Annotated in this window: 61 protein-coding genes, 7 tRNA genes, 1 rRNA gene and 4 pseudogenes (1 of these 73 running past the window's edge); 8 read left to right on the top strand and 65 right to left on the bottom strand. The window is 51.0% G+C overall.

From position 1 onward, the window contains the following. On the bottom strand, positions 1-280 hold the 5' end (the start) of the coding sequence (locus tag B5G27_RS14090; RefSeq protein WP_143449741.1) for a hypothetical protein. 764 nt of this gene lie to the left of the window's left edge; only the first 280 of its 1044 coding nucleotides appear in the window; the start codon lies at positions 278-280; its stop codon lies off the left edge, out of view. A gap of 323 nt (positions 281-603) precedes the next feature. Between B5G27_RS14090 and B5G27_RS17105 the strand changes: the two are divergent. Then, positions 604-858: pseudogene (locus B5G27_RS17105) on the top strand (single-stranded DNA-binding protein); the annotation flags it as partial. Here the strand turns inward: B5G27_RS17105 and B5G27_RS17100 are convergent. After that, positions 829-1431 (bottom strand): iron-containing alcohol dehydrogenase, encoded by a 603-nt coding sequence (locus B5G27_RS17100; RefSeq protein ID WP_242958332.1) that lies wholly within the window; start codon positions 1429-1431, stop codon positions 829-831. The pseudogene B5G27_RS17105 and the gene B5G27_RS17100 sit on opposite strands and share 30 nt — an antisense overlap. Between B5G27_RS17100 and B5G27_RS17095 the strand changes: the two genes are divergently transcribed. After that, positions 1402-1533 carry a helix-turn-helix domain-containing protein gene (locus B5G27_RS17095; protein ID WP_442911432.1) on the top strand — a complete coding sequence of 44 codons (132 nt, stop codon included), beginning with the start codon at positions 1402-1404 and terminating at the stop codon, positions 1531-1533. The genes B5G27_RS17100 and B5G27_RS17095 overlap by 30 nt on opposite strands. A 137-nt stretch (positions 1534-1670) precedes the next feature. Here B5G27_RS17095 and B5G27_RS14080 read toward each other — a convergent pair. The 7 genes and pseudogenes from B5G27_RS14080 to B5G27_RS14050 all read right to left on the bottom strand — a co-directional run. Continuing rightward, a pseudogene (locus B5G27_RS14080) lies at positions 1671-2222 on the bottom strand (Fic family protein); the annotation flags it as partial. Then, a complete protein-coding gene (locus B5G27_RS14075) occupies positions 2218-2610 on the bottom strand; it encodes a DUF6483 family protein (protein ID WP_087179481.1) in 393 nt (130 codons plus the stop codon). The gene B5G27_RS14075 and the pseudogene B5G27_RS14080, both read right to left, overlap by 5 nt. A 271-nt stretch (positions 2611-2881) precedes the next feature. Further along, on the bottom strand, positions 2882-3358 hold the full coding sequence (locus tag B5G27_RS14070) for a DUF1648 domain-containing protein (RefSeq protein ID WP_087179480.1): 477 nt from the start codon (positions 3356-3358) through the stop codon (positions 2882-2884). A 21-nt stretch (positions 3359-3379) separates the two neighbouring features. Next, positions 3380-4195 carry an MBL fold metallo-hydrolase gene (locus B5G27_RS14065; RefSeq protein WP_087179479.1) on the bottom strand — a complete coding sequence of 272 codons (816 nt, stop codon included), beginning with the start codon at positions 4193-4195 and terminating at the stop codon, positions 3380-3382. Between the two features lie 33 nt (positions 4196-4228). After that, positions 4229-4681, bottom strand: coding sequence for a thioredoxin-dependent thiol peroxidase (bcp, locus tag B5G27_RS14060; protein ID WP_087179478.1), 453 nt, complete (start codon positions 4679-4681; stop codon positions 4229-4231). Beyond that, the gene (locus B5G27_RS14055) at positions 4675-5136 is read right to left on the bottom strand and encodes a GNAT family N-acetyltransferase (RefSeq protein WP_087179532.1); all 462 of its coding nucleotides are present in this window, start codon (positions 5134-5136) and stop codon (positions 4675-4677) included. Before B5G27_RS14055 ends, bcp begins: the two co-directional genes overlap by 7 nt. 162 nt (positions 5137-5298) lie before the next feature. Beyond that, positions 5299-6468 (bottom strand): C40 family peptidase, encoded by a 1170-nt coding sequence (locus tag B5G27_RS14050; protein WP_087179477.1) that lies wholly within the window; start codon positions 6466-6468, stop codon positions 5299-5301. Between the two features lie 428 nt (positions 6469-6896). Between B5G27_RS14050 and B5G27_RS14045 the strand changes: the two genes are divergently transcribed. After that, the gene (locus B5G27_RS14045; protein ID WP_087179476.1) at positions 6897-7265 is read left to right on the top strand and encodes a VOC family protein; all 369 of its coding nucleotides are present in this window, start codon (positions 6897-6899) and stop codon (positions 7263-7265) included. A gap of 205 nt (positions 7266-7470) precedes the next feature. Here B5G27_RS14045 and B5G27_RS14040 read toward each other — a convergent pair whose 3' ends face one another. The 7 genes from B5G27_RS14040 to B5G27_RS16665 all read right to left on the bottom strand — a co-directional run bounded on the left by B5G27_RS14040 (position 7471) and on the right by B5G27_RS16665 (position 19405). Next, positions 7471-8511, bottom strand: coding sequence for a coiled-coil domain-containing protein (locus B5G27_RS14040; protein WP_087179475.1), 1041 nt, complete (start codon positions 8509-8511; stop codon positions 7471-7473). A 273-nt stretch (positions 8512-8784) separates the two neighbouring features. Further along, a complete protein-coding gene (locus tag B5G27_RS14035; protein WP_087179474.1) occupies positions 8785-10308 on the bottom strand; it encodes a glutamate synthase subunit beta in 1524 nt (507 codons plus the stop codon). Positions 10309-10319: 11 nt separating this feature from the next. Then, positions 10320-14852 (bottom strand): glutamate synthase large subunit, encoded by a 4533-nt coding sequence (gene gltB, locus B5G27_RS14030; protein ID WP_087179473.1) that lies wholly within the window; start codon positions 14850-14852, stop codon positions 10320-10322. Positions 14853-15117: 265 nt separating this feature from the next. Then, entirely contained in the window at positions 15118-16056 is a 939-nt protein-coding gene (locus B5G27_RS14025) for a CPBP family intramembrane glutamic endopeptidase (RefSeq protein ID WP_162611263.1), read from the bottom strand. Continuing rightward, a complete protein-coding gene (locus tag B5G27_RS14020) occupies positions 16053-17246 on the bottom strand; it encodes an alanyl-tRNA editing protein (RefSeq protein WP_087179472.1) in 1194 nt (397 codons plus the stop codon). Before B5G27_RS14020 ends, B5G27_RS14025 begins: the two co-directional genes overlap by 4 nt. An 8-nt stretch (positions 17247-17254) precedes the next feature. Continuing rightward, positions 17255-19021: an arginine--tRNA ligase gene (gene argS / locus B5G27_RS14015; RefSeq protein ID WP_087179471.1), complete on the bottom strand. Its 1767-nt coding sequence runs from the start codon at positions 19019-19021 to the stop codon at positions 17255-17257. Positions 19022-19273: 252 nt separating this feature from the next. Then, complete coding sequence (locus tag B5G27_RS16665; RefSeq protein ID WP_275533014.1) at positions 19274-19405, bottom strand: hypothetical protein; 132 nt, start codon at positions 19403-19405, stop codon at positions 19274-19276. A 542-nt stretch (positions 19406-19947) separates the two neighbouring features. Here B5G27_RS16665 and B5G27_RS14005 point away from each other — a divergent pair. Further along, complete coding sequence (locus tag B5G27_RS14005) at positions 19948-20805, top strand: class I SAM-dependent methyltransferase (protein ID WP_087179469.1); 858 nt, start codon at positions 19948-19950, stop codon at positions 20803-20805. 17 nt (positions 20806-20822) lie between these two features. After that, a complete protein-coding gene (locus tag B5G27_RS14000; protein ID WP_162611262.1) occupies positions 20823-21386 on the top strand; it encodes a putative ABC transporter permease in 564 nt (187 codons plus the stop codon). A gap of 10 nt (positions 21387-21396) precedes the next feature. On the opposite strand, the gene B5G27_RS13995 is transcribed toward B5G27_RS14000, so the two are convergent. The 21 genes from B5G27_RS13995 to B5G27_RS13890 all read right to left on the bottom strand — a co-directional run bounded on the left by B5G27_RS13995 (position 21397) and on the right by B5G27_RS13890 (position 37208). Continuing rightward, positions 21397-22122, bottom strand: a complete 726-nt coding sequence (locus B5G27_RS13995; RefSeq protein ID WP_087179467.1) for an NAD-dependent protein deacylase — start codon at positions 22120-22122, stop codon at positions 21397-21399. A gap of 24 nt (positions 22123-22146) precedes the next feature. Continuing rightward, positions 22147-22746 carry an HD domain-containing protein gene (locus tag B5G27_RS13990; RefSeq protein ID WP_087179530.1) on the bottom strand — a complete coding sequence of 200 codons (600 nt, stop codon included), beginning with the start codon at positions 22744-22746 and terminating at the stop codon, positions 22147-22149. A gap of 562 nt (positions 22747-23308) precedes the next feature. Further along, positions 23309-23893 carry a DUF6465 family protein gene (locus B5G27_RS13980; RefSeq protein ID WP_087179465.1) on the bottom strand — a complete coding sequence of 195 codons (585 nt, stop codon included), beginning with the start codon at positions 23891-23893 and terminating at the stop codon, positions 23309-23311. Positions 23894-24097: 204 nt separating this feature from the next. Next, entirely contained in the window at positions 24098-24544 is a 447-nt protein-coding gene (locus tag B5G27_RS13975; RefSeq protein ID WP_087179464.1) for a MarR family winged helix-turn-helix transcriptional regulator, read from the bottom strand. A gap of 17 nt (positions 24545-24561) precedes the next feature. Then, positions 24562-25614 (bottom strand): NAD(P)H-dependent flavin oxidoreductase, encoded by a 1053-nt coding sequence (locus B5G27_RS13970; RefSeq protein ID WP_087179529.1) that lies wholly within the window; start codon positions 25612-25614, stop codon positions 24562-24564. An 8-nt stretch (positions 25615-25622) separates the two neighbouring features. After that, positions 25623-27317: an acetyl-CoA carboxylase carboxyltransferase subunit alpha gene (locus B5G27_RS13965; RefSeq protein ID WP_087179463.1), complete on the bottom strand. Its 1695-nt coding sequence runs from the start codon at positions 27315-27317 to the stop codon at positions 25623-25625. A gap of 92 nt (positions 27318-27409) precedes the next feature. Then, positions 27410-28744 carry an acetyl-CoA carboxylase biotin carboxylase subunit gene (locus B5G27_RS13960; RefSeq protein WP_087179462.1) on the bottom strand — a complete coding sequence of 445 codons (1335 nt, stop codon included), beginning with the start codon at positions 28742-28744 and terminating at the stop codon, positions 27410-27412. A 6-nt stretch (positions 28745-28750) separates the two neighbouring features. Then, positions 28751-29182 carry a 3-hydroxyacyl-ACP dehydratase FabZ gene (fabZ, locus tag B5G27_RS13955; protein ID WP_087179461.1) on the bottom strand — a complete coding sequence of 144 codons (432 nt, stop codon included), beginning with the start codon at positions 29180-29182 and terminating at the stop codon, positions 28751-28753. Positions 29183-29374: 192 nt separating this feature from the next. Beyond that, on the bottom strand, positions 29375-29911 hold the full coding sequence (accB, locus tag B5G27_RS13950) for an acetyl-CoA carboxylase biotin carboxyl carrier protein (protein ID WP_087179528.1): 537 nt from the start codon (positions 29909-29911) through the stop codon (positions 29375-29377). Positions 29912-29921: 10 nt separating this feature from the next. Further along, positions 29922-31160 carry a beta-ketoacyl-ACP synthase II gene (fabF, locus tag B5G27_RS13945; RefSeq protein WP_087179527.1) on the bottom strand — a complete coding sequence of 413 codons (1239 nt, stop codon included), beginning with the start codon at positions 31158-31160 and terminating at the stop codon, positions 29922-29924. Between the two features lie 361 nt (positions 31161-31521). Then, on the bottom strand, positions 31522-32262 hold the full coding sequence (gene fabG / locus B5G27_RS13940) for a 3-oxoacyl-[acyl-carrier-protein] reductase (RefSeq protein ID WP_087179460.1): 741 nt from the start codon (positions 32260-32262) through the stop codon (positions 31522-31524). Then, positions 32256-33176: an ACP S-malonyltransferase gene (gene fabD, locus B5G27_RS13935; protein ID WP_087179459.1), complete on the bottom strand. Its 921-nt coding sequence runs from the start codon at positions 33174-33176 to the stop codon at positions 32256-32258. The genes fabG and fabD overlap by 7 nt, the downstream gene beginning before the upstream one ends. Continuing rightward, positions 33169-34107, bottom strand: coding sequence for an enoyl-[acyl-carrier-protein] reductase FabK (fabK, locus tag B5G27_RS13930; protein ID WP_087179458.1), 939 nt, complete (start codon positions 34105-34107; stop codon positions 33169-33171). Before fabK ends, fabD begins: the two co-directional genes overlap by 8 nt. 39 nt (positions 34108-34146) lie before the next feature. Then, positions 34147-34371, bottom strand: coding sequence for an acyl carrier protein (locus B5G27_RS13925; protein ID WP_087179457.1), 225 nt, complete (start codon positions 34369-34371; stop codon positions 34147-34149). 104 nt (positions 34372-34475) lie between these two features. Then, positions 34476-35435, bottom strand: a complete 960-nt coding sequence (locus B5G27_RS13920; protein ID WP_087179456.1) for a beta-ketoacyl-ACP synthase III — start codon at positions 35433-35435, stop codon at positions 34476-34478. A 298-nt stretch (positions 35436-35733) separates the two neighbouring features. Next, a complete protein-coding gene (locus B5G27_RS13915) occupies positions 35734-36447 on the bottom strand; it encodes an HAD family hydrolase (protein ID WP_087179455.1) in 714 nt (237 codons plus the stop codon). Between the two features lie 86 nt (positions 36448-36533). Continuing rightward, positions 36534-36619 (bottom strand) — tRNA-Leu (locus B5G27_RS13910). A gap of 40 nt (positions 36620-36659) precedes the next feature. Continuing rightward, a tRNA-Asp gene (locus B5G27_RS13905) sits at positions 36660-36733 on the bottom strand. Between the two features lie 138 nt (positions 36734-36871). After that, positions 36872-36945: transfer RNA gene (locus tag B5G27_RS13900), tRNA-Ile, on the bottom strand. A 28-nt stretch (positions 36946-36973) separates the two neighbouring features. Further along, positions 36974-37046 (bottom strand) — tRNA-Thr (locus B5G27_RS13895). Positions 37047-37136: 90 nt separating this feature from the next. After that, positions 37137-37208: transfer RNA gene (locus B5G27_RS13890), tRNA-Glu, on the bottom strand. A gap of 217 nt (positions 37209-37425) precedes the next feature. Here B5G27_RS13890 and B5G27_RS16260 point away from each other — a divergent pair. Further along, positions 37426-38361: a hypothetical protein gene (locus B5G27_RS16260; protein WP_087179454.1), complete on the top strand. Its 936-nt coding sequence runs from the start codon at positions 37426-37428 to the stop codon at positions 38359-38361. 106 nt (positions 38362-38467) lie between these two features. Here B5G27_RS16260 and B5G27_RS13880 read toward each other — a convergent pair whose 3' ends face one another. Genes B5G27_RS13880 through B5G27_RS13870 form a run of 3 tightly spaced genes read right to left on the bottom strand, consistent with a single transcriptional unit; the run spans position 38468 to position 40091 of the window. After that, entirely contained in the window at positions 38468-38956 is a 489-nt protein-coding gene (locus B5G27_RS13880) for a hypothetical protein (protein ID WP_087179453.1), read from the bottom strand. Between the two features lie 5 nt (positions 38957-38961). Further along, a complete protein-coding gene (locus B5G27_RS13875) occupies positions 38962-39525 on the bottom strand; it encodes a chromate transporter (protein ID WP_087179452.1) in 564 nt (187 codons plus the stop codon). Continuing rightward, positions 39522-40091, bottom strand: a complete 570-nt coding sequence (locus B5G27_RS13870; RefSeq protein ID WP_087179451.1) for a chromate transporter — start codon at positions 40089-40091, stop codon at positions 39522-39524. Before B5G27_RS13870 ends, B5G27_RS13875 begins: the two co-directional genes overlap by 4 nt. A 107-nt stretch (positions 40092-40198) precedes the next feature. Between B5G27_RS13870 and B5G27_RS13865 the strand changes: the two genes are divergently transcribed. Then, entirely contained in the window at positions 40199-41080 is an 882-nt protein-coding gene (locus B5G27_RS13865; protein WP_087179450.1) for a LysR family transcriptional regulator, read from the top strand. A 54-nt stretch (positions 41081-41134) separates the two neighbouring features. Here the strand turns inward: B5G27_RS13865 and B5G27_RS13860 are convergent, their stop codons facing one another. The 14 genes and pseudogenes from B5G27_RS13860 to B5G27_RS15880 form a co-directional block, all read right to left on the bottom strand. Beyond that, entirely contained in the window at positions 41135-41314 is a 180-nt protein-coding gene (locus B5G27_RS13860) for a CGGC domain-containing protein (RefSeq protein WP_330399074.1), read from the bottom strand. Positions 41315-41489: 175 nt separating this feature from the next. Next, entirely contained in the window at positions 41490-41822 is a 333-nt protein-coding gene (locus B5G27_RS13855) for an aldo/keto reductase (protein WP_087179449.1), read from the bottom strand. Further along, entirely contained in the window at positions 41773-41919 is a 147-nt protein-coding gene (locus B5G27_RS16095) for a hypothetical protein (protein ID WP_162611261.1), read from the bottom strand. The genes B5G27_RS13855 and B5G27_RS16095 overlap by 50 nt, the downstream gene beginning before the upstream one ends. A gap of 35 nt (positions 41920-41954) precedes the next feature. After that, a complete protein-coding gene (locus B5G27_RS13850; RefSeq protein WP_087179448.1) occupies positions 41955-42992 on the bottom strand; it encodes an aldo/keto reductase in 1038 nt (345 codons plus the stop codon). A gap of 19 nt (positions 42993-43011) precedes the next feature. Beyond that, a complete protein-coding gene (locus B5G27_RS13845; RefSeq protein ID WP_087179447.1) occupies positions 43012-43350 on the bottom strand; it encodes a hypothetical protein in 339 nt (112 codons plus the stop codon). Positions 43351-43389: 39 nt separating this feature from the next. Next, positions 43390-43749: pseudogene (locus B5G27_RS13840) on the bottom strand (flavin reductase family protein); the annotation flags it as partial. Between the two features lie 67 nt (positions 43750-43816). Next, entirely contained in the window at positions 43817-44518 is a 702-nt protein-coding gene (locus tag B5G27_RS13835; protein ID WP_087179525.1) for a DUF4405 domain-containing protein, read from the bottom strand. A 20-nt stretch (positions 44519-44538) separates the two neighbouring features. Further along, a complete protein-coding gene (locus tag B5G27_RS13830; RefSeq protein WP_162611260.1) occupies positions 44539-45039 on the bottom strand; it encodes a flavodoxin in 501 nt (166 codons plus the stop codon). Between the two features lie 180 nt (positions 45040-45219). Next, a complete protein-coding gene (locus tag B5G27_RS13825) occupies positions 45220-46092 on the bottom strand; it encodes a LysR family transcriptional regulator (protein WP_087179444.1) in 873 nt (290 codons plus the stop codon). A gap of 245 nt (positions 46093-46337) precedes the next feature. After that, the gene (locus tag B5G27_RS13820; protein WP_202879148.1) at positions 46338-46700 is read right to left on the bottom strand and encodes a hypothetical protein; all 363 of its coding nucleotides are present in this window, start codon (positions 46698-46700) and stop codon (positions 46338-46340) included. Between the two features lie 125 nt (positions 46701-46825). After that, complete coding sequence (locus tag B5G27_RS13815) at positions 46826-47413, bottom strand: acyl-CoA thioester hydrolase/BAAT C-terminal domain-containing protein (protein WP_143449740.1); 588 nt, start codon at positions 47411-47413, stop codon at positions 46826-46828. Then, positions 47307-47801: an L-2-amino-thiazoline-4-carboxylic acid hydrolase gene (locus B5G27_RS13810; RefSeq protein WP_242958327.1), complete on the bottom strand. Its 495-nt coding sequence runs from the start codon at positions 47799-47801 to the stop codon at positions 47307-47309. The genes B5G27_RS13815 and B5G27_RS13810 overlap by 107 nt, the downstream gene beginning before the upstream one ends. A gap of 190 nt (positions 47802-47991) precedes the next feature. Continuing rightward, a complete protein-coding gene (locus B5G27_RS13805) occupies positions 47992-48339 on the bottom strand; it encodes a GNAT family N-acetyltransferase (RefSeq protein ID WP_162611259.1) in 348 nt (115 codons plus the stop codon). 11 nt (positions 48340-48350) lie between these two features. Beyond that, positions 48351-48545, bottom strand: coding sequence for a hypothetical protein (locus B5G27_RS15880; RefSeq protein WP_143449738.1), 195 nt, complete (start codon positions 48543-48545; stop codon positions 48351-48353). Between the two features lie 303 nt (positions 48546-48848). On the opposite strand from B5G27_RS15880, the gene B5G27_RS16255 reads away from it, so the two are divergent. After that, positions 48849-49088, top strand: a complete 240-nt coding sequence (locus tag B5G27_RS16255; RefSeq protein ID WP_162607699.1) for a hypothetical protein — start codon at positions 48849-48851, stop codon at positions 49086-49088. 173 nt (positions 49089-49261) lie between these two features. Here the strand turns inward: B5G27_RS16255 and B5G27_RS13795 are convergent, their stop codons facing one another. From B5G27_RS13795 to B5G27_RS13745, 11 genes and pseudogenes are all read right to left on the bottom strand, one after another. Next, the gene (locus B5G27_RS13795; RefSeq protein ID WP_087150162.1) at positions 49262-50071 is read right to left on the bottom strand and encodes a class I SAM-dependent methyltransferase; all 810 of its coding nucleotides are present in this window, start codon (positions 50069-50071) and stop codon (positions 49262-49264) included. A gap of 91 nt (positions 50072-50162) precedes the next feature. Then, a complete protein-coding gene (locus B5G27_RS13790; RefSeq protein WP_087179439.1) occupies positions 50163-50600 on the bottom strand; it encodes a hypothetical protein in 438 nt (145 codons plus the stop codon). 404 nt (positions 50601-51004) lie between these two features. Continuing rightward, complete coding sequence (locus B5G27_RS13785; RefSeq protein ID WP_087179438.1) at positions 51005-51688, bottom strand: hypothetical protein; 684 nt, start codon at positions 51686-51688, stop codon at positions 51005-51007. Positions 51689-51711: 23 nt separating this feature from the next. Next, a pseudogene (locus B5G27_RS16950) lies at positions 51712-52086 on the bottom strand (DNA cytosine methyltransferase); the annotation flags it as partial. Between the two features lie 6 nt (positions 52087-52092). Further along, positions 52093-53511: a VirB4 family type IV secretion system protein gene (locus tag B5G27_RS13775; RefSeq protein WP_330399073.1), complete on the bottom strand. Its 1419-nt coding sequence runs from the start codon at positions 53509-53511 to the stop codon at positions 52093-52095. Positions 53512-53766: 255 nt separating this feature from the next. After that, positions 53767-54252: a flavodoxin gene (locus tag B5G27_RS13770; protein ID WP_087179436.1), complete on the bottom strand. Its 486-nt coding sequence runs from the start codon at positions 54250-54252 to the stop codon at positions 53767-53769. 371 nt (positions 54253-54623) lie between these two features. Beyond that, a tRNA-Asn gene (locus B5G27_RS13765) sits at positions 54624-54685 on the bottom strand. 25 nt (positions 54686-54710) lie between these two features. After that, positions 54711-54905, bottom strand: coding sequence for a hypothetical protein (locus tag B5G27_RS13760; protein WP_087179435.1), 195 nt, complete (start codon positions 54903-54905; stop codon positions 54711-54713). Next, a complete protein-coding gene (locus B5G27_RS13755; RefSeq protein ID WP_087179434.1) occupies positions 54892-55344 on the bottom strand; it encodes a PIN domain-containing protein in 453 nt (150 codons plus the stop codon). Before B5G27_RS13755 ends, B5G27_RS13760 begins: the two co-directional genes overlap by 14 nt. A gap of 174 nt (positions 55345-55518) precedes the next feature. Next, positions 55519-55591, bottom strand: a tRNA-Asn gene (locus B5G27_RS13750). 71 nt (positions 55592-55662) lie between these two features. Beyond that, a 23S ribosomal RNA gene (locus B5G27_RS13745) occupies positions 55663-55844 on the bottom strand; the annotation flags it as partial.

Below are 55844 nucleotides of genomic sequence, written 5' to 3'. Positions count from 1 at the left end.
GTACGCCCCCGTTTTTGGATTGAAACTTATAATCTAAAATAGGATACATACTCACTCTATAGGACAGTGTTTTCGCATTAGTGTTAACTTTTGCTACTCTCCATGCTATCATAGCAGATATTATAGCTATTAGAACATTCACCAAAATATTCGTTGCATTCCAAAACGAATCCGAATTTGCTGCTTGCTGTGTAATATTCTCTACCTCTACTGAATTAGTAGCAACTGCTAAGAGATAAATCCCCATACTCCTCATTCCTATCTCAAAATATTCTTCCATGATTATATCATTTTCCACAATTTTGTACAATAATTCCCTAACTGATATCATCTGTTATCAATTTTTCTGTTCATTACTATTGATCGGGTTGCAAGCATCTATATATAGTCATCATCTTGTTGACTCAATCAATATATTGTGTTATCATGATTTTGTACTTATTTTTTGTGTTTCCCTGAAAGGGAGTCTGGACAATTCATCCAGAGCACATGTAGTTTATGTTTGGAAATTAGTGTCATAAATTGGCGTAATCCGCCTTTTTATGGCACTTTTTTTATTTCACAAAATTATTTTATTGCCAGAAGGCAGAAAGGAGAATCACTATGTCACTATTCACAATTTTTTCAGGAAGGCCCACAACAAATCCAGAGATGCGGCAGGCTAAAACCGGTACAGAATATATCTCACTTGATATCGCTGTTCCGCAGTATAGTCCGGACGGGAAAGAAAATGCCATGTTCGTTCAGTGTTATTTTAACAAGAGCTTGGCAGACCGGCTGTTAAAAGCCAAAGTAATGAAAGGCACCTGTCTGCAGATTCGTGGAGATTTAAAGGCAAACGCCTTTATTTATCAGCAGGGCGAAAAGGCAGGGCAGCCTGGTCTGAATCTGAACTGCTATGTAGAGAACTGGGAATTTTGTCTGTCTAATCGTCAGAATTCCGGGCAGGACTCTAACCCGGGGCAGAACGGTAACTATCAGCCGAACGGAAATAACCAAGGTGGTAATTACGCAAACGGCGGCGGACAGAACAACCACACTCCAAATGGGAATCCATCCGGCGGCGCATATGCAGGCAATAACGGCCCGAATAACCGCTCGGCCATTGGCCGCAATATGAATGACGGATATTCCGGCGGCGCCCCTGGTGGTTGCGCAGTCCATGACGGAACCGTCGCCCAGGGCCAGCACAAAATCACAGCTGTTATCCCTGACCGCTTTTGCTCCGTCCATGACATTCTCACGGGTGGGATTGGGACGGATCTCATCAAACAGGACGTGACCCACTCCAGCCAGATCCAGTTCCTTTTCCACGCGGGCAAGATAGCCGTACTTTTTTGCAGACTGACCGTTAGAAGTGACGATCAGCGCCTTTTTCCCTGGCAGCGTTTCCTCGTGCAGATGCCCAAGCTGACCTGCGCCAAACAGCACGTGGAAGAAATCGCCGCCATGCTGGGTTACAGCAACAGCAGCAATTTCTATAAAGCTTTCAGGGAGTATTATCATCAGTCACCGCGGGAGTTCACAAAATAACATACACATATAATTGCCTGTTTTGATAAAATCGTACTCATTTGCATATCCTTTCACGCTGTCATACATGAAAGCTTCTTATAATCCGAAATTATCAATTATCGGAACTAACTTTTGATACTTTGAAAATTATTTATTTAATACGGGATTCTGAAATAGTCCAAATACACCTTATATCGGTCCTGTGCGGTCAGACAGGTATCTGTCAGATAGCCTTTTTCATTGTCCCACTCCTTCAATCCTCTATAGTAGAACATCTTCAGGTTATCCTCAATAATGAATGGAACGATATTATATTTCAAACATTCCTTGAACATAATCAACCTGCCCACACGACCGTTGCCATCCTGAAACGGATGGATCCGCTCAAACTTTACATGGAAATCCAGAATATCTTCAAATGTCTTTTCTTCTTTTGCGTTATATGCTGTCAGTAATGCTTTCATCTTACCGGCAGCTTCTTCGGGTAGAGCAGTATCCATGCCGCCCACCTCATTAGGCAATTTCTTATAATCCCCCACTGCAAACCAGTCTTTTCTGGAATCGCTGGTTGCACTTTTTAAAGTCAGATGAAGCTCCTTAATAAACTTCTCAGTCAAAGCTGCCCTTGCATGGTCGATAATCATATCAATACATCGAAAATGATTTGCAGTTTCAATCACATCGTCTACGTTGAGAACTTCATCATCCCAGCGCGTTCTCATCCACAAACGCATCCATCAGGCTTCCATACCCATAAAAATCCACCACATACTTGATGCCGTCCGTGACTTCCTCCCTGGAATATTCATGCTCCTCAAGGAATTCATCTGTCTTTCCGTTCAGCTTTTCATAAAACATGAGCGTGAGCTCAAAATACGCCCTGCTGTCCGCCTCCAACCCATCCAGGAGCAGGTTTTCCGCTTCATTGATCTGCCCGTCGTCGATCATGGAGATCAGCTTTTTATATTTCTCCAGCACTTCCAGAGGGACAGCTTCCTCTTCGTCCCTGTCGATATCCTTATTGAACACCAGCCTGATCAGCATGCGGACCAGTTCATGCACGATCCGCATATAATAATCTTTTTCTTCAAACATTGCTGAAATTTTCCTTTCCGTTTATTTGCACAGATCCAGCCCCGGACGCTGTCAGAGCTGCCGAGACGCATCAGGCTGCGGCGGCTTCTCCGGTTTCCCCGGCTTCGCCGCTTTCACCAACAGCATCATGGGGCGCCTCATCTCTTCTTTCATCTCAGAAAGCCCCATCATGTCCTCCGAGGGGTGAGCCTCTTCCACCGCCTCAATAATAAATCCGCTCAGGAGAAGCCCATTCAGGATCTGTACTTCTCCCGCATCAGCGGATCTTATCTCACCGGCTGCGCGAAAGACATACCAGCCAGAAGATCATATCCGCAAATATCCCGCCTATAAAGACAGGGTAAAACCATCCCGGCAGATCTTTCCCTGTCATACTGTACACGGTCAGGAACGAAAACACTGCTTCTATCAGCAGCTTCAGTGTCTCGATCATATACATCAGGATGCGGTATACACGCTCCCGGTTCTCTTCCGTCACTTCCACGCCCGTATTCCAGATCTGCGGGAACCTCTGTAACAGACTGAGCCCGATATAAAAGACCCACATCAGCACAGGGAGAAAGATCAGTTCGCCTTTCGATCCCCATCTGTCGATCTCACCGGCCGCGTTATAGTGCGCGGGAATGCGTTCCGGGAAAGAATCCCAGCCAAAGAGCAGATAAAGCGTCGTTCCCGCTGTCAGGAGCAGTGAACCTGCCTCCAGGATCCGATCCGGGACTGTGTGTCTGATCTGTATCTTTCCGTCCATGCCGGAGTTCCCCCTTTCTCCTTATCCGAGACGGATCTGTGCGCCTGCCGCCAGCTGATGGACGATCCCGCCCAATTCTTCTTGCAGGATATGATACGCCTCTTCCCCGGTGCAGTGTCCGGTCCAGATCTCTTCTATCCCCGTTACCCGCAGCTTTTCCGCAAAGCTTCGGACATATGCCTCTGTCTTATTATGGAGATGGAATCCCCCGATCATTGCCCTGACCTTCCTGCCCGGGAATGTATCCGCCACTTCCCTGATGATATTATCCGCCCCGCCGTGGGAGCAGCTGTTAAACACTGCCAGCCCATCCCCGGTGTCAAACACAAGGCTCTGTTCGTGGGAGAAATCATCCACAGTGCAGGTGTCATTCTCCCGCAGGTACATCCTCTCCCTCTTCCCGGCTTCTTCCAGCCCGGGAGTCTTATGGCCGACCAGCCACATCCCTTCTTCCAGCTCCAGGTCGCCGGACACCCGGACAAGCCTGTCTCTATACTGTCCGAGGAGACCTTCCCGGATACCGATATATTTCCACCTGTCCGCTTCCTTTTTATAGCAGTTCTCTCCACATGACTCCCTCAGATAGAGCTTGGCCTTTGTATTCTGCGCCAGGAAATCCGCCATCCCGTCCGCATGATCATAATGCGCATGGGAGAGCACCGCATGATCCACCTCATCCAGAGCGAGTCCGAGCCTGCGGGCATTCTCCGCGAACAGCCCGTCAGCTCCGGCGTCCAGGAGCACCTTTACGCCTCTGTATTCGATAAAGAAACTCAGTCCCCACTCTCCCGGCAGTTCCTCCGTCCCGATATTGTCCACTAAAACCGTTGCTTTCATTTCGCTTTTCCACGCCTCTTTCCAGTCTGAGGGTTACAGTTCCCCGAGCATCTGCGCCGGATTGTCCGCTGCCTTGACCTTGCCGAATGCCTTGACGATCACTCCGTCCTCATCGATCAGGTAAGTCGTGCGCACGACTCCCATTGTCTTCTTCCCGTACATGTTCTTCTCTTTCCACACATCGTATGCCTGTATGCAGGCAAGCTCCGGGTCTGACAGCAGGGTGAACGGAAGCCCGTACTTCTCCTCAAACTTCTTGTGGGATGCCACGCTGTCTTTGCTCACACCGACCACGACAGCTCCCTTCTCCCGGATCTGGGGATACAGTTCCCCGAACCCGCACGCCTGTTTCGTACATCCGGGCGTGTTGTCTTTCGGATAAAAATACAGGATCACCTTCTTCCCCCTGTATTCCTCCAGTGTGTGCATATTCCCGTCCTGATCCGGCAGTTCAAATGCCGGAGCCTTTGTTCCGATCTCTAACATGATCCTTCCTCCTTTATCATCACATAATTCGTAAGCAGGACTCCCTTTCGTTCCACCTGCTGCTCCTTTACCGCTTTATAACCGCGCCTCTCGAAAAATGGCTTTGCCGTAATGGACGCGTGGGTCGTAAAACGAGGCGCCCTGACCGCCCCTTCCAGTTTATCACAGAGTGCCGTGGCGATCCCTCTGTGCTGAAAATCTTTGTGTACATATAATCTGTCCAGGTATCCGGTATCGTCCATATCCCCGAAACCTGTGATCTGCCCGCCCTCGACAGCCACAAGTGTATGATGCCGCCGGAATGAGAGATCCCACGCTTCCAGATCCACCCGGCCGTCCGCCCACGCTGCGAGCTGTTCTTCCGTATAATCCCCGGCATTCACTGAATGGACCGTGCCATAGAAAAGCTCAGCCAGCTCCCTGCAGTCCTGACTGACATATCCACGGATATCCATTTTGACCCTTCTCCCTTCCTGGCCGCTGCTTTCAGCCTTTTTCGCGTACAGTTTTCCCATACAGGCTTCCCGTTTATTCTAACACAGCGACGCTCTGTCTGACAAGAAAAGACCCCGCAGCCGGCAGGCCGCGGAGCCGTCTTTATCTTCACATTTTCACTTCTAATAGCGGACATAGATCATCCCGCTCTGGACCGGCCCGATGATCACGCCGATGCCGTAATCCGCGCAGTGGATCATCTGCCCGTTTCCTATGTAAATACCGCAGTGCTGCGTATTTACGCACACATCACCAGGCTGAGGATTGCTCACCTGAGGCCATCCCAGGAAGGTAAATGTATTTCCCAGCCTCTGATACTGCCCGGTCAGGCAATACGCCACAAACCCGGAGCAGTCAAACAGTCCCGGACTGCATGCGCCCATGCTGTACTCCGCCTTCCCGAGCCATTCGTACGCGCGGTCAACAACTGCATTTCCCGTAACAGTATCATACGATGGTTCGGTATAACCCGGGCTTCCGCCGCTGTTCCCTGTATTCCCGCCGGATGTTGTGCCGCCTCCGGAAGATGTTCCGCCGGAAGACGCCCCGCCGGATGTTGTGCCGCCGGAAGCAGCGCCGCCTGACGCTGTACCGCCGGATCCCGCTCCGGCGGATGTCCCGGTATTATTCTGCGTTTTATCCTTTTCCGCCGCCGCGGCTTCCGCTGCTTTGCGCTGTTCCTCAGCCTTCCTCGCAGCCTCCTGGATCATCTCATCGAGATTGGAGATCTCATCCTTCTTTGAGCTTATCGTCTCAGTCAGCACTGCCTGCTGTGATTCATACTCCGCTTCCGTCTCTTTCAGATTCTTCATCTCCGTCTCAAGCGTTGACTGGAGATCCTCGATCTCTGTGATCGTGTCAGCGTACGCCTGAAGCTGTGTCCTGTCGTACTCATGGACCTTCTGGGAGTATTCCGCCTGGGAGAGCATATCCGAAATAGATCCCGACGTCAGCACCTTCTCCATCGTGGCGGTCCCGCTCCCCGACTCATACATGTATTTGATGCGGAGCTTCATCGACTCATACTGCTCTTCTTTTTTCACTTCCGCCGCCTCGAGGTCCGCTTCCGCCTGTGTGATCTCCTGTCCTGTATTGATCAGCTCTGTCTCCAGCTCGCTCGCCTTTGTGATCAGTGTATTCAGTTCTGTCTGAAGATCTGTCAGTTCATTCTGCGCATCTTCCTTCTGCCCTTCCAGGTCGCTCTGGCTTGGGTCTGCATATACCGGGCTCACGCACATGGAACAAACGAGCGCTGCTGCCAAAAATAAACTCTGTATCTTTTTAAACTTCATCTTTTCTCCTTTCCTGACCTGAGGAGCCATCCTTTATATCACAGTAAATTGTGCATTACATTTTCAATATATGTAAAAATTATAATAAATCCTGTCGGGATTTTCAATGCGATTTTAATATTTCTGTAATATTTCACATATCAGTTCAGCCATCGGGCTGCGCGGGAGAGAAAATCATGCTCGCATGATTTTTCGAGCGGGCAGTCCGATGAGCTGAGCGCCCGTTTATGAGGAAAACAGCGGCGGCAGCCGCAGTAAGCACACAGTGCGGTTTTCCGAATGGCGCGGGCTGAACTGTTACTATTTCACAGACACTTCATAAATACGGAGACTCCACTTTCACGCTGACACCACCGACTTATATTTGCATTTTTTGAAGAGGATGTGTTATCCTGAAAATGCACTTTAATTAACGGAGGTATCTGAATATGAAATTTACATTCGCCCATAACAACCTGAACGTCTATGACCTGGAAAAATCTCTGGATTTTTATGAAAAGGCACTCGGACTTACCGTGACCAGGACAAAGGAAGCCGAGGACGGCAGCTTTAAGCTGGTCTACCTGGGGGACGGCACGACTCCCCACCAGCTCGAACTCACATGGCTGCGCGAAATGGACCGTCCGTACAACCTCGGGGATAACGAGATCCACCTGGCGTTTGTCACCGATGACTTCGATGCAGCTCACGAGAAGCACAAAAAGATGGGATGCATCTGCTTTGAGAATCCCGGCATGGGGATCTACTTTATCTCAGACCCGGACGGATACTGGCTTGAGATCGTCCCGGCGAAATAAGAGCCGGACGACAGAACGTCAGACGACAGAGAGCCTGACAACGGACGACAGTGAACCGGACGGAAGACAGCCGCTCATACGGGCACGGTGGCTGACTGGCGTAACGCCAGGCGCACGCGTAAAAGAAAAACAGGACTCTGTACTTTCCCGCACAGAGTCCTGTTTTCTTTTACTTTTCTTTTATCTTGAACCCAATATCCTCTTATCAATAACGGACATATACCATCCCGGCCTGTACCGGCCCGATGATCACTCCGATCCCTACATCCGCGCAGTGGATCATCTGTCCGTTCCCTATGTAAATCCCACAGTGTCCTGCGTTAACGCACACATCTCCTGGCTGCGGATCGCTCACCCTCGGCCATCCGAGGAAGGTATTTGTATTGCCGAGCCGCGCGTAATTTCCGGTCAGGCAGTACGCCACGAATCCAGAACAGTCAAATGCTCCCGGGCTGCACGCCCCCCAGACATATTCCGCATTTCCAATATAGCTGTACGCGCGGTCAACGACCGCATTTCCTGTCACAGCGTTATACGGAGGAGTCGTGCCCCCGCCGGAACCGCCGCCTGTATTCGTCTGCTGCTGCAACTGCTGCTGGCGCGCTGCTTCCGCTTCTGCAGCCTTGCGGGCCTCCTCTGCTTTCCTCGCAGCCTCCTGGATCATCTCATCGAGATTGGAAATCTCGTCCTGCTTAGAAGCGATCGTCTCATTCAGAGTCTCCTGCTGAGCTTTATATTCTACTTCCGTCGCCTGGAGATTCGCCATCTCCTCTTCGAGTGTCGCCTGGAGATTTTCGATCTCAGTCACTGTGTCTGCATATTCCTGGAGCTGTTCGCGGTCATATTCATGTACCTTTTCCGAATACTCCGCCTGAGTCAGCACATCCGAGATATTTCCCGCGCCCATGACTTTCTCCATCGTGGCGCTTCCAGTGCCTGACTCATACATGAACTTGATACGCAGCTTCATCGCCTCGTACTGTTCTTCCTTCTTTTCTTCCGCAGCCTCCAGATCCGCCTCTGCCTGTGTGATCTCCTGACCGGTGCTGATCAGTTCATCTTCCAGATCTCCCATTTTCTGGACCAGCGAGTCAAGTTCGGTCTGGAGATTTTCCAGCTCGCTCTGGGCGTTCGCTTTCTGATCCTCCAGTTCCTGCTGCGTCGGATCAGCAAATACGGGTGTTATGACCATGGAAGCTGTAAGAGCTGAGGCGATCACCGCACTATGTACTTTCTTTAACTTCATTTCTTCACCTTTCCTTATTAAAATTGTCTATATCCCCACAGAATGCATGATACAACAGAAAAAAGGGTTTTTCAACAGGAATCCTGAAAAAAATACATCCGCGGGGGAAATCCGATTTATTTTCTCTGATATGTAATAGATTATAATAAATTTATATCATAATTTCAACATATAATTAACATTTTCGTAATATTTCCCTGCTTACCGCAAAAGGAGATGCAGCGGTCTTCTCCCTTTTCCGCTGCATCTCCTTCTATTCTTTCAGCCATATCCTTACTGCACTGTCAGGTTCGTATACCCCATCAGGCTCTCGTCCACTTCTTTCGCCGCCTCACGTCCTTCCCGGATCGCCCACACGACAAGAGACTGTCCTCTGTGCATATCGCCTGCCGTAAACACACGCTCTGCGTTTGTCGCGTATTTTCCTGCTTCTGTCTTCACATTCGTGCGCTCATTTACCTCTACGCCGAATGCCTTTGTGACATAACTCTCACTGCCCAGGAATCCGGCCGCGATCAGCACAAGGTCCGCATCCACGGTGTACTCGCTGCCCGGGATCTCCGCCATGACCATCCTGCCGGTCTTCTCGTCTTTCCGGCTCTCCAGCCTGACAAGGACAGCCTTGCACACTCTGCCTTTCTTGTCTTTTACAAATTCTTTCACAGTCGTGGTATACACACGCGGATCCTGTCCGAAGACTGCGATCGCTTCCTGCTGGCCGTAATCCGTCTTGCAGACCTTCGGCCATTCAGGCCAGGGATTCCCCTCTGCCCTCTTGTCCGGCGCCTTCGGCATCATCTCCAGCTGGAGCACGGACTTGGCCCCGTGGCGGATTGCAGTTCCCACACAGTCATTTCCCGTGTCCCCGCCGCCGATGACGAGGACATTCCTGCCCTCCGCGGAGACATAGCTGCCCTTTTTCATCTGTCCGGGCAGTTTTGCCTCTGTCTGCCCGGCGTCTGCCCACAGAGCTTTTGTTGTAGACTTGAGGAAATCTACTGCAAAATAGATCCCATCGGCATCCCTTCCCGGGGCTTTGATGTCTCTCGGAGCAGACGCACCGCATGCCAGGATGACTCTGTCATACTCTTTCAAAAGCTGCGCAGGCTTCACATCTTTGCCCACATTACAGTTTACGCGGAATTCGATCCCTTCTTCTTCCATAATATGGATCCTGCGGTCTATATACTGCTTCTCCAGTTTCATGTTTGGGATGCCGTAGCGCAGCAGGCCGCCCGCCTTGTCTTCCCGCTCAAATACAGTCACCATATGCCCTCTCCGGTTCAGAAGGTCCGCCGCCGCCAGCCCCGCCGGGCCGCTCCCGATGACTGCCACCTTTTTCCCGGTGCGCACCTTGGGCGGACGAGCCTTTGCGTACCCTTTCTCAAAGGCATTTTCAATGATGGCGTACTCATTGCTCTTTGTAGCCACAGGCTCTTCGTTGAGCCCGCAGGTGCAGGCATTCTCGCAGAGAGCCGGGCAGACCCTGGACGTAAATTCCGGGAAGTTATTCGTCTTGACGAGACGGTAATACGCTTCCTCCCAGTTCCCGTTATAGATCAGGTCATTCCACTCCGGCACCAGGTTGTGGAGGGGACATCCGCTGGCCATGCCCATCAGGTTCAGCCCGGACTGGCAGAAGGGGACGCCGCACGCCATGCAGCGTGCGCCCTGGACCTCCTGCTCCTCTTTTGACAGAGGCGTGTAGAACTCTCTGAAATGCCCGATCCTCTCCAAAGGCGCTTCCGCGGTCTTATCTTTTCTCTCATATTCCATAAATCCTGTCGGTTTTCCCATCTTAACGCCTCCTATTTTCCATTCTTGATCATATTGAACGCTTCGATCTTTGCCTTTTCCCTGCTCAGTCCTTTTTCTTCCATCTGGATGATCGCGGACATCATCTTCTCATAGTCCTCAGGGATGATCTTCTTAAATTTCGGCAGGTACTCTTCAAAGTGATCCAGGATCCGTTTTCCTACTTCTGAGTTCGTATAGGAGACATGCTCCTGTATCATGCCCTTTAATTCCTGGACATCATACTTGTCCGTCACGCGCCGGATCTTTACCATGGCCTTGTTGACCCTTGTGTAGAGCGTGCTGTCCTCATCCAGCACATAGGCGATACCGCCGCTCATTCCCGCGGCAAAGTTCTTGCCTACCTTGCCGAGGATGACCACACACCCTCCGGTCATATATTCGCAGCCGTGGTCGCCCACGCCTTCCACGACAGCCCGAACGCCGGAGTTGCGCACGCAGAATCTTTCTCCTGCCACGCCGCTGACATAGGCCTTTCCGCTTGTGGCGCCATAGAAGGCCACGTTTCCGATGATGATATTCTCATCCGACTTAAATGTCGTCCCCTTCGGAGGATATACGACCAGCTTTCCGCCTGACAGTCCTTTCCCGAAATAGTCGTTGCTGTCGCCGGTCAGCTCCAGTGTCAGTCCCTTCGGGATGAATGCGCCGAAGCTCTGTCCGCCCGTGCCGCTGCACTTGATCACAAAGGTGTCCTCTTCCAGCCCTTCCGGATATCTCCTGGTGATCTCCGAGCCGAAGATCGTGCCAAAGGTGCGGTCCGTGTTCGTGACGTCCACTTCGATGCTCCTCTTCTGCCCCTTTTCCAGAGCGGGAAGGAGCTGTTTTACGAGCACTTTCTCATCCAGTGTCTTTTCAAGCTCGAAGTTGTATACTTTCTTCGGGTCAAAGATCATGGCTTTCTTCTGCTTTGCATACGGATTGTACAGGACGCCGCTTAAGTCAAGGGATGCCGCCCGCCTGGATGTGGCGGTTTCCTTCACTTTCAGAAGGTCTGTGCGGCCCACCATCTCGTCCACTGTGCGCACGCCCAGCTTCGCCATGTATTCCCTCAGCTCCTCTGCGATGAATTTCATGAAGTTCATCACATATTCCGGCTTGCCGGCAAAACGCTTCCTCAGCTCCGGGTTCTGTGTCGCCACGCCTACCGGGCAGGTATCCAGGTTGCACACACGCATCATCACGCATCCCATGGTCACCAGGGGAGCTGTGGCAAACCCGAACTCCTCCGCCCCGAGAAGTGCCGCCACTGCCACATCGCGGCCGCTCATCAGCTTGCCGTCCGTCTCGATGCGCACCCGTTCCCTCAGGCCGTTCTCGATCAGCGTCTGGTGCGTCTCCGCAAGCCCCAGCTCCCAGGGAAGCCCCGCATTCTGGATGGAACTTCTCGGCGCAGCCCCGGTACCGCCGTCATACCCGGAGATCAGTATCACGCCTGCCCCTGCTTTTGCCACACCGGCAGCTACGGTCCCCACGCCTGCTTCTGACACGAGCTTTACAGAGATCCTTGCGTTTTTATTGGCATTCTTGCAGTCATAGATGAGCTGTGCAAGGTCTTCGATCGAATAGATATCATGGTGCGGCGGAGGTGAGATCAGGCTCACGCCCGGCGTCGAATGGCGGGTCTTCGCCACCCACGGATAGACCTTGCCGCCCGGCAGGTGTCCGCCCTCGCCCGGCTTCGCGCCCTGCGCCATCTTGATCTGGATCTCCTGGGCGCTCACCAGATATCTGGAAGTCACGCCGAACCGTCCTGACGCGACCTGCTTGATCGCGGAGCAGCGGTCCGTATCCAGACGCTCGATCTCCTCGCCGCCCTCTCCCGAGTTGGATTTACCGTGGAGACGGTTCATGGCGATGGCCAGAGTCTCATGGGCCTCCTTGGAGATCGAACCATAGGACATGGCTCCGGTCTTAAACCTGGTGACAATGGAATCCACGCTCTCCACTTCCTCGATCGGGATCCCTTTCTTCGGATAGTTAAAGTCGAGCTGTCCTCTCAGATTGATCTTCTCTCCCTCTTCGTCCACCATCCTGGTATATTCTTTGAACATCCCGTAATCTCCACGCTTTGTAGACTGTTGGAGCATATGGATAGTCTGCGGGTTGTAGAGGTGTTCCTCCCCGCCGCTCTTATATTTGTGCCGTCCCACGCTGTCCAGCGTCATGTCGCTGTCCAGTCCGAGGGGATCGAAGGCCTGTGTGTGGAAGGCTGTGTAATCCTCGGCAATCTCCTCGATCCCGATGCCGCCCACACGGCTCACTGTATCCGTAAAATATTTGTCGATAAACTCTTTTTTCAGCCCGATCGCCTCGAAGATCTTCGCGCCCTGGTAGGACTGGATCGTCGAGATCCCCATCTTGGAAGCTATCTTGATGATGCCGTGGATGACCGCGCTGTTGTAGTCATCTACCGCCGCATAGTAATCCTTGTGCAGGAGTCTGGATCCGATGAGCTGGCGGATGGACTCGTGGGCCAGGTACGGATTGATCGCGCAGGCGCCGTATCCGAGGAGCGTCGCGAAGTGATGCACTTCTCTCGGCTCGCCGCTCTCCAGGATCATGGCCACGGATGTCCTTTTCTTCGTGCGCACCAGGTGCTGCTGGAGACCGGACACAGCGAGCAGGGACGGAATCGCCACATGGTACTCGTCCATCTCCCGGTCTGTCAGGATCAGGATGTTCGCGCCCTCGCGGATCACACGGTCCACTTCCACGAACAGATACTCCAGAGCTTTCTCAAGGCTGGTGTTCTTATAGTAAGTGATCGGGATCTCCGCCACCTTGAACCCTTCCACTTTCATATTTTTGATCTTCAGGAGATCTGTATTCGTCAGGATCGGATTGTTCACCCTGAGCATCTTACAGTTCTCTTCTTTTTTCTCCAGAAGGTTCCCGTCCTTGCCCACATAGATCACAGTGGAGGTCACGATCTCCTCGCGGATCGCGTCGATGGGCGGGTTCGTCACCTGGGCGAAAAGCTGTTTGAAATATCCGAACAGCGGCTGACGCTTCTTTGAGAGGACAGAGAGGGGCGCGTCGATCCCCATCGCCGCGATCCCTTCCGCGCCGTTCTTCGCCATTGTAAGGATCGAAGTCTTCACATCCTCATAGGCGTACCCGAAGGCTTTCTGCAGGCGGGTACACTCTTCCTTTGTATATTTCGGGATATCCTTGTTCGGGATCGGCAGGTCCTTTAAGTGGATCAGATTGCTGTCCAGCCATTCGCCGTAAGGCTCCTCGTTGGCATAGCGCTCTTTCAGCTCCTCATCGTCGATCACCCTGCCTGCCACAGTGTCCACGAGCAGCATCTTGCCCGGGTGCAGCCTCTCCTTTACGAGGATCTTCGCCGGGTCAATGTCCAGCACTCCCACCTCGGAAGACAGGATCAGGTTGTCATCGTCCGTGATATAATATCTGGACGGGCGCAGGCCGTTCCTGTCCAGCACTGCCCCCATCACATCCCCGTCCGAGAAGAGGATGGACGCCGGGCCGTCCCAGGGCTCCATCATGGTCGCGTAATACTGGTAGAAATCCTTTTTATTCTGGGACATGCTCCGGTTGTTCACCCACGGTTCCGGGATGGCGATCATCACGGCCAGCGGCAGTTCCATCCCGCTCATCACCATGAATTCCAGGGCATTGTCCAGCATCGCGGAGTCGGATCCCGAGGTATTGATCGCCGGGAGGACCTTGTGGAGCTCGCCTTTTAAGCAGCCTGCTTCCATGGTCTCTTCCCTTGCCCGCATCTTGTCCGCATTCCCACGGATCGTGTTGATCTCGCCGTTGTGCACCATCAGGCGGTTCGGATGCGCCCTCTGCCAACTCGGCGCTGTGTTCGTACTGAACCTGGAGTGGACCATGGCGATCGCGGATTCATAGTCCTCATCCTGAAGATCCCCGAAAAACTGGCGGAGCTGTCCGACGAGGAACATTCCCTTATACACGATCGTGCGGCTCGAGAGAGAGACCACATACGTGTCATCACTGCTCTGCTCGAACACACGCCGCACCACATACAGCCTGCGGTCAAAGGAAATCCCCTTCTCGATCCTCTTCGGACGCGCGATGAAAGCCTGCATGATATAAGGCATACAGTCCACAGCCGTCTTGCCCAGCACCTCCGGATGGATCGGGACCTCTCTCCAGCCGAGGAAATCCAGTCCTTCCTTCTTTACGATCACCTCAAAGATATTCTTCGCCTGGTTCCTCTTCAGCTCATCCTGCGGGAAAAAGAACATCCCCACACCGTAGTCCCTCTCTCCGCCGAGACTGATCCCCAGCGGTTTACAGACTTTTGAAAAAAACTTATGTGAGATCTGAAGAAGGATGCCCACACCGTCTCCGGTCTTTCCTTCCGCGTCCTTTCCCGCCCGGTGCTCCAGGTGCTCTACGATCTCAAGAGCTCCCGCCACCGTGCTGTGGCTCTTTTTCCCTTTAATATTAACGATCGCGCCGATACCGCAGTTGTCATGTTCAAAACTCTCGCGGTACAGCCCCTGCAGGTTCTCATTCGCCTGATTCATAGCCGTTCTCCTCTCTTTCGCAATTTATGGGATGACTATACACGATTTTTTCCGGTTTGTAAATAGAAAATATTTCTAAATTGTCAGATTATTTGAATTCTTTATTTATAATATATATTTATCAGATAATTTCGTCTTATTAAAAACAATAGTATTAATTATTAAAATTCCAATATTCCATTATAAATCCAGTCCCTCTTTTAAAATTTCCTATAAAAAACAAGGCAGGATCTAATCCTGCCTCGCACAATTCCACATTGTTTTTTTATCGGAACATATCCAGATGATCTGTTGTATCCGATGGTTTTTTCTTCTGTCCTGCCCCCACGGCTTTCTGGATCCCCACAAATACCGCCGAACAGATAAACGCGCCTCCGATCGCCGCGCCTGCCATCCTCGCCGGCTCAGATCCCAGCCACTGGAAAACTCCTGTCTCCGTACAGATAACTGACCCTGAATTCATCAGGATATGGAGCAGTACAGGCGCTTTGAAGGAGCCCGTCTGCTCATACAGATATGCCAGCATCAGCCCCAGAAGGAACGTGTAGACCATCTGTGTGAAGCTGGTATGCATGAACATGAAAAACACGGCAGAACAGACCGCCGAGTACCAGAACCCCTGTCTTTCCCGAAACCGCTTAAACAGGATACCTCTGAACATCAGCTCTTCCGAAACCGGGATCAGTATCCCAAGCACTGCGATCTGCACCGGGATCCCCGCCCCATACATCACCTCCGCCGACTGCTGGTAGCTGCTGTCATAAAAAGCAAGCTGCGCCATTGCCATAAGGCAGGTTGCCGCAATACTGCCTGCTGCTCCCAGGAGCGCGATCATGATATATACAGAAACCGTTTTTTTCTCCGGCCGCACAACACCATATACCTTTTCCAGCTTCCTGTCTTTCAGGAAAAGGGTCACTGTAAGGATCATTGTTCCGGCTGCCGCCGCCCCCATGATCTCTACCTGATACCGCATGACAAGCTCAAACGCCGGCTCCATCGCCTTCAGCCCCGCTTCCATCAGCTCCTGCATGTCCACAGCTCTTTCCATGCCCAGCTGCATCATCGAAGCATATGCATCAGCCATATAGGGGATACTGATCACCAGGATCACAGCTGTCTGGACCACCCACTGGATCGCCAGATAAGCGAGCAGCGGACCGGCAAGGCTCCAGAACGGGCTTTTCCTCTGTATCTGATTCATAATGACATCTCCTCCGCTTTCTTCAGGATCCATGTCCTGAGTTCCGCTTCACTCCCATGTGCCGTCCCCTGGACCATCGCCGGTTTCCCGCCTCCGCGCCCGTCAAACGCAGGATTGAACTCCCGGACCACAGACCGCATATCCAGTGTCCGGCTGCCGATCACATAGCGGTAAGCTGTCTTTGGTCCATTCTCCTTTGGCTCACTGCAGCGGCAGAATACCGCACACAAAATATGCCCCCTCTCCAGCACCCGGTTCATCAGCATCCTCATGGAATCCCCTTCCATCTCATCCGGGAACAGACATACAGCTTCCTCCCCGTCAGGGACCATGTCCGCCATACAGCTGACCAGCATCTTCTCTTTCTCTCCCAGAGCATACCTCAGGTCCTCATATTCCTCTTTCAGATGTCCCACCGCCTCAGCGGTCTCGTTTTCCTTTGCGCACAGCATCGCTCCGACAGTTTTCGCCTGCTGCTGTTTTACAGCATAATCCGCAAGCGCCCTCACGCCGCACAGCATGGTCACCCTCACGCCGCCTTTGTATCTCTGGATATTTGTCAGTTTGATCACGCCGATCTCACCTGTCCGCCCCACATGAGGCGCACAGCAGGCACACCGGTCATATCCCGGGATCACAATGATCCTGACCGGGCCTTCGATCTCGATCTTGCTGCGGTATTCCATCCGTTCCAGCTCGCCCCGGGGCGGATATACGGTCTCAACTTTCAGGTTTTTCCACACCGCGCGGTTCGCCTCCAGCTCTATATCCGCCAGCTCTTCCGGCGTGATCTCTCCGCTGAAATCCATTGTGCAGTCTTCACTCCCGAGATGGAACCCCACATTCCTGTACCCGAACCGGCTGTGGACCAGACCTGACACAATGTGTTCCCCCGTATGCTGCTGCATCTTCATGAACCGTTCTTCCCAGTCCAGGCTGCCTTTCACCCGGCTCCCGGTCTCCAGCGGCGCATCCGTAAAATGGAGGATCCTGCCGCTTTCTTCCTGCACGTCCAGCACTTTCGCCTCACCGAGCATGCCGGTATCCGCATACTGCCCGCCGCCCTCGGGGAAGAAGGCGGTACGGTCCAGTTCAACCTCAAACAGTCCGTTTCCCCCCGGACAGCAGGAGACCACCTCTGCCTCAAATTCCGAAAGATGGCTGTCTTTATAAAACAGTTTTTCTGTCATTTTTTGTATTACATCCTTTCCGGCGCTTCAAATCCCAGGAGATCGATGCACGTCTCCAGGACACGTTTTGCCAGTACCAGGAGAGCGATATATCCCGCCCTCTTCTGCTCATCTTCCTCAGACAGGATCTTTGTCTCATGGTAGAACTTGTTAAATTCATTTGCCAGCTCATAGATGTAAGCGCACAGCTTGTGCGGCGCTGTCTCCGCGTATACCGCTTCGAACACATCGTTAAACTTCAGGACCTGGAGCATCAGCGCTTTCTCATATCCGTTTTCAGCCGGACGTATCCCGAGTCCTTCCAGGCTTCCGCCGTTCTCCTGATATTTATTCAGGATCGACTTAATACGCACGATCGTGTAGAGGATATAAGGTCCTGTATTTCCCTCAAAGGATGTGAACCTGTCCACATCAAATATATAATCCTTCGACGCCTGATTGGAAAGGTCGCCGTATTTGATCGCGGCGAGCCCTACTGTCTGCGCGGTCTGTTTCGCCTCTTCTTTCTCCACCGTGCGGTTGTCCATGATCTTCTTATACATTTCCTCATTGATCTCACGGATCAGGTTTTCCAGGCGCATGACGCCGCCTTCGCGCGTCTTAAAAGGTTTCCCATCCTTCCCGTTCATAGTCCCGAACCCGAGGAACTTAAGCTCTGTCTCCGGACGCACGATGCCCGTCTTCTTCGCGCAGCGGAATACCTGTGTGAAATGAAGCTCCTGACGCTTATCCACCACATAGATCACTTCATCCGGCTGATAGTCTTTCTCCCTTTCCACAAGTGTCGCAAGGTCTGTTGTATCATAAAGTGCAGCCCCGTCTGATTTCAGGATCATACAGGGGGGCACCTCCTTGTTGTCCGTCTCTTCCTGGACGTCCACCACGAGAGCTCCTTCGTCATAGCGGGCAAACCCCTTATCTTTTAACATCTGCACCATATCCGGGATATACTGCTGAGCGTCAGCCTCGCCTTTCCAAAGGTCAAACTCTACGTTCAGCCTCTCGTAGTTCTTCTTAAGATCCGCGACAGACACATTCATAATGTGGTTCCAGATCGCGCGGTATCCCCTGTAGCCATTCTGCAGGAGATAGGTAGCATGCAATGCTTCTTCTCTGTATTCTTCGTTCTCTTTCGCATATGCGCTTGCCGTCGGATAGATCTCTTCCAGCTCGCCGATCGTAAAAGGCGCTTCCTTCGGATATTCCCCTTCAAAGCTCTCGTCAAAATACGGGAGATCCGGCTGACGCTTCTTAAGCTCCGTGATGATCAGCCCCATCTGGTATCCCCAGTCGCCGAGATGGATATCCCCGATCACCTGATTGCCTTTAAAACGGATGATCCGCTTTACGCTCTCCCCGATGATCGCGGAGCGCAGGTGCCCCACATGGAGCGGCTTCGCCACATTCGGTCCGCCGTAGTCGATCATGACAGTCCTGGGATCCTTTTCATCCTCAACGCCTAACTTCGTCTCCCCTGCCATCTCATTCAGGTAAGATGCCACGCACTCAGGAGACAGCTTCAGATTGATAAATCCCGGCTTCACCACATCCACAGACTCAAAATAAGCACTGTCCTTCAGATTTGCCGCCACATCCTCAGCGATCATAAACGGTGCCTTCTTATATTTCTTTGCTCCCGCCATGGCGCCGTTGCACTGGTATTCGCACAGGTCCGGGCGGTTGGAGAGAGTTACTTTTGCAAGCTCTTCATCGTATCCCGCCTTTGCAAATGCTTCTCTCATATCTATTGTGATCAGTTCCAGCAATGTCTTCAATTTTATTTCACACTCCTTTAAATCCGTATGAATGTTATTCTACCATGTAAGCAGGCGTACAGCAAGAGCTCAATCTGTATTTGTGGGGCAGCCGACCGATTGGTTAAACGTCCGAAAACCGTCGGTATGATTCAAGACGTTTTCGCGGCGGACGGGGATATGGCTCAGGTTCCGGTTCCGTAATCTGGGAAAGACGTAAAAAGAATGGGATACGGCTAAGGACAATTCCAAAGCGGAAGATTCGCCTGCGGCTCAGGCATCCGCTTTGAAATTAACGCCGCATCCCATTCTTTTAAGTCTTTCCATCAGATTACTCCAAGTCACCGTCGCCATATCCCCGTCCGCCGCGAAAGGTGCATCAAAGGAGCGGTTTTCTGCGCACATCCGATCGGAAGGTCCCCGCAGGCAAATGCAGGATTTCAAAAGGTGGGTCAGAGGGGAGCTTCAGCGGCGGAACAGGAATTTATCCAAGACGGAAGATACTGTGGACTTTCGGGAGATGGGTTGCCTTTTGCCGGGAGAGTTCCCTTCTCGCCGCGTTTTGAAATGCTGCATTTGTCGGGGACCTTCCGTCTTGAGCAAAACCAGAAAACAGCGAAGCGCCTTTTTCGAAAACCTTTCAGCACGGGTGTGTGGGTGACTGAGGTGACTGCGGAGGGGCTTGAAAAAACTTGAAATCCGGAACTATGCGTTGAAAGCAGCGGGGGGCTTGTCTGAGCCAAAGGCAGTTGCTCCCTGCTGCTTTCGGACGTTTTACTCTGACAGAAGGCCCCCACAAATACAGATTTCCCTCTTCTCCGCATTTTCTTTCTATGCTATAATCAGATGAATGTATCGAGGGGCTGTCAGGAAACAGACAGTCCCGGCCCCGTATCCGGGGCTGCCGGAACTCACAAATATGATTGCTTTAGAAAGGGATTTCATCTATGTGGATCGCTGACAACTGGAAAGATTATGAAGTCATAGACTGTTCGAAAGGAGAGAAACTGGAGCGCTGGGGCGAATATCTCCTCGTCCGCCCGGATCCTCAGGTTATCTGGGATACTCCGAAAAAGCATATTGGCTGGAAAAAGATGAATGGGCATTACCACCGCAGCAAAAAAGGCGGCGGGGAATGGGAGTTCTTCCGCCTGCCGCAGCAGTGGCAGATCCATTACGGTCCGCTTACATTTAACCTGAAGCCGTTCAGCTTCAAGCATACCGGCCTGTTCCCGGAACAGGCGGTCAACTGGGACTGGTTTTCCGAAAAGATCCGGAGCGCCGGGCGTCCGGTCAAAGTGCTGAACCTCTTTGCCTACACAGGCGGCGCTACCCTTGCGGCAGCGGCAGCCGGAGCACATGTCACCCATGTGGACGCCTCCAAAGGCATGGTCGGATGGGCGAAAGAGAACGCGGTCTCCTCAGGGCTTCAGGACGCGCCGATCCGCTGGCTCGTAGACGACTGTGTGAAATTTGTGGAGCGCGAGATCCGCAGGGGAAATACTTATGACGCCATTATCATGGATCCTCCGTCATACGGGAGAGGTCCAAAGGGCGAAATCTGGAAGATCGAGGATATGATCCATCCTCTCATTAAACTGTGTACAAAAATCCTCTCAAAGGACGCTCTGTTTTTCCTCGTGAATTCTTATACGACAGGACTTGCCCCGGCTGTCCTGACCTATATGATCGCGACAGAGCTCAAACCGTGGGGCGGCCATGTCGTGTCCGAGGAGATCGGACTGCCTGTGACAGAGTCCGGACTGGTGCTCCCATGCGGGGCGTCCGGGAGATGGGAGCGCTGAAAGGCAGGTGTGCGGATATGAAATTAAATGTACCTATGAAATTAAATATACAAAAGAAACTTTCCGAATATTTTCTATATTTTATGCTGTACTCCATCATCGGATGGATCTATGAAGTATTTCTGGAAGTGTTCGTGTACCGCTGGGGATTTTCCAACAGAGGCGTGCTCTTCGGCCCTTACTGTATCGTATACGGAGTCGGGGCGATCGTACTCATCCTCTGTCTGTGGAAGCTGAAGGAGAAGCGCATCTGCATCGGGAAGATCCCGGTGACGCCGCTTCTGGTCTTCATCGGGATCGTGCTCATCACCACAGCTATCGAACTGGCGGCCAGCTATATCATGGAATCCACCCACGGGGAATGGCTCTGGGACTACCGCCGTTTTGCCTTTAACTTCGAGGGGCGCATCGCGCTCAATCCGAGTATCCGCTTCGGTATCGGAGGCATGGTCTTCCTGTATGTCCTTCAGCCGTTATTTAAAAAACTAACCGCAAAAATGTCTGACAGGACACTTTATACGGTCAGCCTGATCTTATTTATACTTCTGATCGCAGATGTGATCTTCACATTCTGCCTGTAATGCCAGACGGTCACACTCTGATCTTACTCATGATCTCACCGATCGGAGCGGCGATGGTCAGGTCCGCACGGACTGACCTCGCTGTTTCCGACTTGTTGATCACTGCCAGATACTTTCCCCGGAAATAATCGATAAATCCCGCTGCCGGATACACGACCAGCGAAGTGCCGCCGATGATCAGCATATCTGCCTGTGAGATCGCGCGGACCGCTCCCTGGATGGTCGCCTGGTCCAGCCCTTCCTCGTAGAGCACTACATCCGGCTTGATCATGCCGCCGCACTCACACCTTGGCACTCCGTCATAATTTTTCACATATCCCGCATCATAAAATTTCCCGCATTTCATACAGTAATTCCTGTGGATGCTCCCGTGCAGCTCGTATACATTCCGGCTCCCGGCAGCCTGGTGGAGCCCATCGATATTCTGGGTCACGACTGCGGTCAGCTTCCCTGCCTTTTCGAGTTCCGCCAGCTTCAGATGGGCAGGGTTCGGCTTCGCATCCAGCGCCATCATTTTCTCCTTATAAAATTCATAAAACGCTTCCGGATAACGCATGAAAAAAGTATGGCTCACTACCTGTTCCGGAGAATACTTATACTGCTGGTGATAAATGCCATCCGCGCTGCGGAAATCCGGTATCCCGCTCTCAGTGGAAACGCCTGCGCCCCCGAAAAATACGATCCTGCTGCTCTCATCGATCATCTCCTGGAGCTGTTCGATCTCTTTCTCATACATCTCTCTGTCATACCTCCTGTCCGGTCAGTCTGCTTTTAGGTTTCCTTTCTCTATATGCTTATCCATGATCTCCAGCATCTTCTCCCACACGATCTCTGACGTCTCAGGGATGCGCTCATTCCTTTTGCACACCTGGGACTTATGCACGCCGTGTTCTGCCCAGCTCTTTCCGTCTGACGCGTCATTTAAGAGCAGGGGCTGGAAATTATCCAGCAGATGGGCAAACTTTGCCTCTGCTGTCTCATAGGCCTCGAACTCCTCCCAGAGCGCCCGGAAATATGTTCCCTGGTCCTCAGGGAGCAGCCCGAAGATACGGTCCGCAGCCTTCACTTCCCTCTCCCTCTTTGTCACTGCCCCTGCCTCGTCATAGGCATAGGTATCCCCGGCGTCGATCTCGACAAGGTCGTGGATCAGCACCATGACCATGACCTTTGTCAGATCCGCCTCTTCCTTCATATGCTCTCCCAGTAGGATGGCCGAGAGCGCCAGATGCCAGGAATGCTCGGCATCATTTTCCTTTCTCTTCCCGTCTGCGAGATAAGTCTGACGGAAAATATTTTTCACTTTGTCCACTTCTGTGATAAAACGGATCTGCTGTTCGAGCCGTTCTTTTTCAAGTTTCATGTTTTCCTGCATTGTATTCATCTCCATTTCCTCCTCATTATACCATGCGCGCAGAAAAGGAAGCGCCGCGCAGCGGCATTTACTTTTCAATCCATGGCTCCCTGGTATAATCCCTGCGCAGCAGGGCGAAGCGGTGAAACCGCTTCGGATTGTACGAATGTACAATCATTATACCACGTGCGCAGGAAAGGAAGCGCCGCGCAGTGGAGCGGTGAAGCCGCTTCGGATTGTACGAATATACAATCATTATACCACGTGCGCAGGAAAGGAAGCGCCGCGCAGCGGAGCGGTGAAGCCGCTTCGGATTGTACGAATATACAATCATTATACCACGTGCGCAGGAAAGGAAGCGCCGCGCCAGCGGCATTTACTTTCCAAGCCGGGGGTCCCGGTATAATCCCCGCGCAGCGGGGCGAAGCGGTGAGACCGCTTCGGATTGTACGAATGTACAATCATTATACCACAATGAGGAAAAAGGAAAATCCCCTCTGTCCGGGAATTTCTTCTCAAAAAGATTTCCCGGTACAGAGAGGACTCTGTGTTCTGCTGATATGGTCTGAGCTTACAGCACTACCTTTCCGGTCGTATTGCCGTTCACTACATAGTATGCAGCGGACTCTTCCGGTTTCAGATAAAGCTGTACGTCTTTGATGTCATCTACATTGTTGTTCAGGTCATATGTCCAGATGTCTTTTACTTTCTGGAGGATCTCATCCTGTGTATACTCCTTGCCGGCGAACTGCAGGAAGATCTCTGTCCTGACCTCAGCCTTCTCATCCGCCGCCTTCTTTGCAGCTGCGGTTGTCTTCTTCGCTGTCGTTTTCTTAGCTGCTGTCTTCTTTGCCGTTGTCTTTGCTGTCGTTTTTGCTGCTGTTTTCTTAGCCACTGTTGTCTTCTTTGCAGCTGCTTTTTCTTCTGTCTTCTCTGCTGGTGTATCTACTAAAACTGCTGCTTTTGTCTCAAGCTTTTTCGTTGTGTCTTTCTTTGTCTCGATCGCTTTTGCCGGCTCTGCTTTTTCTGCTTTTGCCTCAGCTTTTGCAGGTTCTGCTTTTACAGCTTTCTCTGCCGCCTTCACCGGTTCTGCCTTTACCTCAGCTGTTTTCTTAGCTGCTGTTTTTGCTGTTGAAGTTGTCTTCTTTAATGCCATACTTGTTCCCTCCTAAAATAATACACCCAAGTATTTCCGGCATTGGCATCTGTATTGATGTCAGTGCCCCTGAATATTCAACTCAATCCTCAAAGTTCCATAGGGGATTGTACCTCATTTTAGAGGAAAGGTCAAACTTTTTTGTTTCTCATGGTAAATTTTTTTATCCGTACGCTATTCCCAGTAACATTCGTACAGTCAATTTTACATTCTATCCTTATATCCTCTGAAAAAACCGGACAGGCCCTTCAGCGTTTTTACAAGGACCGGGATTTCTTCCTCACTGAGCGTGCCGATCACTGCGTCAGTCATCTGGCGGTGATATTCCCGGTGATGTTCATATGCTCTGATCCCTTTTTCCGTAAGGCGCAGGAATATAACGCGCCGGTCCTGTTCGCTTCTCTGGCGTACCACGTATTTTTTATTCACAAGCCCGTTTACTGACGTCGTGAGAGAACCTGCCGTGATCCCCATCTTTTTCGCCACCATGGACATGGTATTCTCTCCTGTCAGGCCGATCGCTTCTATAATATGCATATCATTGTTAGTAATGTCTTTAAATTCATCCGTAATGATCGCGTCTTCTTCCAGTTTCCATATTTCATTGAACAGATTGACCAGGATATCATTGATGGTCTCACGTGGGCTCATGCATGTTCTCCTTTCTGTCAGGCAAACAGCTCCTGCACTGCGTCCCTGACGGTATCAATCTTCTCCGCCTTCCACGCTTTTGCGCCGCAGAAGAGGAGTCCCTTCTCTATATTTCCTTTTACCGCGTTGATCAGGCCGTCTGTGATACAGTACGGGATATCAGCCGGATTACATTTTGCAAGGCATCTGTGGCACGGGCTGTGGGGGATCTGGATCCCTTTTGCCACCTGCTCCATGAGCGGATTTAAGATCGCACGTCCCGGCATGCCCACCGGGCTTTTCACGATCATAATGTCTTCTTTCGAGGCATTGATATACGCCTGTTTATACCGGATATCCGCATCACATTCCTCTGTAGTGACAAACCGGGTCGCCACCTGGACGCCGTCCGCTCCCAGTCCCATCGCGCGCTTTACGTCGCTGCTGTCATAGATGCCGCCTGCCACAACGACCGGAATCTCTGTATTGTACTTTTCCGCGTAGCTCTTTACGGTGCGTATGATCTTCCGGATCTCTTCCCCATAGGTTTCGGGCGTATATTCTGCCAGCTCTTCTTTCTTAAAGCCGAGATGCCCGCCTGCCTCCGGTCCCTCGATCACGACCAGGTCCGCAGTCCTTTTGTACTTTCTGTCCCAGTATTTCAGAATGACATTTGCGGATTTGTCTGTTGACACAATGGGCGCGATCTTTGTGCGGCTTCCCGCTGTCAGCGCAGGCAGGTCCGTGGGCAGCCCTGCCCCGGAGATGATAATGTCCGCCCCTGCCCTGACTGCCGCTTTCACATGAGCCGCATGCTCTTTCAGCGCAGTCATGACATTAAATCCTATGATCCCGTCAGGGGAGATGGAGCGCGCTTTCTCCATCTCGCTTTCGATCGCCCTGAGATTCGCCTCTGCGGGCGCTCTGTCAAAGTCCGCTTCCCGGTAGCCGATCTGGGCGCTGGAGATGATGCCGATGCCGCCTTCCCTGGCAACTGCCCCGGCCAGCCTTCCCAGGCTGATGCCAACGCCCATCCCTCCCTGGATCAGCGGTATTTTTGTGATCTTCTCACCAATCCTGATATTTTTCATTTCCATCCTCACATCCTGCGGAATCTCTCATACCGCTTTTCTGTCAGCTCCGCTGCATCCATTGCGCAGTATTTTTCAAGGAACTCTCCGATCCTGCCGTCCATATCCCTGCACACGACGTCCAGGTTTTCATCCGTGAATTCCGCGGGTTCGCTGATCACCTGCTCTACAATGCCCAGGCGCTCCAGATCCTGCGCGGTCAGTTTCATGACTTCCGCCGCCTCGCTGGCTCTCTTGCTGTCCTTCCAGAGGATACTTGCAAATCCCTCGGGCGACAGGACGGAATAGATGGAATTCTCCAGCATCCATACTTCATCTGCCACTGCCATCGCAAGGGCGCCGCCGCTTCCGCCTTCGCCGATCACGACTGACAGGACCGGTACTTTCAGGCCGGAAAGCTCAAACAGATTTCTCGCGATAGCTTCCCCCTGGCCCCGCTCTTCTGCTTCAAGCCCGCAGAAAGCCCCGGGGGTGTCTACAAAGCAGATGACCGGGCGTCCGAACTTTTCCGCCTGCTTCATCAGACGGAGCGCCTTCCGGTATCCGTCCGGAGACGGCATGGAAAAGTTCCTGTCCAGGTTTTCTTTTGTTGTCTTCCCTTTTGCCTGTGCAATCACTGTCACCGGCATGCCGTGGAAGTATGCAATGCCGCCCACGATCGCGTGATCGTCCTTAAAATAGCGGTCGCCGTGGAACTCCATGAAATCCGTAAACAGTTTCTCAATGTAATCTGTCCCGACCGGGCGGTCCTTTTTCCTCGATATCTGCACTCTCTCCCATGCTGTCAGATCGCTCCTGACTGCCTTTTCCACAGACTTCTCCTCAGACGCCTCTTCCGTATCCGGCGTCTTCTTTGCACTGTGGATCTCCAGAATCTGCGCAAGGACGTCCTTCATCTCTTCTCTCTCCACAATCCGGTCTACAAAACCATGCTCCAGAAGGAACTCTGACCGTTGGAATCCTTTTGGAAGTTTCTGTCCGATCGTCTGCTCAATGACCCGGGGTCCTGCAAATCCGATCAGCGCTTTTGGCTCTGCGAGGATGATATCCCCCAGCATCGCGAAACTCGCGGTAACCCCTCCCGTAGTGGGATCTGTCAGCACAGAAATATAGAGCTGTCCCGCGTCGCTGTGCCGCTTAAGTGCTGCGGATGTCTTCGCCATCTGCATCAGTGATACGATGCCTTCCTGCATCCTCGCCCCTCCGGAACAGGTAAAGATAATGACCGGGAGCTTCTCCGCGGTCGCCCGCTCCACTGCCCTTGTGATCTTCTCTCCTACGATATGCCCCATGCTGGCCATCATGAACCTTCCGTCGCACACCCCGATCACAGCCGGATTCCCGTTGATCATGATCTTCCCTGTGACCACCGCTTCATTCAGGTTTGTATGCTCCTTTAAACGGGCAACTTTTTCTTCATATCCTTTGAAATCAAGGGGATTGACAAAGTCCATCTCCTTGTCCCATTCTTCAAACGAACCCTCATCCGCCAGCATCTCGATCCTCCGATATGCGTGGACGCGGAAATACCCGTGGCACTTCGGACAGATATAGTACCCGTTCTTCACATCCTCAGCAATGATCGCCGCGCCGCATTTGTTGCACTTGCGCAAAAGCCCGGCCGGGACTTCCGGCTTCCCGGCAGTCAGCGATATATAATGAGAACGGCTGCTGGTCTTTTTGAACATATCTTTTAATTTCATCAATTTAACCTCCAAAAGGAACAACTTTCCTGAAAGGGGTCAGACCCCTCTTAAGAGGGGTCTGACCCCTTTTGCCAATATTATCTGACAATTTACATATTTTCTATAAACTCTATATCAATATTCCCGCTTATAAAGTCTGGATGGTTCAGGATCTCATACTGATAATCCACATTGGTATCGATCCCTTCTATGATCACTTCCCCGAGGGCGCTGCGCATTTTTTTGATCGCTTCGCTCCGATTCTTTGCGTGGACGATCAGCTTCGCCAGCATGGAATCATAGTACGGGGGCACAGTATACCCGCTGTAAATGGCGGAGTCGATGCGCACGCCTTTCCCGCCGGGAAGGTACATGTCTGTGATCGTTCCCGGTGAGGGGCGGAAGTTTTTCGCCGGGTTTTCCGCATTGATCCTGCACTCGATCGCGTGTCCCGTGATATGGACGTCTTCCTGCTTATAGCTCAGAGGCTGTCCGTCTGCGATGCGGATCTGCTCCTTGACCAGATCAATGCCCGTCACCCACTCTGTGACCGGATGCTCCACCTGGATCCTGGTGTTCATCTCCATGAAATAGAAATTCCCGTTCTTTTCCAGCAGAAATTCGATGGTACCTGCATTGGTATAGTGGGCTGCTTTTGCCGCCTTCACGGCTGCCTCTCCCATTTTCTCCCTCAGTTCCGGCGTAAGAGCGATGGACGGGGACTCTTCGATCATTTTCTGATGATTCCTCTGGATCGAGCAGTCGCGCTCTCCTAAATGGATCACATTCCCGTGTTCATCCGCAAGGATCTGGAACTCGATATGGCGGGGATGCTGCACGAAATGTTCGATGTACATCGTATTGTCCCCGAACGCCATCTGAGCTTCCTTCTGCGCCGTATTGAAGCTGTTTTCAAATTCTTCCGGTGTCTCAGCCACGCGCATCCCTTTGCCGCCGCCGCCGAGGGCCGCCTTGACGATCACCGGATAGCCGATCTCAGCCGCTGCCTGCGCTCCGGTCTCTGCGTCATAGATCGGATCTTTGCTGCCCGGTATCACCGGCACGCCGGCATTGATCATCGTATTCCTCGCCTCGGATTTATTCCCCAGGCTCTGGATGACTTCTGACTTCGGACCGATAAATGTAATATTGCACTGTTCGCACAACTCGGCGAACTTGCTGTTCTCTGACAGGAACCCAAATCCCGGGTGGATCGCATCCGCCCCGGACACGAGAGTCGCGCTGATGATATTCTGCATGTTCAGATAGCTCTCTGAAGACGGCGCCGGGCCGATGCAGACAGCCTCGTCCGCCAGCTGTGTGTGCAGCGCGTCCCTGTCCGTCTCCGAATAAACCGCGACCGTCTCAATACCCATCTCGCGGCACGCCCGGATAATCCGGACTGCAATCTCGCCGCGGTTGGCGATCAATACTTTTCCAATCATCTTCTATTACTCCCCTACCATAAATGTCAGTTCCGCGCTGACAACTACCTTTCCGTCTACGTAAGCCGTCGCCTGTCCCACTCCGACAGGACCTTTGCTCTTAATGATCTTTGTCTCCAGTTTCAGCGTATCCCCCGGGAATACCATTCCTTTGAAACGGCATTTCTGGACGCCGCCGAAAAATGCGATCCTGCCCTGATTCTCCGGCATGCTCAGGATCGCCACCGCGCCCGTCTGCGCCAGCGCCTCAAGGATCAGGACGCCCGGCATCACTGCCTTCTGCGGGAAATGTCCTTTGAAGAAATCTTCGCGGTATGTCACTGCCTTATATCCGACTGCGTACTCCCCCGGAACATAATCCTCGATCTTATCGATCAGGAGGAAGGGATGTCTGTGAGGGATGATCTCCTGGATCTGCTCTACATTTAAACTATTCATAATTCCATGCACCTTTCTTTATCTGTTCATTTGCAACCCGCATGTGCTCCGCATTTCCGCCCGCACATTCCAGCTCGATTCCGCTGCTGCGCAGCTCCTTCTCGCTGTATGGCTGCCGCCATATGGCACATCCCAGGCCGTCCTCTGCAGGCCAGCCTGCACGGGCGCCCTGGCCTGTGCCGCATGTGCGGACTAGCTTATTACAAAGAGCGGCTGCCCGAACTCTACTGCCTCTCCGTTTTCCACAAGGATCTCTTTCACTATGCCCGTAAAATCGCTCTCGATCTCATTCATCAGTTTCATGGCTTCCACGATCGCGAGCACCTGACCCTCTTTCACGCTGTCGCCGACCTTAACGAAAGGAGCTGCATCCTCGGACGGAGCCGCATAAAATGTCCCTACAAGCGGTGATTTCACGATATTTCCTGCCGGGAGCGCATCTTCCGCTGTTGCTCCGCCTGCCGTCGCTGCCGCCGGAGTCTCCGCCGGTGCTGTCCCTGCCGGAGCAGGTGCGGGCGCCGCCGGAACAGAAGCTGCCGGGATAACTGCCGGAGCTGCCCCCGGTATGCCAGATGCTGCCACAGCCACCGGCGTTGGAGCAGCGACCGGTACGATCCTGTCACATGTTTTTTTCAGTGAAAGCTTTACACCATCTTCCTCATATTTAAATTCCGTAAGATCTGACTCTGACACAGCTTTGACCAGTTCTAATACCTGTTCTACTTTCATCCCGTACACCTTACCCTTCATATTTCTTTAACAACAGTGTCGCATTGTGTCCGCCGAACCCGAGGGAGTTCGTGAGCACATAGTTCACATCCTTCTCCACCGGCGCCCCGACCGCATAATTCAGATCACACTCCGGATCCACATTCTCCGTACCCATTGTCTGATGGATGAAACCATCCTGGATGCTCTTCGCGCAGACAACGAACTCCACGCCGCCTGCTGCCCCGAGCAGATGTCCGATCATGGATTTCGTAGAATTCACGACCACTTCTTTCGCCGCATCGCCGAGAGCAAGTTTGATCGCTTTTGTCTCGAACAGGTCATTGTGGTGCGTGCTCGTCCCGTGGGCATTGATATAATCAATCTGCTCCGGCTGGACGCCCGCTTCCTGCATTGCCAGTTTCATCGCCATTCCCGCGCCTTCTCCGTCTTCCGCCGGGGAAGTGATATGGTAAGCATCTGCCGTCGCACCGTATCCCACCAGCTCTGCGTAGATCTTTGCCCCTCTTGCCTGCGCGTGCTCCAGTTCCTCCAGGACCACGATGCCTGAGCCTTCGCCAAGGACGAATCCGTCCCTGTCCCTGTCAAACGGACGGGATGCATGCTCCGGATCATTTGTCGTAGACAGCGCAGTCAGAGCGGTAAATCCTGCGATACCTGTGGGGCATACAGAAGCCTCCGTGCCTCCTGCCACCATCACGTCCGCGTCACCGTACTGGATCGCACGGAACGCATCTCCGATGCAGTGCGTACCCGAAGCACAGGCTGTCACTACATTCGTACATTTTCCTTTCAGCCCGAGCTGGATCGAAATATTTCCTGCCGCCATATTCGAGATCATCAGCGGGACCATCAGCGGGTTCACCTTGTTCGGCCCCTTTGTCAGGATCTTCTCATAGTTCGTCTCCACACACTGCAGGCTTCCGATCCCGGAGCCAACGATCACGCCCACACGGAACGGATCTTCCTTCTCCATATCAAGCCCTGCATCCTCAAAAGCCTCCTTCGCAGCTGCGACCGCATACTGTGAGAACGGCTCCATCCTCTTCGCCGCCTTAAAGTCCATGCGCTCCTTCGCCACGAAATCCTTCACCTCAGCCGCGATCTGCACCTTAAACTCAGACGCGTCAAACTTCGTGATCGGTCCGATCCCGACCCTGCCTTCCTTAATCCCGGTCCAGAACTCATCCACCGTATTCCCGATCGGCGTCACAGCCCCCAGCCCGGTAACCACAACTCTTCTCTTCATCTTATCAAAACCAACCCTTTCCGAAACAGACACCAGACTGTCTGTCCCCTCCAATTCAAATTCCTGCTTTTTAAACTTGCTGCAAGAAATCCACACCCAGTCTTTTCCACTTACTCAACGTTGGGGAGGAAGCACCGCGACCTCCCCAACCCCTCTCCCGGTAAGATCGAGCTCCCTTTTTGGGCCCGCGCAGCCGGGACGGTCTGCGTTGTCACTAAGGACCGTAGAGGAACGCCGGCACTTAGGCTGCGTCCTTTGCAGCCTTAGTACCGCTGCGTTCCGGCCCGAGCGAGAGCGCGTCCGCAGGGACAACACAGACCGTCCCGGCGGACACCCCCAACCCCAAAAAGCCCTATCAATCTTACATGGCCATTCCGCCGTCTACATTGAGTACCTGCCCGGTGATATACCGCGCCTCATCCGACGCCAGGAATGCCACTGCATTTGCGATATCCTCTGTCTCTCCGAATTTCCCCAGCGGGATCTGTGCGACCGCGCCTTCTTTAACCTTATCGGACAGCACTTCTGTCATCTCTGTATTGATAAATCCGGGCGCCACTGCGTTGACTGTGATCCCGCGGCCTGCCAGTTCTCTTGCCGCTGACTTTGTCAGCCCGATCACGCCTGCCTTTGACGCAGAGTAGTTTGCCTGTCCTGCATTCCCGAGGACGCCTGACACAGACGCCATATTGATGATGCGTCCGCCTCTCTGCTTGATCATCTGCCTTGCCACAAAGCGGATACAGTTGAATGTCCCTTTCAGGTTCGTGTCCAACACTGCATCATAATCTTCCTCAGACATCTTCATCAGAAGACCGTCCCTTGTGATACCCGCATTATTTACGAGGATATCCACGCTTCCGAATTCGGCGATGATCTCTTTGAACATTTTCTCGCATGCAGCGAAATCAGAGACATTGCACTGTCTGATCTCTGCCTTCCCTCCTGCTGCCTCGATCTCCTTTTTCACTTCCTCCGCGCGTTCCTTAGATCCGTTATAATTGATCACAACCGCCGCGCCCTCTGACGCCAGCCTGATCGCCACAGCTCTTCCGATCCCGCGGGAAGCGCCTGTGACTACCGCTACTTTTCCATTTAACATAATTCACTTACCACCTTATCTACATCTTCCCATGTGCTGACATTGTAAACCTTCACATCACGGCTGATCTTTCTCATAAAGCCTGCCAGTGTCCTTCCCGGCCCGATCTCCACGAACGTGTCCACACCGTCTGCGATCATGTTCTCCACGCTCTGCTGCCAGCGCACGGAAGACGCCACCTGCTCTGCGAGCAGCTTCTTTGTCTCACTGATATCTCTCACATACTCTGCCGTCACATTTGTCACATACGGGATCTCCAGGGGAGAGAGCTCCACATTTTCCAGGACTCTTCCCAGTTCCTCGCCTGCCTCTTTCAGCATCGGGGAGTGGAACGGCCCGCTTACATTCAGAGGCATCACGCGCTTTGCACCAGCTTCTTTGAGAGCCTCAGAGGCCTTCTCCACGCTCTCCTTCCAGCCGGTGATCACGATCTGTCCGGGGCAGTTATAGTTTGCGATGGTCACGCCGTCGATCTCATCCACGACCTTCTCGATCGCCTCTCCTGTCATGCCCAGCACTGCCGCCATGGAGCCTCTGCCCCCTGGCACTGCGTTCTGCATGAGGATGCCGCGCTTTCTCACTGTAGTGACCGCGTCCTCTGTGGTCATCCCGCCCGCAGATGCGATGGCACAGTACTCGCCCAGGCTTAATCCGGCAGTCACATCCGGATCTAATCCGCGCTCTCTCAATACATGTTCCATTGCCAGGCAGACTGTCACAAGCGCGGCCTGTGTGTACTCTGTCTGGTCCAGCTTATCATTTTCTTCAAAGCATAATGCTTTCATATCTATATCCAGCAGTTCCGTCGCCTTATCGATGACTTTCCGTGCTGTTTCACTCTGTTCATAAAAATCCCTGCCCATTCCGGCTTTCTGCGCTCCCTGTCCCGGGAACATAAATGCGATCTTACTCATAGAATCCTTTTCCTCCGATCAGGTCGTCCGTCTCCTTCACCAGCTTCTGGATCAGGTCATGGCATGACATCTTCTCTTTGACCATACCCGCGATCTGTCCTGCCATCACACTTCCGGTCTTTACATCTCCCTCTACGACAGCTTTTCTCAATCCGCCGAGAGTGAGCAGCTCCAGCTCCTCAAAGGAAGCTCCTTCCTGCTCTTTCTGTAAGTATTCTTTGGTCATCTGATTCCGCAGCGCCCTCACCGGATGTCCCGTGGAACGTCCTGTCACCCTGGAATCAATGTCCCTTGCCTTGATGATCATATCTTTATAATTTTCATGAACCTGAGATTCATTCGTAACCACAAAGTGAGTTCCCATCTGCACGCCCTGCGCGCCCAGCATGAAGGCTGCCGCGATCCCTCTTCCGTCGGCGATCCCTCCTGCCGCGATGACCGGGATGCTCACTGCATCCACGACCTGCGGTACAAGTACCATAGTCGTGTTCTCACCGATGTGTCCGCCTGCCTCGGTGCCCTCTGCCACCAGCGCGTCCGCGCCGCATCTCTCCATACGCTTAGCCAGCGCAACGGATGCGATGACCGGGATCACCTTGACTCCTGCTTCCTTCCACATCTTCATGTATTTTTCCGGGGATCCGGCTCCGGTCGTAACGACTTTCACGCCTTCCTCCACGATCACTTTTGCCACATCGTCCGCATACGGACTCATGAGCATGATATTTACCCCAAACGGTTTGTCAGTAAGCTTCTTTGCTTCTCTGATCTGATCACGCACCCAGTCAGCCGGCGCACTCGCTGCACCGATCAGCCCGAGGCCGCCGGCTTCGGATACGGCGGCTGCGAGATGATACTCAGCAACCCAGGCCATTCCTCCCTGAATGATCGGATATTCGATTCCTAATAATTCGGTTACTTTTGTCTTCATACTCTACAACCTTTCTTTCTCTAAAAATCTAACTCAGTCTTATTTGTGTGCTTCCAGATATTTCACGACATCGCCGATCGTTGCGATCTGCTCCAGATCCTCAGACGGGATCTCCACCTCAAACTCTTCCTCAAATGCCATTACCATTTCAAACAGATCCAGGGAATCAGCGCCCAGGTCATCTTTGAAGCTTGTCTCCTCTGTAAGCTCTGCTGCGTCAGCGTTCAGTGATTCTGCTACGATTTCTTTGATCTTCTCTAACATGGTTCTCTTTTCCTTTCTGTGTTTAAAAATATATGTGTAATCCGGCGCTGCCGGGAATTACCTTCAAATCTGCCGGACCGTCCCGAAGACCGCCCCTTTTTCTGCTACCATTCAAACAGGCATGCCGCCCACGTAAGCCCTGCCCCAAATCCTGAGAGCATGACCTTCTCACCTCTTTTGAGCACATCCTTCCGGTTCAGCTCATCCAGCAGGATCGGCACAGTCGCCGCCGAAGTGTTGGCATATTCTTCCAGGTTCATGGGGAATTTTGAAATATCTGTCTTCAGCCGCTTTGCCACTGCCTCGATGATCCTCCGGTTCGCCTGATGGAGTACAAAATGATCGACCTCATCCAGCCTCATTCCCGCCTGATCCAGCACTTCTTCTATGATCTCCGGCACCTTGCGGACCGCGAACTTAAACACCGCCTGCCCGTCCATATGGATATAGGACTCACTGTCATTTTCTTTATCCCAGTCTTTCCGGTGTCTGCTGAGCTCTGTAAGGGCCGGACCTTTCACTCCGTCAGAATGCGCTGCCATATGGACCGGCATCCCCTCTTCTGCCCGCAGGATCACAGCGCCCGCTCCGTCTCCGAAAAGGATGCAGGTACCACGGTCTGTCCAGTCCACCAGGTTGCTCATGCTGTCCGCGCCGATGACCATGACCGTCTGATAGATGCCTGCGCTTATGTATGCCTGTGCCGTATTAAACGCAAGTACAAATCCCGTACAGGCAGCGTTCATATCATACCCCGCAGCATGGACGGCACCGATCGTTTTCTGCACTTCGCACGCCGCACAGGGGAACACCGTCTCAGAAGAGGACGTCGCGAGAATGATCAGCTCGATCTCCGCCGGATCGATCCCGCTCTGCTCAACCGCCCTCAGGGCAGCCTGACCCGCCATATAAGAAGTCGTTTCCTCCTCAATGATGTGTCTCTTTCCTATCCCGGTCCTCTCCCGTATCCACTCATCGCTTGTGTCCACGATCTTCGCAAGATCATGATTGTCCATCACACGGTGCGGAGCGTAAGAACCGGTTCCGCATATTTTTCCTACCATCATCGTTCTCCAAATCCGCCAAAATTACTTTGGCTCTTAAATACTTTGACTTTCAAAGTATATCACACTGTATCCATTTGTCAATATAATTTCTTAATAACTTTGTAACATTTTTCGCAACATTTTTCAATCTCTTTTTCGATCTTTCCCGGCCTGCAGTTCTGTCTTTGCCATATTGCCGGAACACCGCCCGCACAGAGCCCGTACAAAACAAATCCCGTCACTCCGCAAAGGCACAGTTTGGCTCCCTTTCCGCAGGCTGTTTACGGGCTGTTTACAGGCTGTTTAAAGACTCCGTTTAAAGGCTCTTTACGAATTCCAGGAGCTCGCTGAGCGTTCCCATATAATCCGTTTCATATGGTATCCCTTTTCGATCCTCTAAAGTATCTGTCACGAGATAAGTCCTGACCCCAAGGCTCCGTATTGAAAGATCCTCTTCCACATCATTCCCCACCATCAGGCATTCCGCCGGATCCAGTCCGTACTTCTCCAGGATCTCCCTGAAATACTCCAGGGAAGGCTTACAGTATCTGCAATACTCATACGTCGTGATCTCCTTGAAATCCCCCGCATCCAGACCTGCCCACCGGATCCGGTTCATTGTAGCGCATCTGGGAAATACAGGGTTCGTCGCAAGATAAGTCTCTATCCCCTTTTCCCTGGCAGCTTTTACGATCTGGTCAGCAGCTGGCGACGGTTTCGTCGCACGGATCGCCTCGTTAAATTCATTTGCATAAAAATCCAGGGCGATCTCCTCTGACTCTTCTAAAGAAATGGGCAGTTTTTCTTCCATATGCGCCCAGAACGCCTCCCTGTTCGTCCGCGTCCCGTCATTTTTTACCATCGCCTCGTATCCGCTCCACACCGAAGCGATAAAATCTTTTGGCTCCAGCTCCACCCCGCGGGAGATATATGTCTTTGCCAAAAGAGGCATATAAAAGCGCACAAACTTCTCCTGGATCATTGGGAGCAGAGTCCCGTCAAGGTCAAATAAAATATGCCTGATCTCCATTTTTCTGATCTCCTTGCTGTTCTGTAATTATAAAATAGTTTGAAAAAAGCACCTGATCCCTTCCAGAGACCAGGCGCTTTCTGCAATGCCGCAGGCCGGGGTCGAACCGGCACGGGTATCACTACCCACGGGATTTTAAGTCCCGGGCGTCTGCCAATTCCGCCACTGCGGCTGATATAAAATTGTACTCCCCCATCTTCCGATGGGGGAAACGACCCAGAAGAGACTCGAACTCTCGACCTCCGCCGTGACAGGGCGGCGCTCTAACCAACTGAGCCACTGGGCCTCGCTATGAGCACTTAGCGTCTGTCTTTTAGACGCTTACGTGCGATGCATGCCGCCGCTGTTAGCGAGGTATTCTCGAGCTTACGAGGCGGCGCGCTATGAGCACTTGGCGTCTGTCTTTTAGACGCTTACGTGCAAATGGACCTTCGGGGACTCGAACCCAGGACCGACCGGTTATGAGCCGGTTGCTCTAACCAACTGAGCTAAAGGTCCAAACTAATCTTTGCTCCCAAAGGAACAAAGCCGATGATCGGACTCGAACCGATAACCTGCTGATTACAAATCAGCTGCTCTGCCAATTGAGCCACATCGGCATATATCTGGGGCAGCTGATCTGTAATCAGCCGCTCTGCCTGCGATTGACGCGGTCAATCTTACTGAATTGAGCCACATCGGCACTCCAATGACCCCGACGGGAATCGAACCCGTGTTACCGCCGTGAAAGGGCGATGTCTTAACCGCTTGACCACGGGGCCATATAATTTCCGTTGAGAGAAACCGCTCAACGGCAACCTATATACTATCATAAACGTCCTGCTTTTGCAAGCACTATTTTCGCTGCGCACAGTTGTTATTTGCCCGCTTTTTCTTTATAATAGGGGCAGATATCATCATTTTCTGCCATTGAGACATCCATGGGCAGGAAAAAATCACAGCATAACACATTGACATTACAGGAAGGAGTAACTGATCATGGGAAGAGGCGGCGGTTCACACGGCGGGGGAGGACATTCCGGAGGGCAGTCTTTTGGCGGACGCTCCGGCGGCGGATTCAGCGGCGGAGGTCCGGGCGGTCCCGGCCCCGGCGGCCCACACTTTGGCGGTCCTCATTTTGGCGGCCCTCATTTCGGCGGGCCCCGCGGCAGGTGGGGCGGTCCGGTATTCCACTGGGGTTTCCCCGGCTGGGGCGGCCCCGGCAGAAGAGGCGGGACCGGCTGCTTTTCTCTCATAGTCCTGCTTATTGTCGTCATAGGGCTCTTTAACCAGCTCCACCCTGGCAGCGGTACGTCCCAGGATGCGGAAATCGCAGTGTCGCGCACTGAGCGCACACCTGTCTCCGGGACCATTTCCTATGCGGACTGGTATCTTGATGAGCTCGGGTTTATCGATCATGACACCGATCTGACAGACGGGCTGAAATATTTTTATTCCCAGACAGGGATCCAGCCTTATGTAGTACTCCTGCAGTATGATCCTTCTGTGTGGACTGACGGTAAATGGAATGAGGCTGCGGCTGAAGAATATCTTGCACAGATGTATCATGAGACATTCTCAGATAACGGACATCTGATCCTGGCTTATTTTGCGTGCGAAAACGATTCGGAAGATATGGACGGGACATTTTATCTGTACTACGGCTCCGCGGCATACTCCATTATGGATGATGAGGCCGAGACCATATTCTGGAGCTATTTTGACAGGAATTACAATAACCTGGACCTGAGCATCGCGGAATTCATGGGCCAGACTTTCCGCCAGACCGCTGATAATATCATGCACATCAGCACCGGCAGGAACGACAGCAATACTTTTGTGACGATCTCTGTAGTCTTTGCCGTGGTCTGCGTCATTGTGATCATTGCAGGTATCATCGTTTTTGCAAAAATGAATCGGAAAGAAGATGTTTAAGCAGCAGGCTTCTGTCTTTCCTTTTCTGAGAGGAACTCCCGCTGCCTGCCCGCAGGGGTTGGGGCGGGAGTTCTCCCACTTCTGATATAAAACATTCCCATATTCACTATACGATCTCCATATCATCGTCATGCAGCATGAAAAACGCCGCCGCAAAGATCAGCCCCGCGTACCATTCCGGCACATCATTTTCCAGACACATCTCCTTATGAATGGACATCATGCGTCTGATCTCCCCTGTTTTCCTGTCATTTAATAAAATCTCAAATGTCCGGTTCCGCGTCTGGCGGACAGACAGCCTGCCGCAGCCGGTCATGATCTCTGTCTCCTCCGCCATCGCCGGACGCCAGTATGCTTCCTGTCTGCCATCCGCATTTGACTGATACCGCACCGCGCAGTGAAGCGTTTCCATTCCGTCCCCGCTGATCCGGATCGCTCCATCGCTATGCGTGACTGTATATTCCCTATCCCGATCCGTGCAGATGACGGTCAGTTCATTTCCTGCGGACAGCTTTTTCCGGACAGTGCAGATCAGCTGATCATCTTCATTATAAATTTTATACTTACTGATCTCATACTTTATATGAAGCCTCATTTTCATCAACCTCCGATCAAAGATACCGCCGTATTGGCTGCTCCTGCCAGAAGCATGACCCATATCGGGTTCATCCGGCATTTCTTCAGCAATACGATACATCCGGCAAAAATAGCCGCCATAAGCCAGTCCGTATCCGCCAGGACGATTTCCATACTGCTGCCCCAGAAAGCTGTGATCAGGACAGAGATCCCGGCTGACGCGATCATCGCCACAACCGCCGGCCGGAGCGAATTTAAGACGCCCTGGAGCAGTTCCATCTTCCGGTATTTGAGATACAGCCTGGCGATCAGCATTACGATAATGCAGGAAGGCAGGATACAGCCCGCGGTCGCCACTATCGCCCCCGGGATCCCGGCAATCTTGATCCCCACGAAGGTCGCGGAATTAACAGCGATCGGGCCCGGCGTCATCTGCGAAATCGTGATCAGGTCCGTAAATTCCGTCATGCTCAGCCACCCGTGCTCCGCAACGACCTGTCCCTGGATCAGCGGCATCGCCGCATATCCGCCGCCGAAACTGAACAGCCCGATCTGGAGGAAACTCCAGAATAATTCCAGGTAGATCATGCTCTCCCCTCCCTTCTCTTCTTCACGAGCGTCCTCACTGCACCGAACGCGCCGCAGGCAAGGACAATATAGATCACATTGACGCCCAGGATACATGCCGCTATAAATGAAAGGGCCATGATCAGGATCGAGATCCGATTCTTCCCGTGTATGATCCCTTCCGCCATCTCAAAGACGACCGCCGCGATCACTGCTCCGACTCCTGCCTGCATCCCTTCGAGCATACTGCTTACGATCGCATTACTGCGGAAAGCGCTGTAGCAGACCGAGATGACCGAGATGATCACAAACGGCGGGATGATCGTGGCGATGATCGCAGTCAGTGCCCCGGCGCTCCCTGCCAGCTTATATCCGACCACGATCGCCCCGTTGACTGCGATCGCCCCCGGAGCGGACTGAGCGATCGCCACCAGATCCAACATCTCATCCTCTTCGATCCAGCGGTATTCGTCCACAAACTTCTTTTTCATCAGGGTCACGATCACATAGCCTCCGCCGAATGTAAAGGCACTGAGATACAAGGTCGATATGAATATTTTCAGCAGGACTTTTTTCTTATTTTCCATTGTGCTTCCCTCCTTCTGTACCCAGTATATTTCCTCTTGATTCATAACGGAAATACTATTAATCTATTATTTAGATAGCTATTTTCTTATATAGGAGGGATCGTAAAATGACTCTGCGCCATATGAAGATCTTCGAAGCTGTATTCCGCCACAGCAATATTACGAAAGCAGCGGAAGAACTGCATCTCGCACAGCCTTCTGTCAGCGTCGCTGTGAGAGAACTGGAAGAATATTATGGGATCTGTTTGTTTGAACGGCTGGGAAGACGGATCGTTCCCACGGAACTGGGAAAAGAATTCTACGGATATGCGCTTCACATTGTGTCGTTGTTCGATGAAATGGAACAGAAAATACGGAACTGGGATGCGCTGGGCGTGATCCGGATCGGCGCCAGCATCACCATCGGCACTCACATCCTTCCGCCCCTTCTGAAGCAGTACCAGGCGCTTTACCCCGAGCTTCGCACAGAAGTCACGATTGGAAAATCAGCGGTGATCGAACAGCATATCCTGGAAAATAAGATCGATATCGGACTCATTGAGAATCAGTCCGAGCATCCGGACATCAATGTCCTGCCTTTCATGGAGGACTATATGCAGGCCGTTGTCGCGCCGGACCATCCCCTCGCGGGTTGCAGCCAGGTTACATTAGAACAGCTCGCACAGTACCCCTTCCTTATGCGTGAGAAGGGAAGCGCAGGGCGCGAGATCCTGGACGCCTGCTTCGCCCTGGAGCAGATCACCGTGCATCCGCTCTGGGAGAGCGCCAGCACCCAGGCGATCGTCCGGGGCGTTGCAGAAGGGCTGGGAGTCGCCGTCCTGCCCTGCCTTCTGGTCAGGAAAAATATTGAGGAACATACCGTAAAAATGATCCCGTTTCCTCAGCCTCTGACAAGGAAACTGAATCTCATCTGGCACAGGAGCAAGTACCTGACAGACAATATGAACGCATTCATAGAACTGTGCAAAAAATCCGGCAGTGAGTGGTAAGCGCTTCACTGCCGGATTTCTATCTTTCTTCTTCCTACTACATATAAATTCTTCCTAATGCGTATAATCCAAAAACCGGATTCCCTCGCCGAGATCTTTTGCGATGATCTCGATCTCCTCTTCAATTCCGGCAAAAGCGCCGGTTCTCTCCAGGATGGATTTAAAATCTGTGGAACCCGGACAGTAGTCTTCTGTCTGCATGCATCTGATGATTCCCAGTTTCAATTTCTTCACGCCCCTTTTTCCTTTTGTTTATTATGCTTATCCTATCATCCCGCGTCGCGACGCGCAATCCCGGAGCCTTCAGTTCTTCTTCGCCTCTCCCTCCGGGAAGATGATCTTGAAGACAAAGAAGGAGACCACCATGGACACCCCCCGCTGACCTGTGGGAACAGCAGCCTGTGCTTCGTTACAGACTGGTCAGCACAGGATTATTGAGATAATCATATACTCTCTTCACTTCGCTGACCTTCCTTGTATCCAGCATAGAAGGACAGTTCTTATCCAGCGATCCGATCCGTTCCATATCATCATCTTCTATTTTAAAATTCCAGATATCAAAATTTTCTCTCATTCGTTCCCGGTGAACAGATTTCGGGATCACGATCACTCCCTGCTGGACATTCCAGCGTAAAATGATCTGCGCCACGGTTTTATTATATTTTTCTGCAATTTCTTTTAAGATCGGTTCATCAAACATCCCTTTCAGTCCTTCTGCAAAGGGAGCCCAGATCAATGGCATCCTTCACCACCTGTTCGCAGCTGTCTTCCGGGATCTGAAAAACTCCAAATCCCTCCATCGGCATCTCTACGCCATTGTTCAGTCTGACTGTTTTCATGATAAAATAGCCTCCTCTCTCATTTCCATATTTCTTTACAGTTTCTGATTTCCCGTAGACCAGACATGCTTTTTCTTGGCCTGCTCTGCTGTATTCTGCGCCATAACGCCCACCAATGCGTGGGGCACATACGGTTCTTCCAGGTAGTTGATCTCTTCCTTTGTCAGGCACAGTTCCGCCGCTTTTGCCATCCCCTCCACATGAGAGAGCTTCGTGGCACCCACAATGGGGGCCGTCACCTTTGTAAGCAGCCATGCAAGCGAGATCTCTGTCATGGACACGCCGCGCTTCTCAGCCAGTTCCGCCACCCGCGCTATGATCACGCTGTCCTCATCGGCTGTGCCGTTGTATTTCAGCTTTGCATAGTCGTCCTCCCGGAGCCTTTTTGATGTTTCTCCCGGCTTTTTGGACAGCCTGCCTCCTGCCAGGGCGCTGTACGGCGTCATGGCGATATTGTCTTCCCGGCAGAGTTTCGCCATCTCCCGCTCTTCCTCGCGGAAGATCAGATTGTAATGTCCCTGTATGGATATGAATTTCGCGAAGCCTTCCCGCTCTGCCAGTGCATTGGCTTTTGCCAGCTGATACGCAAAACAGTTGGAAATGCCGATATATCTTGCCTTTCCTTCTTTCACCAGATTATTTAAACCTTCCATGATGTCATACAGCGGCGTCGCGTAATCCCACATGTGATAAATATAGAGATCCACATAATCCATCCCTAGATTTTCCAGGCTCTTATTGATCATCCGTTCAATATGCTCCTGGGCCGGAACGCCCTGTTCAATCTCTTCCGGCGTGCGTGGAAGAAATTTGGTAGCGACTACCACTTCATCCCGCTTTGCGTAATCCCGCAGCGCCCTCCCCAGATACTGCTCGCTTGTGCCGCTCTGGTATCCGATGGCGGTATCGTAAAAATTAATCCCGGCTTCCAGCCCTTTGCGGATGATTTCCCGGGTATGATCCTCATCGATGGTCCACGTATGCTGCCCGTTCTTTGCGTCCCCGAAACCCATGCATCCCATACAGATGCGGGATACATTTAACTCAGAATTTCCTAATCTTGCATATTTCATTATGAATCTGCCTCCTCTGTCATACCGATATTGGCAAGCCATTCTTCCACAACATCTGCACAGTCCTCTGCCTCTCCGTCTCCAAGGGAAAGCCCTTCTGTGATCTCTGCCTCCGGCTCCATCTCTGCGATGGTATCAAGGGAACCGGAAAATCCGCCGCCGCATCTGTTTCTTCTCCTGCAGCAGGCTCCTGTCCGGCATCCGTATCTTCTGCTTCAGCCTGTACCTCAACACTTTCTTCTGTCAGAGTCTCCGCCGGTTCTCCTGTATCAGCTCCGCCGCTGCACGCGGCAAGACTGAATACTGCTGTTCCTACAAGCATGACCGAAAGCCGTTTTTTCAAAAATTTTGATTTCATAAGCGTCCTCCTGACTTTTGATTCTTTTCTCTCCGTCTGTTATTGATCAAGGTTCATACATTTTCCGATGACATCCCCCGTGCGGAGATATTCGTAGGTGGGCATCTCGAAAAGAACCGGCTTCAGTGTACTATAGTCAATTTTTCCCGCTTCATTTAAAACACTCTCTTCCGCATAAACGCTGTCTATTTTGCAGATAAAGCTCTCAAACCCTTCTGTCTCATAGATGTCGTCCACTGTGCAGTCCATCACCACCGGCGCCTCGTCGATGAACGGCGCCCCGGTCCCTTCGGTATGGAACCGGAACATCTCTGACTTATCCACTTTATTTCCGCTGACACATCCGGTCCGGTCTGCTTTTTTCAACATGGCTTCGTCTACAATATTTACCGTCAGTGCCTTTGTCTCTTTTTTTCTTCATCTTCTTTACTTCCTTTCATTTCTGTTTATTTGGGGCTTCCGGCCTTCAGGAAACTGTTTTCTTTTTCACCGAGGGGATTTTTCTGCCCGGTCTAAGGAGTATCGCGGACAGATAGTGTGCGATCCAGATAAACAGGCCCGTCATGGCCAGATAATCTATATAAAAAGATATCGGGGACTCACTGTAATCCAGGAACACAAACTGTGTCCTCAGGAACATGTAAGTCGCCAGATCTCTTGTCACAAATACATACAGGCCGTAACCTGCGGTTAAGCCCCCTGCGATCCGGAGAACTGTACAGCGGATCCCAGAGCTCCTGTCCATCCCCAACATCTGACGAAACCGCGCCAGCGTCATTCCCCAGTGGAGTCCCAGGTGAAACGCCATCAGCGCAAAGCCCCAATAGCAGGCCGCCATGTGGACCAGCCTTGCCGTTCCCATCCCGCCGCTGATGGGCAGAAAGGCAAACACATGCCGGGACATTGTAATGCCGCTTACCATCAGACAGATCATCACCACAAAGAGCGCCAGATCCACTGCACTCGTCAGTATACGAACCCTGGTATATTTCCCCCGGAACAGATTCCGGTGCCAGGCAGTATTCAGCACGTGGTGGGCGAGAAAGAGCACAAGCATGAAAGCTCCTGCCCACTCATGAGCTGTTTCTCCCCATAGCTGATACCCCATCAAAAACAAAAGCGTCAGTGTCATCAGGATATCCACCGCAAGTTTTGATTTCTTCTTCATTTTTTTCTTCCCATTATCCATTACTTATCTTCCTTCCTCTCCGGCGGGAAATTTTGCTCCAGCCATTCCTGCACTATATGGGGCAGCCTTTCACCGCTGTTTTCCAATACATACAGGCTGTTCTTCATGTCCGCTCCCGGGCATCTGCCTCTCACAGCCTGTTCCAGCCCCTTATCTTCTCCTCCGCAATGACTGAAAAAAGGAAGGATCACTTTCCCTGCCATATCACTTTTATCCAGCCAGGCAGCCAGGGGCGGGGCGATCGTTCCGCACCAGTTGGGCGAACCGGTAAAAACAATGTCATATGCGCCGACGCTTTCTGTTATGGGAAGCAGCGCAGGCAGCTTTCCTGATCTGTTTTCCTCTCTCACCTGCTTCAAAAGACATCCAAAATCTGCCGGATAAGGCTGTCTCAGGTAGATCTGGCTTAATCTGCCGCCTGTCTGTTTCTGGATTTCTTCTGCAATCCTGCGGGTTTTTCCTGAATAAGAATAGTACACGATCAAAATATTTTCTTTCATATATGTATTCATCCTTTATCTCTTATTTTTTCAGTGTCTGCTTAGCAAATCTGCCTTTTTATTTATTATCCCCTGCTTTCTTTATCCTGTCTAATACCTGTCTGCTATGAAAAATCATACCTTCCCTGAATACTAAAAATGGCTGTGACATCAGATCCGACGCTGATGTCACAGCCATTTTCAGTATTCTTGTATTGTCTGTACAAAAAGTGATGCCGCCTGAGAAAACAGATGATTCTTTTTCCACAGGATTACACTCCTTGTCGTATGTTCCGGCAGGATCCGGCGAAAACAAAGACCGGGATCCGCATGTATGGATAGTGCGCCGTCCAGACAGACCGCACACCCCATCCCGGCTTCTACCAGCAGTGCTGCGTTAGAAAGAAGATTGTAATACACCGGAATATTCAGGTGTTTTTCCTCACACTGCATCCAGTGGAGAACCTCATTTTTTGCATTCTCTCTTCCCGGCATGATCAGAGGATACTGCCTGATCTCCTCCACAGTTATCGTTTCTTTTTCTGCAAGTTCGTGATCCTTTCTTAAAAGGAGTCCCCAGGTTTCTTTCTGGGGAAGCCTCACGTATTCAAATTTTGCAGTATCGATCGGCTCCAGAACGAGTCCCAGATCCAGCAGACCGCGCTCAAGCATCTCCTTGATATTGTCTGCCATGCCATTATAAAGATCAAACTGGACATCCGGGTATCTCTCACGAAATTCTTTCATGTAAGCGGCCAGCGCCCGGCCTCCTACCGCTTCTGCCGCGCCGATCCTGACAGTTCCGCAAACGATATCCTTCTTGTCTTTAAATGTATGTTCCAGCTTATCCGTGAGCTCCACGATCATTTCTGCCTGCTGTTTAAACAGAAATCCTTCATCTGTCAATGTCACTGACCGTTTCCCCCGGATCAGCAGCGCTGTTCCCAATTCGTCTTCCAGCTCCATGAGCTGGCGGCTTAAAGTCGGCTGGGTAATATGAAGAATATCCGCAGCCCTTGTAATATTTCCTTCATCTGCTACTGTCAAAAAATATTTCAGCACACGCAGTTCCATATCAATCGCCTCCGATCACCTCGCCCTTTTTCCAGACATATTCTCCCCATATGGTCTGTCTCACACGGTTGCCCGGATTTTCCAGGATCTCTTTCAGATCCTCAGCATTTCATTCATCTCCTGTGTCTGCGAGATCGATCACAATGGTTCCTTTCATTTCCCCGATCAGTTCTGTTCCTGATACTGCCTGTCCAAGCTCAAATAATGAGGGATTTGCATTCTGTTTTATATCATTTGATGGCTGATCAGAGGATTGCTGTAATCGCTCCCACTGCAAGACAGGCGGGCAGGCCAAGAAGCATACCAATACAGGACTGCCTGATATGAAAACGATAGTCCTTATATTCTTCCATATCCTCTGTGCCTGGTATCCTGACTTTTTTCGAATGGCAAAACCAGATGCAATCAAGTATCAGAGCGTCATACCAATCAATGATCAGCCAGATCAGGTAGGAATCCCGAAACCCTTTCCAGAATGTATCCGCTCCATTAAACTGTTTCAGGACAACAGCGAAGATGAACACAAAAGCAAGCAGGGCGATCCCCTTTCGGAGGATATCTGCCCTGGTAAAGCGTTGTTCTCTTTTTTCGATCAATCCTAATTCCATACATTTCTCCCGTATGGCCGGGGGATAATCTCCCACTGAGGTAAGGGGATTTTTCAGCGTCAGTGACACAATCAGAACTGTGAATAATAAGATACCAATCAGACTTTCTATCATGACCGCCATATTCACTTTACCTCCGATATCCATTTTATCGTTTTATGGAAAGCGTCTTCACGGCTGCGCCTGCAATCTTCCGGATATTGTCTCTCAATTTTAAACATTTTCAGCTTAGATGGATTTAATGGAACAAGAATGTGGCTTGCTTTTTCATATTCCAAGACATCCACCCGGAAAGCAAACCGGTGTTTTTCCAGGCGGTTTACCATATATGCCACTGCCTCTTTGCTGGGCCACATGAGATCTTCCTTTGCGTAAATAAATAAAATGTTTCCCTGAATGTTCTCCACATGAATGGCTGTATCCTCATCAAAATGTTTCAGCGGTTCTTCGTAGATGTAGGATAACTCGAACTGCTGATGAAGGATGAGGTTCCGGATTGCCGGCCCATATTTCAGATGCGCTGTCATACACGGAAAATCTTTTCCCCTGTATGTGAATTCGGAGGCAGATGAAAATAAAGTCCATAGAAGCCCTCCTGTGCAACCGTCACATATTCCACTTTCCCAACTCTCCCTGTTTTTGCAGCTTGGATTGCTGTCCGTATTTTCTTTCTTTATCCCATTTAGAGTCCTTTTTGCAAATATAGAAATCACACTTTTCTGCGCCCTCTGCAAGTGTACCTGTCCTGTATAACACGCCGCCCATGAGATCAGCAGAAATAAAATCCATGGCACACATATAGGGGATCAGTTCTTCCAAATGCTCCTGTTTTCCAAGCGCACACAGGCCGCACCTGTGATAGTTGATGGTGTATTCGTCTGCATCCCTTCCGGGAATCGTCTCCGTCATCCAGTTGAATTCGCTGTCGGATATGGCATTTGCAATTCTGTCCTTCTTGACTTTCTTTTTTTGATATTCCATATCAAATGGATTTTTACTCCCGAAAGCTTTTTTAATGAGCGGCGCCTGCATCGTGGCTGTCACCATTTCCCCGAACTGCTCATGGCTCATCGCCCCATCCATTGCCTTATAAACTGCCATCCAGACAATTCCGCCGGAAAGACAGATTCGCAGAGGATTTTTCGTAAAACCGCCTATGTCGGGTGTCCTCGCCAACATATCTTTAAAGTTTTTACGCGATTTCTTCTTCACCCTGAATGTATCCGTATTTTTGCAATTGGCTGCGATATATTTGAAAATAGCAGGTGTCATCGCTGACCACATCAGTTTTTCACAGATGGTGTTTTTCATATTCATGCTCCTTCAAAACGTACTCATAAACGAGGGACTGATTGCCGGAGCCATCCTGAAAGGGCTTCTCTGCCACTTTCTTAAATCCACGTTTTTCATAAAACTCCCACGATGCAAGAGTGTTCGTAAAAAGCCGCACACGATCTGCTCCATCAGCTTTTGCCCGATTCAAAAATTGTGTGACCAATGCGGTTCCCAACCCCTTTCTGTAATTCCTTCTGGACGAAAGGGCAACGAGTTCCAGATCGCATTTCCCAACGGTTTCCTTATCCCTTTCCTGTAGCTGACGGAAAAAGGCATCAAACTGCTTCTGGAATGGTGCTGACATTTTATATCTTTTCAGATGAATCCTACGACCTGATGATCCTCCGTTTCCGCAACATAGGTGAAATTGCATTTTTCAATCAGGATCTGTGCGTAGTCACGCAAAAGTATTTTATCGTTCTGATCCACAGAGCATGAAAAGAATCCTTCGTAGAAGCAATCCCCGCAGGCCGCAGCATCTTCTTCCTTATATGGACGAACAGTAAACATGGATGTACCCTCCTATGCGCAAATAGGTTAGTTATAACTAACTAATATTATATCAGGAGACGTATAGGACTGCAATTCATTTTTTACCTGTTAATCATTTGATAGTGACATGGCGGGTCATGAGAAACCTCCTTCCATTTTAGAGTAAAGGAAGAGCAGGAGACATAGTAAGAGATTTCCTACTGAATGCGAATCATATTCTGTTTTATATCATTTGATGGCTGATCAGAGGATTGCTGTAATCACTCCCACTGCAAGACAGGCGGGCAAGCCAAGAAGCATGCCAATACAGGACTGCTTAATATGAAAACAGTAATCCTTATATTCTTCCATATCCTCTGTGCCTGGTATCCTGACTTTTTTCGAATGGCAAAACCAGATGCTATCGAGTACAAGAGCATCATACCAATCAATGATCAGCCAGATCATGTAGGAATCCCGAACCCCTTTCCAGAATGTATCCGCTCCATTAAACTGTTTCAGGATAACAGCGAAGATGAACACAAAAGCAAGCAGGGCGATTCCTTTCTAGATGATATCTGACCTGGGAAACGTTGTTCTCTTTTTTCGATTAATCCTAATTCCATACATTTCTCCCTTATGGCCGGGGATAATCTCCCACTGAGGCAAGGGGATTTTTCAGCGTCGGCGACACAATCAGGATTGTGAATAATAAGATACCAATCAGACTTTCTATCATGACCACCATATTTACATTACCTCCACTCCAGATGGATCATTTTGAGCATTCCAAATCGATCTGAAATATCCATACTGATTTTTGTAATGATTTTTAATCCATCTCGTTTGATAAACTTGTAATATGGTTCATCCGCCAATACTTTGACACCTCTACCTAGTGTGGTAACCAGATCTTCAGCCGAATTCACATAAAAAAACATTCGGGCATTTTCATGTCCCATCTGCTTCATATATTTCTTCTGCAACATTTTCATGCCGCTTTTATTTACCGTATCAAACACAAGCTCTATATTCCCGAAACCTTCCAGCATCTGCAGAAGGCCAAAAACTTTTTCCTCTTGAAAGTAATGGAACAAACCTCCTGCAGTAACCAGAAGAGGCGTATCAGGCATGTTCCTTCGGATCTGCCTGAGCCATCCGTCTGAAAAAGCATCCCCTGAAAGATAAGTTTCCTTCTCAGGTTCCGGGAGCAAACTGCGCCGGTATTCGATTACATTCGGAAGGTCTACAGCATACCATTGGGTTTGCCCATTGTCATTGCGATCATATGTTGTCTCCAGTCCGCAGCCCAACTGTATGACAACACCATCCGGCTTACGTTTCAGGAAGTTCTGGATATGCCGATCCATATTAGCGGAACGGGATGCAGAAGCCAGTAGCGTGTATTGACTTTGATTTCCTGTTTCCAACAGTGCGGATGGCAGCTTTTCTTTTAATGAAAGTGCTTTTTTATCATATAAAATACCCGGAAACTTTTCGCTGGCGTAAATCCTTCCCACCATAGGAATAAACATTGTATCTTCTACTATACCAAATTCGGACATGGCTATCTATCCTCCTATATGCAAACGAGTTAGTAATATCTAACCATTATTATATCAAGAGGAACCGGGGATTGCAATTCGTTTTCAATTGCTACTCGTTTTCTTCCCATCCTTTCTGCCAGCTCACCGCATCATCAAAAGAGAAGGAGCCATTCAGCCTTTTGACTTCCTTGACACATTCTCCCCGCAGGCGTTCCAGTAACACCGGATCGATGTTGTTATTCGCTGCGACCACATTCATCATGACCGCCAGCTCCACGGCCAGCTTGAAAATCATCCGGTTCTGCCGATGATCACTTTCCGCCACAATGCTTTTCAGCGTGGAGGTGACGATATTGGGGAGATAGGTTTTGTTGTCCTCTGCGGAAAGGTACCCAGCATAAAACAAGATTGCTTTTTCGATGAATTCACTCCGGCTGTCGCAGTTGTCTTTTTCATAGAGAGTATCCGCCAGCTCCAGGGTGGACGGTCTGATCCAGAGCTGGAAGCGGCGTTTGATTTCTTTCTTTTCTGCCTCTGTATCCTGCATGTCTGAAATCCTCCTTCTTATTCATAGGAACCTGCCAAAGCACCGCGTCATTCGTTGAAACTTCTGGGCCTTGGGGGAGTTGAAGCACCTGTCCAGGAACCTATTGTTCCAAATCCGGCACCGTAATGCCATTTCTTTCAGAAGCGGCGGAAAGCCTTGAAGCGGCCGGCTCTGCCGGACGCAGTGAGCTGGGGCGGGGCCGCCATGCGGCACCGTCCCTTTCTCCTGCTTGATTTTCGACCCTGTATCCGCACGGGGAACCGTCGCTTTTCCATGGGCGGAGCCTGCCTTCGCACGGGCCGCAAACGCCTCGCAAACCGGCGGGGAGGGATACTTCCTCGACCTCGCCCACAAAATCGCAACACGGGGCCGACAGGCGGCTCATAGGGGTGTTCCTTTTCGCATCACATCTCCTGAACTGGCGGCGTTGTTTCTTCTGCCTGTTCGGAAGACTGCCAGTCAATCTCCCGATCCCGCAATGCTTCTTCAAAAATCAGCTCTCTTGCTGCTATCGGAATCGTAGATTTGCGCTCGGCACGGTAGACCGCAGTAGAAACATCTTTCAGACGATAAGTCCGCCACTCCGAATCTCCCTGCTCTTTTACGCTGATCGTTCCATCGTCAAAATCAAATTCCAGGAGAGCGGTGATCCGGTCATCATGCTCCATAGCGGCGCATAAGACAGAGAAGGTCAGGTCATCGATGGGCTGATGTACTCCAAAGGAAAGCGCCAGACTGTTCAAGGTCAGCCTGCCCTCATTCTCCCGCATAAAATTCCGATAGAGATAAGCAGCACTGTAGAAGTTGTTCCGCAGGTCGGAAGTGAAATGAAAATCATCCCCGTCCTCATGGAAATGAATCACAGCAAACCGTCTGGCAGCTTCAGCCTCACGTTGTGCTTTCGCTTCTTTCTGACGGATCAGTGCTTCGATTTCCTCACGCTTTTCTTCCGGGACGAGAGACGCATAGGTTTCTTCAAAACATTTTCGCAATACACCTTCGATGGTACGCCCTTGACCGTTCAGAATCTCGTCCAGAGCAGCGAGCCGATGCTCGTTAAAATATACGGTAACATCGATATCATTCATTGGTCATGCCTCCAATCTTCGATTCAGTTTTTCTGTTCCTCCGCAAACTCTTTCTCCATAATCAGAACAATCCCACGCAGAACAAAAGTAACACATGGGATTGCCACACTATTGCCCAGGGCTTTATATCTTGCCGAGTCAGATGCCCCATTGATCAAAGTCCAGCCATCCGGGAAACCCTGCAGCCGCTCACACTCCAGAGGAGTGAGACGGCGGATCAGATTTCTGTTTACCTCAGGCTGGCAGATTAGGTCAGTTGCATCTTTATATTGTCTGGCGCTTTCTGTGCCAGCGACTTTGCTTTCCTGGAATTCATCCACTCGCTGGCGGCTATAGACCGCATGCCGGTCTGTTGTATTCAGGGTGTAACTGATATCTTCCTGATAGCCAAACCCATCAGGAAGTCATTGATGTTCTGGCTGGCGATGATGATCGCTGACTCCTTCTTCCGGACACGCTTCATGGCGTTTCGGATATACTCGATGGAGGTCAGGTTGGTCAAGTACATATACAGCTCGTCGATGGCGGCTGCGGTATTTCCTTTGCCCAGGAGCTGGTTGGACATAAAGGAAAGCAGTTTCCTCTGTGTACAGGTACTTCCGCTGCTTGTCGTAGGTCATGAATTCTTCCTCGCACAGCTTATAGAAGTCCTCCATGATAGGAAAATCCGTAGGCTTTTTGGCGCTGTAGTCCGTGCTGTCGGTAATGCCGAACCGAGCATACAGCTTGGCCAGCAAGATCTCAATGGTGTCGATCTGCACATCCGTGAAATCCTTATAGGCCCGGAAGAAGTCCTTCAGGTAGGCGATGTGCTGGGAGAGCCTGGTTACTTTCCGGAAAGCCAGCGGTGTGGTGGCATCGATCTCGCCCTCCGTAGCATCGCCCCATGCCTTTGGCTCTAAGGGGTTGACGATGTACTCGCCGGACATGAAATCGATGTAGCAGCCGCCCAGGGCCTCCGTCAGTTCCTCGTATTCCGCCTCCACATCTAAGGCGATGACCAGCTTTCCTGTCTCCCTTAAGTTGGTCAGGATCAGCTTTAAGAGATAGGATTTCCCCTGGCCGGAATTGCCCAGGATCAGGATATTGCTGGTGGTCTTATCCTCGCTGCGCCGGTCAAAGTCCACCAGGATATTGGTGCCATACTTATCCCGGCCCAGGTAGATACCACGGGGATCGGTCTTGCCGGAAAAGTTAAAGGGGTACAGGTTGGCTACGGAGCTGGCGGGCAGCACACGCTCGAACTGCGCCCCGAACTGATTGGCCCCCACAGGCAGAACAGAAAGATATCCTTCCTTCTGCCGGAGGGTAAGTCGGTCAACCGTGATCTTGGAGCGAGTCAGCTCCATGGCGATCTCTGACTGCAGCTCCTTTAAGGCATCCATGCCCTTGGCTTTCAGCTCAATGAACACGGAGCAATGGAGAAGCGGTTCCTTGTTTTTCCGAAGGTTGGCCAGAAGCTCCACCACATCCTGCAGATTTCCTTCGGCCTCGATGGTTTCATTCACATCGCTGCCGGTACTCATCAGCTTGTTCTTCCGGGTGGCGTTCTGCAGGATCTTCCTCTGTTCCAGGGCCTCCACCAGCCGGTGGTAGATCCGAAGCGTCACGCCATTGCGGTCAGCAAGCTGGGAAAGGATGGCCTGTTCCTCGGTGGAGGGCGGGTACTCCCGGATGGCCCACACGCAGCGGTAACTGTCTCCAACGATATAGTGGTCGGAAAGGAACTTGATGGTACCCGGCAGGATGCAGTCGAAGAAGTCCTTGGTGCGGATTTCCTCCATCTGCTCCGGTGTCAGCACCTTGGGTTTTCGTTTGAACATTTCTTACCTCCTTGCCGCCGCTTTGCACCGGCAAGGGGATCAGAAAAGGCCGCTTTACCTGCATCCCGATATAGATAGCAGATCTTGGTGTTCATGGATATGACTTCCTTTCCTTATAGCTTGTAGGATAGGGGGATTTTTCCCATAAAAAAAGCGACCACTCTCATGGTCGTTCCTACCTTACTCTATACACACTTTTTCTTTCTGTTGTGTTTCCTGTACCTATTCGCCCTCCTTCCTCCACGCAATACACCGCTATACACAGATATAACCCTGCTCCATTTTAGGATATCCCAGGAATACAGTATCATACTCTTCGATATTCCCTACATTTTCAACGAGTTCGGGCCTTGCATCCTCTGCCCGTTCTTCATTTGCACGGTCAAGGCATTCATCCCAGTCGCTGGGATATGGATCTGTCACCCGGATGGAAAACAGATCTCCCCCTGTTTCCTCCTGCACCCAGCCCGCCAGCTGCTGAACGTTTCCCGGTGGGATTACACTGGGAGAACTTACGGCATCCACATCATCGTCCAACACTGCATTGTCCGCCCAGGAAAAATAAGCTACAAGGATATTTTCTGGTTCTTCCAAAACAGAACTGCTTTGACCGGTCTGTGTTTCTGCATTTTCCTGCGGTTCCATCTGTGTTTCTGTCCGATCATCACTGTCTGAAGGACTGCTGCATCCTGCCAGAGCAATACTGCACAACAAAAACAAACCTAAAAGTTTTTTCTTCATAATATCCCACATTCCTTTCACTGTGCTCAGGCACAGATCTTTCTTTTCTCTTACTACTACTTTTGTTATAAATTTTAAAAGGAATGTTCTTATCTGACAAATACCTATATCCTATCATTCTATATTGGTGAAAAGCATAGTGAACTTTTACCGGCAAGAATACATCTTTACGTAAATAAGCCCGACAGTAAAACTTAAAATTTACCATCGGGCAACATACCGGACCCCATCCAGCAACGCAATTCCGGTTCATTTTTCGGTTAACAATCAGATGCCTGCTTTCTTGAGCTGACAGCCTTTTTTCCCCAAAGGGACATGTCGCAAAAATAAATAAAACCCGTAAACGTTGGATTTACGGGCTTTGTGAGCTCCCCCTGTTGGACTTGAACCAACGACACTTCGGTTAACAGCCGAATGTTCTATCGACTGAGCTGGTTTTACACAGGCAAAACATTTGTTTAGCATTTTAACAGAGTATCTATTTCTTCCAGGCTTATATCCGCTTCTTCCTGCTTCTCCTTCGTATAATCTCCGTATCCGGTATCATACTGTTGAATAAAGCGCACTGTTCCTACGGGTCCCAAGACATTTCTCAACGCTTGTATTCCAACCATGCGTATTTCTGTTGGATTATTTAAATTAATATTCGTCATTAAAAATCGCCTCCCATGCAAATCTTAATGGATTCATAACCTTTACATTCAAATTCATCCGCCCGGACATCTTTTCCAGTTTATCATCTGTTGTCAGCATAACGTCTGCTCCTGCTGCTTCTGCAGCGGCAATATGAAGACTGTCAAAGGTTCTGATCTTTGACTGAGACATAATTTCCTGTGACCGTTTTTTAATTTCGTCCGTATACATAATATGCAGGTCAGCAACCTTGTAAAGTTCTTTGACCCTTTCTCTTTTTACTATATCCTGCATACGGTCCATTTCAAGCTCTAAAATGTTGCTTCCTATGATGCTATATATCCCTGATTGTCCCCGTTGCAGTATTGTCAATATTGCCTCGCTTTCCAAATGGATCCTCTCCTGCGTCTGATCGTCAAATGGACGATTATAACAACAATTGTCCAGATAGAGCTTCATTTTAGTCTGCCCCTCCATTTTATGCGTTTTTCACTCTCAGTGTATATGCGATATAAAATTATCTTTTAAAATATTTTTTATATATTTTATTGTACTTTACTTTATTATTTTATTCAACCAGTTTTCAAATTTGATAAAAAAGCCCATAAACCTGACGTTTATGGGCTTCATAAGCTCCCCCTGTTGGACTTGAACCAACGACACTTCGGTTAACAGCCGAATGCTCTACCGACTGAGCTAAGGAGGAATATTTAATTATTGAAGTATACCTTCAAAACTACATACAAAGAACCATCATCCATCTTACCTATTCCCGCTTTGGTTATGCCCTCGACCGATTAGTAACAGTCAGCTCCATGCGTTACCGCACTTCCACCTCTGCCCTATCTACCTCGTCGTCTTCAAGGGGTCTTACTAACTTGACGTTATGGGATATCTCATCTTGAGGGGGGCTTCACGCTTAGATGCCTTCAGCGTTTATCCCTTCCCGGCTTGGCTAC

The sequence above is a fragment of the Lachnoclostridium sp. An76 genome, assembly GCF_002161355.1.
Lineage (GTDB): Bacteria > Bacillota > Clostridia > Lachnospirales > Lachnospiraceae > Mediterraneibacter > Mediterraneibacter caccavium.
This window is presented reverse-complemented; position numbering and strand designations above follow the sequence as displayed.

Coding starts and splice junctions, on each gene's coding strand:
- B5G27_RS13970 (WP_087179529.1), bottom strand. CDS start 25,614: ATGAAAAATATCAGGATTGGTGAGAAGATCACAAAAATACCGCTGATC.
- B5G27_RS16665 (WP_275533014.1), bottom strand. CDS start 19,405: ATGTGCGCAGAAAACCGCTCCTTTGATGCACCTTTCGCGGCGGACGGG.
- fabK (WP_087179458.1), bottom strand. CDS start 34,107: ATGAAGACAAAAGTAACCGAATTATTAGGAATCGAATATCCGATCATT.
- B5G27_RS16255 (WP_162607699.1), top strand. CDS start 48,849: ATGAAAACAGTAATCCTTATATTCTTCCATATCCTCTGTGCCTGGTAT.
- B5G27_RS13960 (WP_087179462.1), bottom strand. CDS start 28,744: ATGATTGGAAAAGTATTGATCGCCAACCGCGGCGAGATTGCAGTCCGG.
- B5G27_RS13775 (WP_330399073.1), bottom strand. CDS start 53,511: ATGTTCAAACGAAAACCCAAGGTGCTGACACCGGAGCAGATGGAGGAA.
- B5G27_RS13810 (WP_242958327.1), bottom strand. CDS start 47,801: ATGGCAGTTTATAAGGCAATGGATGGGGCGATGAGCCATGAGCAGTTC.
- B5G27_RS13865 (WP_087179450.1), top strand. CDS start 40,199: ATGACTCTGCGCCATATGAAGATCTTCGAAGCTGTATTCCGCCACAGC.
- B5G27_RS13830 (WP_162611260.1), bottom strand. CDS start 45,039: ATGAAAGAAAATATTTTGATCGTGTACTATTCTTATTCAGGAAAAACC.
- B5G27_RS13835 (WP_087179525.1), bottom strand. CDS start 44,518: ATGAAGAAGAAATCAAAACTTGCGGTGGATATCCTGATGACACTGACG.
- B5G27_RS13875 (WP_087179452.1), bottom strand. CDS start 39,525: ATGATCTACCTGGAATTATTCTGGAGTTTCCTCCAGATCGGGCTGTTC.
- B5G27_RS13880 (WP_087179453.1), bottom strand. CDS start 38,956: ATGAGGCTTCATATAAAGTATGAGATCAGTAAGTATAAAATTTATAAT.
- fabD (WP_087179459.1), bottom strand. CDS start 33,176: ATGAGTAAGATCGCATTTATGTTCCCGGGACAGGGAGCGCAGAAAGCC.
- B5G27_RS15880 (WP_143449738.1), bottom strand. CDS start 48,545: ATGTTTACTGTTCGTCCATATAAGGAAGAAGATGCTGCGGCCTGCGGG.
- B5G27_RS13870 (WP_087179451.1), bottom strand. CDS start 40,091: ATGGAAAATAAGAAAAAAGTCCTGCTGAAAATATTCATATCGACCTTG.
- fabF (WP_087179527.1), bottom strand. CDS start 31,160: ATGAAGAGAAGAGTTGTGGTTACCGGGCTGGGGGCTGTGACGCCGATC.
- B5G27_RS13975 (WP_087179464.1), bottom strand. CDS start 24,544: ATGAGCCCACGTGAGACCATCAATGATATCCTGGTCAATCTGTTCAAT.
- B5G27_RS14065 (WP_087179479.1), bottom strand. CDS start 4,195: ATGAAAGCAACGGTTTTAGTGGACAATATCGGGACGGAGGAACTGCCG.
- B5G27_RS14055 (WP_087179532.1), bottom strand. CDS start 5,136: ATGGATATCCGTGGATATGTCAGTCAGGACTGCAGGGAGCTGGCTGAG.
- B5G27_RS14050 (WP_087179477.1), bottom strand. CDS start 6,468: ATGAAGTTTAAAAAGATACAGAGTTTATTTTTGGCAGCAGCGCTCGTT.
- B5G27_RS13980 (WP_087179465.1), bottom strand. CDS start 23,893: ATGGCATTAAAGAAGACAACTTCAACAGCAAAAACAGCAGCTAAGAAA.
- fabZ (WP_087179461.1), bottom strand. CDS start 29,182: ATGAATAGTTTAAATGTAGAGCAGATCCAGGAGATCATCCCTCACAGA.
- B5G27_RS13990 (WP_087179530.1), bottom strand. CDS start 22,746: ATGAAACTTGAAAAAGAACGGCTCGAACAGCAGATCCGTTTTATCACA.
- fabG (WP_087179460.1), bottom strand. CDS start 32,262: ATGTTAAATGGAAAAGTAGCGGTAGTCACAGGCGCTTCCCGCGGGATC.
- B5G27_RS13845 (WP_087179447.1), bottom strand. CDS start 43,350: ATGAAATCAAAATTTTTGAAAAAACGGCTTTCGGTCATGCTTGTAGGA.
- B5G27_RS13995 (WP_087179467.1), bottom strand. CDS start 22,122: ATGTATGAGAAAGAGATCGAACAGCTCCAGGAGATGATCGATGAGAGC.
- B5G27_RS13820 (WP_202879148.1), bottom strand. CDS start 46,700: ATGGAATTAGGATTGATCGAAAAAAGAGAACAACGCTTTACCAGGGCA.
- B5G27_RS14075 (WP_087179481.1), bottom strand. CDS start 2,610: ATGTTTGAAGAAAAAGATTATTATATGCGGATCGTGCATGAACTGGTC.
- B5G27_RS14035 (WP_087179474.1), bottom strand. CDS start 10,308: ATGGGAAAACCGACAGGATTTATGGAATATGAGAGAAAAGATAAGACC.
- B5G27_RS14005 (WP_087179469.1), top strand. CDS start 19,948: ATGTGGATCGCTGACAACTGGAAAGATTATGAAGTCATAGACTGTTCG.
- B5G27_RS13755 (WP_087179434.1), bottom strand. CDS start 55,344: ATGAAGCTCTATCTGGACAATTGTTGTTATAATCGTCCATTTGACGAT.
- B5G27_RS13915 (WP_087179455.1), bottom strand. CDS start 36,447: ATGGAGATCAGGCATATTTTATTTGACCTTGACGGGACTCTGCTCCCA.
- B5G27_RS13790 (WP_087179439.1), bottom strand. CDS start 50,600: ATGCAGGATACAGAGGCAGAAAAGAAAGAAATCAAACGCCGCTTCCAG.
- B5G27_RS16095 (WP_162611261.1), bottom strand. CDS start 41,919: ATGAAAACAGTCAGACTGAACAATGGCGTAGAGATGCCGATGGAGGGA.
- B5G27_RS13855 (WP_087179449.1), bottom strand. CDS start 41,822: ATGCCATTGATCTGGGCTCCCTTTGCAGAAGGACTGAAAGGGATGTTT.
- B5G27_RS14025 (WP_162611263.1), bottom strand. CDS start 16,056: ATGAATCAGATACAGAGGAAAAGCCCGTTCTGGAGCCTTGCCGGTCCG.
- B5G27_RS13850 (WP_087179448.1), bottom strand. CDS start 42,992: ATGAAATATGCAAGATTAGGAAATTCTGAGTTAAATGTATCCCGCATC.
- B5G27_RS13760 (WP_087179435.1), bottom strand. CDS start 54,905: ATGACGAATATTAATTTAAATAATCCAACAGAAATACGCATGGTTGGA.
- gltB (WP_087179473.1), bottom strand. CDS start 14,852: ATGAATCAGGCGAATGAGAACCTGCAGGGGCTGTACCGCGAGAGTTTT.
- B5G27_RS14020 (WP_087179472.1), bottom strand. CDS start 17,246: ATGACAGAAAAACTGTTTTATAAAGACAGCCATCTTTCGGAATTTGAG.
- B5G27_RS13920 (WP_087179456.1), bottom strand. CDS start 35,435: ATGGTAGGAAAAATATGCGGAACCGGTTCTTACGCTCCGCACCGTGTG.
- B5G27_RS14000 (WP_162611262.1), top strand. CDS start 20,823: ATGAAATTAAATGTACCTATGAAATTAAATATACAAAAGAAACTTTCC.
- B5G27_RS14040 (WP_087179475.1), bottom strand. CDS start 8,511: ATGAAGTTAAAGAAAGTACATAGTGCGGTGATCGCCTCAGCTCTTACA.
- B5G27_RS13785 (WP_087179438.1), bottom strand. CDS start 51,688: ATGAATGATATCGATGTTACCGTATATTTTAACGAGCATCGGCTCGCT.
- B5G27_RS17095 (WP_442911432.1), top strand. CDS start 1,402: ATGCCCAAGCTGACCTGCGCCAAACAGCACGTGGAAGAAATCGCCGCC.
- B5G27_RS13770 (WP_087179436.1), bottom strand. CDS start 54,252: ATGAAGAAAAAACTTTTAGGTTTGTTTTTGTTGTGCAGTATTGCTCTG.
- B5G27_RS13795 (WP_087150162.1), bottom strand. CDS start 50,071: ATGTCCGAATTTGGTATAGTAGAAGATACAATGTTTATTCCTATGGTG.
- B5G27_RS14070 (WP_087179480.1), bottom strand. CDS start 3,358: ATGGACGGAAAGATACAGATCAGACACACAGTCCCGGATCGGATCCTG.
- B5G27_RS13805 (WP_162611259.1), bottom strand. CDS start 48,339: ATGTCAGCACCATTCCAGAAGCAGTTTGATGCCTTTTTCCGTCAGCTA.
- accB (WP_087179528.1), bottom strand. CDS start 29,911: ATGAAAGTAGAACAGGTATTAGAACTGGTCAAAGCTGTGTCAGAGTCA.
- B5G27_RS14045 (WP_087179476.1), top strand. CDS start 6,897: ATGAAATTTACATTCGCCCATAACAACCTGAACGTCTATGACCTGGAA.
- bcp (WP_087179478.1), bottom strand. CDS start 4,681: ATGTTAGAGATCGGAACAAAGGCTCCGGCATTTGAACTGCCGGATCAG.
- B5G27_RS13965 (WP_087179463.1), bottom strand. CDS start 27,317: ATGAAATTAAAAGATATGTTCAAAAAGACCAGCAGCCGTTCTCATTAT.
- B5G27_RS13825 (WP_087179444.1), bottom strand. CDS start 46,092: ATGGAACTGCGTGTGCTGAAATATTTTTTGACAGTAGCAGATGAAGGA.
- B5G27_RS13925 (WP_087179457.1), bottom strand. CDS start 34,371: ATGTTAGAGAAGATCAAAGAAATCGTAGCAGAATCACTGAACGCTGAC.
- B5G27_RS16260 (WP_087179454.1), top strand. CDS start 37,426: ATGGGAAGAGGCGGCGGTTCACACGGCGGGGGAGGACATTCCGGAGGG.